The 57671-nt window shown below is 67.0% G+C and carries 34 protein-coding genes (1 of these 34 running past the window's edge); 4 read left to right on the top strand and 30 right to left on the bottom strand.

Annotated features, from left to right (window positions below; all coding sequences use genetic code 11):
* The 25 genes from rplP to ON062_RS01315 all read right to left on the bottom strand — a co-directional run.
* Positions 1 to 278, bottom strand: the 5' portion of a protein-coding gene (gene rplP, locus ON062_RS01435) for a 50S ribosomal protein L16 (RefSeq protein WP_274645345.1). Its footprint begins 142 nt before the window's first position; only the first 278 of its 420 coding nucleotides appear in the window; the start codon lies at positions 276 to 278; the stop codon falls past the left edge of the window.
* The gene (gene rpsC / locus ON062_RS01430; RefSeq protein ID WP_274645344.1) at positions 278 to 1027 is read right to left on the bottom strand and encodes a 30S ribosomal protein S3; all 750 of its coding nucleotides are present in this window, start codon (positions 1025 to 1027) and stop codon (positions 278 to 280) included. Before rpsC ends, rplP begins: the two co-directional genes overlap by 1 nt.
* Complete coding sequence (gene rplV, locus ON062_RS01425) at positions 1027 to 1422, bottom strand: 50S ribosomal protein L22 (protein ID WP_274645343.1); 396 nt, start codon at positions 1420 to 1422, stop codon at positions 1027 to 1029. Before rplV ends, rpsC begins: the two co-directional genes overlap by 1 nt.
* Positions 1422 to 1703 carry a 30S ribosomal protein S19 gene (gene rpsS, locus ON062_RS01420; RefSeq protein WP_274645342.1) on the bottom strand — a complete coding sequence of 94 codons (282 nt, stop codon included), beginning with the start codon at positions 1701 to 1703 and terminating at the stop codon, positions 1422 to 1424. Before rpsS ends, rplV begins: the two co-directional genes overlap by 1 nt.
* Before the next feature lie 12 nt (positions 1704 to 1715).
* On the bottom strand, positions 1716 to 2555 hold the full coding sequence (rplB, locus tag ON062_RS01415; protein WP_274645341.1) for a 50S ribosomal protein L2: 840 nt from the start codon (positions 2553 to 2555) through the stop codon (positions 1716 to 1718).
* 25 nt (positions 2556 to 2580) lie between these two features.
* On the bottom strand, positions 2581 to 2880 hold the full coding sequence (gene rplW, locus ON062_RS01410) for a 50S ribosomal protein L23 (RefSeq protein WP_192635689.1): 300 nt from the start codon (positions 2878 to 2880) through the stop codon (positions 2581 to 2583).
* The gene (gene rplD, locus ON062_RS01405) at positions 2877 to 3539 is read right to left on the bottom strand and encodes a 50S ribosomal protein L4 (protein WP_274645340.1); all 663 of its coding nucleotides are present in this window, start codon (positions 3537 to 3539) and stop codon (positions 2877 to 2879) included. Before rplD ends, rplW begins: the two co-directional genes overlap by 4 nt.
* Before the next feature lie 4 nt (positions 3540 to 3543).
* On the bottom strand, positions 3544 to 4203 hold the full coding sequence (gene rplC, locus ON062_RS01400) for a 50S ribosomal protein L3 (protein WP_274645339.1): 660 nt from the start codon (positions 4201 to 4203) through the stop codon (positions 3544 to 3546).
* Between the two features lie 8 nt (positions 4204 to 4211).
* Positions 4212 to 4520, bottom strand: a complete 309-nt coding sequence (rpsJ, locus tag ON062_RS01395; RefSeq protein ID WP_021755788.1) for a 30S ribosomal protein S10 — start codon at positions 4518 to 4520, stop codon at positions 4212 to 4214.
* 476 nt (positions 4521 to 4996) lie between these two features.
* Positions 4997 to 8503 (bottom strand): hypothetical protein, encoded by a 3507-nt coding sequence (locus tag ON062_RS01390; RefSeq protein ID WP_274645338.1) that lies wholly within the window; start codon positions 8501 to 8503, stop codon positions 4997 to 4999.
* A 315-nt stretch (positions 8504 to 8818) separates the two neighbouring features.
* Positions 8819 to 18976, bottom strand: coding sequence for a VWA domain-containing protein (locus ON062_RS01385; protein ID WP_274645337.1), 10158 nt, complete (start codon positions 18974 to 18976; stop codon positions 8819 to 8821).
* Between the two features lie 284 nt (positions 18977 to 19260).
* Positions 19261 to 20454: an elongation factor Tu gene (tuf, locus tag ON062_RS01380; protein WP_274645336.1), complete on the bottom strand. Its 1194-nt coding sequence runs from the start codon at positions 20452 to 20454 to the stop codon at positions 19261 to 19263.
* A 205-nt stretch (positions 20455 to 20659) separates the two neighbouring features.
* Positions 20660 to 22774, bottom strand: a complete 2115-nt coding sequence (fusA, locus tag ON062_RS01375) for an elongation factor G (protein ID WP_274645335.1) — start codon at positions 22772 to 22774, stop codon at positions 20660 to 20662.
* A gap of 101 nt (positions 22775 to 22875) precedes the next feature.
* Positions 22876 to 23346: a 30S ribosomal protein S7 gene (gene rpsG / locus ON062_RS01370; RefSeq protein WP_045275957.1), complete on the bottom strand. Its 471-nt coding sequence runs from the start codon at positions 23344 to 23346 to the stop codon at positions 22876 to 22878.
* A 5-nt stretch (positions 23347 to 23351) separates the two neighbouring features.
* Positions 23352 to 23720 (bottom strand): 30S ribosomal protein S12, encoded by a 369-nt coding sequence (gene rpsL / locus ON062_RS01365; protein WP_036318318.1) that lies wholly within the window; start codon positions 23718 to 23720, stop codon positions 23352 to 23354.
* A 272-nt stretch (positions 23721 to 23992) separates the two neighbouring features.
* Entirely contained in the window at positions 23993 to 24613 is a 621-nt protein-coding gene (locus ON062_RS01360) for a hypothetical protein (RefSeq protein WP_274645334.1), read from the bottom strand.
* Positions 24610 to 26058 (bottom strand): DUF5684 domain-containing protein, encoded by a 1449-nt coding sequence (locus ON062_RS01355; RefSeq protein WP_274645333.1) that lies wholly within the window; start codon positions 26056 to 26058, stop codon positions 24610 to 24612. Before ON062_RS01355 ends, ON062_RS01360 begins: the two co-directional genes overlap by 4 nt.
* Positions 26059 to 26063: 5 nt before the next feature.
* Positions 26064 to 28598 carry a transglutaminase-like domain-containing protein gene (locus tag ON062_RS01350; RefSeq protein WP_274645332.1) on the bottom strand — a complete coding sequence of 845 codons (2535 nt, stop codon included), beginning with the start codon at positions 28596 to 28598 and terminating at the stop codon, positions 26064 to 26066.
* Positions 28595 to 29968 (bottom strand): DUF58 domain-containing protein, encoded by a 1374-nt coding sequence (locus ON062_RS01345; RefSeq protein ID WP_274645331.1) that lies wholly within the window; start codon positions 29966 to 29968, stop codon positions 28595 to 28597. The genes ON062_RS01350 and ON062_RS01345 overlap by 4 nt, the downstream gene beginning before the upstream one ends.
* Entirely contained in the window at positions 29965 to 30930 is a 966-nt protein-coding gene (locus ON062_RS01340; protein WP_274645330.1) for a MoxR family ATPase, read from the bottom strand. Before ON062_RS01340 ends, ON062_RS01345 begins: the two co-directional genes overlap by 4 nt.
* A 46-nt stretch (positions 30931 to 30976) precedes the next feature.
* A complete protein-coding gene (locus tag ON062_RS01335) occupies positions 30977 to 36979 on the bottom strand; it encodes an Ig-like domain-containing protein (protein ID WP_274645329.1) in 6003 nt (2000 codons plus the stop codon).
* Positions 36976 to 38118 carry a serine/threonine-protein kinase gene (locus ON062_RS01330; RefSeq protein WP_274645328.1) on the bottom strand — a complete coding sequence of 381 codons (1143 nt, stop codon included), beginning with the start codon at positions 38116 to 38118 and terminating at the stop codon, positions 36976 to 36978. Before ON062_RS01330 ends, ON062_RS01335 begins: the two co-directional genes overlap by 4 nt.
* Positions 38119 to 38278: 160 nt before the next feature.
* Entirely contained in the window at positions 38279 to 38935 is a 657-nt protein-coding gene (locus ON062_RS01325; RefSeq protein WP_274645327.1) for a spermidine/putrescine ABC transporter substrate-binding protein, read from the bottom strand.
* A gap of 57 nt (positions 38936 to 38992) precedes the next feature.
* Positions 38993 to 39475, bottom strand: coding sequence for a hypothetical protein (locus ON062_RS01320; RefSeq protein WP_274645326.1), 483 nt, complete (start codon positions 39473 to 39475; stop codon positions 38993 to 38995).
* Positions 39475 to 40578, bottom strand: coding sequence for an ABC transporter (locus tag ON062_RS01315; RefSeq protein WP_274645325.1), 1104 nt, complete (start codon positions 40576 to 40578; stop codon positions 39475 to 39477). Before ON062_RS01315 ends, ON062_RS01320 begins: the two co-directional genes overlap by 1 nt.
* 168 nt (positions 40579 to 40746) lie before the next feature.
* Here ON062_RS01315 and ON062_RS01310 point away from each other — a divergent pair, with 168 nt between their 5' ends.
* Positions 40747 to 41355 (top strand): hypothetical protein, encoded by a 609-nt coding sequence (locus ON062_RS01310; protein WP_274645324.1) that lies wholly within the window; start codon positions 40747 to 40749, stop codon positions 41353 to 41355.
* Here ON062_RS01310 and ON062_RS01305 read toward each other — a convergent pair.
* From ON062_RS01305 to ON062_RS01295, 3 genes are all read right to left on the bottom strand, one after another.
* Positions 41346 to 41993, bottom strand: a complete 648-nt coding sequence (locus ON062_RS01305) for a hypothetical protein (protein ID WP_274645323.1) — start codon at positions 41991 to 41993, stop codon at positions 41346 to 41348. The two genes, ON062_RS01310 and ON062_RS01305, sit on opposite strands and share 10 nt — an antisense overlap.
* Positions 41994 to 42122: 129 nt before the next feature.
* A complete protein-coding gene (gene rpoC / locus ON062_RS01300) occupies positions 42123 to 45992 on the bottom strand; it encodes a DNA-directed RNA polymerase subunit beta' (protein WP_274645322.1) in 3870 nt (1289 codons plus the stop codon).
* A gap of 41 nt (positions 45993 to 46033) precedes the next feature.
* Positions 46034 to 49528: a DNA-directed RNA polymerase subunit beta gene (locus tag ON062_RS01295; RefSeq protein WP_274645321.1), complete on the bottom strand. Its 3495-nt coding sequence runs from the start codon at positions 49526 to 49528 to the stop codon at positions 46034 to 46036.
* Between the two features lie 340 nt (positions 49529 to 49868).
* Here ON062_RS01295 and ON062_RS01290 point away from each other — a divergent pair, with 340 nt between their 5' ends.
* Both ON062_RS01290 and ON062_RS01285 read left to right on the top strand, forming a co-directional pair.
* Positions 49869 to 52013, top strand: a complete 2145-nt coding sequence (locus ON062_RS01290; RefSeq protein ID WP_274645320.1) for a CHAT domain-containing protein — start codon at positions 49869 to 49871, stop codon at positions 52011 to 52013.
* A gap of 78 nt (positions 52014 to 52091) precedes the next feature.
* On the top strand, positions 52092 to 54254 hold the full coding sequence (locus tag ON062_RS01285; protein ID WP_274645319.1) for a caspase family protein: 2163 nt from the start codon (positions 52092 to 52094) through the stop codon (positions 54252 to 54254).
* Here the strand turns inward: ON062_RS01285 and ON062_RS01280 are convergent.
* Positions 54251 to 55939 (bottom strand): 5-oxoprolinase/urea amidolyase family protein, encoded by a 1689-nt coding sequence (locus ON062_RS01280; RefSeq protein WP_274645318.1) that lies wholly within the window; start codon positions 55937 to 55939, stop codon positions 54251 to 54253. The two genes, ON062_RS01285 and ON062_RS01280, sit on opposite strands and share 4 nt — an antisense overlap.
* A 7-nt stretch (positions 55940 to 55946) precedes the next feature.
* Positions 55947 to 56714 carry a 5-oxoprolinase subunit PxpA gene (gene pxpA, locus ON062_RS01275; protein WP_274645317.1) on the bottom strand — a complete coding sequence of 256 codons (768 nt, stop codon included), beginning with the start codon at positions 56712 to 56714 and terminating at the stop codon, positions 55947 to 55949.
* Between the two features lie 64 nt (positions 56715 to 56778).
* Between pxpA and ON062_RS01270 the strand changes: the two genes are divergently transcribed.
* The gene (locus ON062_RS01270) at positions 56779 to 57642 is read left to right on the top strand and encodes a spermidine synthase (protein WP_274645316.1); all 864 of its coding nucleotides are present in this window, start codon (positions 56779 to 56781) and stop codon (positions 57640 to 57642) included.
* Positions 57643 to 57671: the final 29 nt, after the last annotated feature.

Here is a 57671-nt window from a genome sequence, read left to right as displayed (position 1 = left end):
CACCACTCGGGCGAACCCTTACCGGAACCCATGCGGGTTTCGGCGGGCTTCTTCGTGAGCGGACGGTCGGGGTAGATGTTGATCCACACCTTTCCACCACGCTTGATGTGACGAGTCATGGCGATACGAGCGGACTCGATCTGACGGTTGGTCACGTAAGCGGGGGTGAGGGCCTGGATACCGAACTCACCGAAGCTGACCTGGGTGCCACCGGTCGCCTGACCGGACCGACCGGGGTGGTGCTGCTTGCGGTACTTCACCTTGCGGGGAATAAGCATTATGCCGATGCTCCTTCTGCGACGGGGGCCTCGTTGCGGGGGCCACGACGCGGACGGTCGTTGCGGTCACGCGAAGGCTTCTGGTTAGCCTGCTCGCGAGCCAGCTCCTTGTTGGTGAGGTCACCCTTGTAGATCCAGACCTTCACGCCGATGCGGCCGAAGGTGGTCTTCGCCTCGTAGAAGCCGTAGTCGATGTTCGCGCGGAGCGTGTGCAGCGGCACACGACCTTCGCGGTAGAACTCCGAGCGGCTCATCTCGGCGCCGCCGAGGCGGCCGGAGACCTGGATACGGATGCCCTTGGCGCCGGCGCGCTGAGCGCCCTGCAGACCCTTGCGCATCGCGCGACGGAACGCCACGCGAGCAGAAAGCTGCTCGGCGATGCCCTGAGCGACGAGCTGAGCGTCGGCCTCGGGGTTCTTCACCTCGAGGATGTTCAGCTGGATCTGCTTGCCGGTGAGCTTCTCGAGGTCAGCGCGGATGCGCTCTGCCTCGGCGCCGCGACGACCGATCACGATGCCCGGGCGGGCGGTGTGGATGTCGACGCGAACGCGGTCACGGGTGCGCTCGATCTCGATGTTGCTGACGCCGGCTCGGTCGAGCTGGGTCTGCAGCAGCTTGCGGATCTTGATGTCCTCGGCTACGTAGTCTGCGTAGCGCTGTCCCGGCTTCGTCGAGTCCGAGAACCACCGCGACACGTGGTCAGTGGTGATCCCGAGGCGGAAGCCGTACGGGTTGACTTTCTGGCCCATTACTTGCTCGCCTTCTTGGTCTTGACGGGGGCTGCCTCAGCAACCTCCGGGGTCGACAGCACGACCGTGATGTGGCTCGTGCGCTTCTTGATCTGGAAGGCGCGGCCCTGTGCGCGGGGCTGGAAACGCTTAAGCGTCGTGCCCTCGTCGACGTACGCGTTCTTCACGTACAGGTCGGACTCGTCCAGGTACTCGCCGTTCTTGTCAGCCGTCACGCGAGCGTTCGCGATGCCGGCGGCAACCAGCTTGTAGATCGGCTCGCTCGCACCCTGCGGCGCGAACTTGAGGATGGCCAGGGCCTCCTCAGCCTGCTTGCCCTTGATGAGCGCAACCACACGACGAGCCTTCTGAGGGGTGACGCGGATGTGCTTCACGCGTGCGATGGATTCGACCATTAGCGGCGCCGTCCCTTCTTGTCGTCCTTCACGTGGCCGCGGAAGGTGCGGGTGGGCGCGAATTCGCCCAGCTTGTGGCCAACCATGGTCTCGGACACGAACACGGGGATGTGCTTGCGTCCGTCGTGCACGGCGATCGTGTGACCCAGCATTGCGGGGACGATCATCGAGCGACGCGACCAGGTCTTGATGACGTTCTTGGTCCCGGCTTCGTTCTGCGAGGCAACCTTGCGAAGCAGGTGCTCGTCGACGAAGGGGCCCTTCTTAAGACTGCGTGGCATCTTCCTCTACTCCTACTTGCGCTTCTTGCCGGCGTTGCGACGGCGAACGATGTACTTGTCGCTTTCCTTGTTCGCGTGGCGGGTGCGGCCTTCGGCCTGGCCCCACGGCGAAACAGGGTGACGACCACCGGAGGTCTTACCCTCACCACCACCGTGCGGGTGGTCAACCGGGTTCATGGCAACACCGCGAACGGTCGGGCGGATGCCCTTCCAGCGGTTGCGGCCAGCCTTACCCCAGTTGATGTTCGACTGCTCGGCGTTGCCGACCTCGCCGATGGTCGCGCGGCAGCGCGCATCGACGTTGCGGATCTCGCCCGAGGGCAGACGCAGCTGAGCGTAGGGGCCGTCCTTCGCCACGAGGCGAACCGAGGCTCCGGCCGAACGCGCCAGCTTCGCGCCGCCGCCGGGGCGGAGCTCGATGGCGTGGATGACGGTACCGGTGGGGATGTTCTTCAGCGGCAGGTTGTTACCCGGCTTGATGTCAGCGCCAGCGCCCGACTCGACGATGTCACCCTGCTGGAGCTTGTTCGGGGCGATGATGTAACGCTTCTCGCCGTCGAAGTAGTGCAGCAGCGCGATACGCGCGGTGCGGTTGGGGTCGTACTCGATGTGAGCGACCTTGGCGTTGATTCCGTCCTTGTCGTTGCGACGGAAGTCGATCACGCGGTACTGGCGCTTGTGGCCACCACCGATGTGACGGGTCGTGATGCGACCCTGGTTGTTGCGACCACCGGTCTTGGACAGCGGGCGGAGGAGCGACTTCTCGGGCGTCGATCGGGTGATCTCGGCGAAGTCGGCCACCGACGAGCCGCGGCGACCCGGGGTCGTGGGCTTGTACTTGCGAATAGCCATGTTCTCTAGTCCTCTATCCCGACCGTCAGCCGACTGCCGTGAAGATGTCGATGGTGCCCGACTTGAGCGTCACGATGGCGCGCTTGGTGTCCTTGCGCTTTCCCGTGCCGAAGCGGGTGCGACGGGCCTTGCCCGCGCGGTTGAGCGTGTTGACCGCGGCAACCTTGACGCCGAAGATCTTCTCGATGGCGAGCTTGATCTCGGTCTTCGAAGCGCGCGGGTCCACGAGGAACGTGTACTTGCCTTCGTCGATGAGACCGTAGCTCTTCTCCGAGACGACCGGCTTCAGGATGATGTCGCGCGGGTCCTTGTTCACGGCGGTCATGCCGAGACCTCCTCGGTGGCGCCGGACTTCGAAGCGACGAACGCGTCGTAGGCGGCCTTGGTGAAGACGATGTCGTCGGAGACGAGCACGTCGTATGCGTTGAGCTGGTCAGACGAGAGCACGTGCACGTACGCGAGGTTGCGCACGCTCTTCACGGTCAGCTCGTCCGCGCGGTCGATGACCACGAGCACGTTCTTGACGGCGCCGAAGCCGGTCAGCACGGCCGCAGCGGCCTTGGTCGACGGAGCGCCGTCGATGCCGAACGAGTCGACGATGTGCAGACGACCACCACGAGCACGATCGCTGATAGCACCCAGGAGGGCAGCGGCGATCATCTTCTTGGGGGTGCGCTGCGCGTAGTTGCGCGGCTTCGGGCCGTGCACGATGCCACCACCGGTCATGTGCGGCGCGCGGATCGAGCCCTGACGGGCGTTACCGGTGCCCTTCTGCTTGAAGGGCTTGCGGCCGGCACCCGAGACCTCACCGCGACGCTTGGTCGAGTGAGTACCCTGGCGAGCCGCCGCGAGCTGCGCGACGACGACCTGGTGGATGAGCGGGATGTTCGTCTTGACGTCGAAGATCGCGGCGGGAAGCTCCACGGAGCCTGCCTTCTTGCCGTCGGCCTTCAGCACGTCGAGCGCGAGAGTCGAGTCAGCCATGTGCTCAGGCCCCCTTCACTGCGTTGCGGACGTAAACGGTACGGCCACGTGCACCGGGGACGGCGCCCTTGACGAGCAGCAGACCCTTCTCGGCGTCGATGGCGTGCACCTTGAGGTTGAGGACGGTCACGCGCTCGCCACCCATGCGGCCGGCCATGCGCATGCCCTTGAAGACGCGGCTCGGGGTCGACGATGCGCCGATCGAACCGGGCTTGCGGTGGTTGCGGTGTGCACCGTGCGAAGCCGAAACGCCCTTGAAGTTGTGGCGCTTCATGACACCCGCGGTGCCCTTACCCTTGCTGGTGCCGACGACGTCGACCAGCTGGCCGGCCTCGAACACACCGTCAACGGTGAGCTCCTGGCCGAGGGTGTAGTCACCGGCGTCCGCGGTGCGGATCTCGGTGACGTGACGGCGGGGGGTCACGCCCGCGGCCTCGAAGTGGGCCGTGAGGGGCTTGTTGACCTTGCGGGGGTCGATCTGGCCCGCAGCGATCTGAACGGCGTTGTAGCCGTCCTTCTCGGGGGTGCGGACCTGGGTGACCACGTTGGGGGCCACCTCGATGACGGTGACGGGGACGAGCTTGCCGTCCGCGTCCCAGACCTGGGTCATACCGAGCTTGGTGCCCAGCAGGCCCTTGGAAACCTTGGTGTTGATGTCAGTCATGTCGAACCTCAGAGCTTGATCTCGATGTTGACATCGGCCGGGAGGTCGAGACGCATCAGCGAGTCGACAGCCTTGGGCGTCGGGTCGATGATGTCGATGAGGCGCTTGTGGGTGCGCATCTCGAAGTGCTCGCGGCTGTCCTTGTACTTGTGGGGCGACCGGATGACGCACACGACGTTCTTCTCGGTCGGCAGGGGCACGGGGCCCACAACCGTTGCGCCCGCACGGGTCACGGTGTCGACGATCTTGCGCGCCGACGTGTCGAGACCGGCGTGGTCGTACGACTTCAGGCGAATGCGGATTTTCTGTCCCGCCATTGTCTGCTTCTCTCTCTTCAGCGTCTTACCTCCCGGACTCCCCGGGGGCATTGGACGCACGGTGACGCTTACGCGCCCTGGCACTTCCACCAGCTGGGCTGGTGCTGCGCACCACTGTTCTTCTGTCAATCCGCACGCTTTCACACGCGGCTCCGAATCCCGCTGCACGCACGCGCGCCACCCATCTCTGAGTGAGGTGTTCGGATTGAGTGTTCTGCCACCCGCGGCCTAGGTCTACACGCGTTCACGCGGCCTATGCACTGCCCTGGTGGTGATCCGGTCGCACGCACGAAGGCGCACCCGGAATGTGGAACCTCACTAGTCTACGTGCATCCCGGGCGTGTCGCAAACTCGGGCGGGTTTGTGTGCGCTATCCACACCCGGTTCCCAGGGGAGGATATCCGGATGCCGCGAAGGGCCGATCTCCGTGAGGAAACCGGCCCTTCGTCAGACGTGGTCGACACGCGCTCCGGCGATCAGCTGGCGGCACCTGCCTGACGGCGCGAGCGAGCGAAGAAGAACGCCGACGCACCCAGCAACATGACGATCGCGGCGCTCATACCCATCGCCAGCGGCGCCGTGCCGCCGGTCACGGCGAGGGGCTGAGTGATCGTGACACTCGCGGAGTCGTCGTTGCACGCGACGATCTCGCCACCGTCATCGGGACCGCCCCAGCAGACCTCCGCCGTGTTGCTGATCGTACCGACGGTGACATCGCTTGCGACCGTCACTTCGAGCGTGATGTCGGGGGCCGACGCACCGGTGGCGAGCGGACCGAAGAGGTGGCACTCCACCATTCCGCCGAAGCCATCGGCATCCGTCCCCGTCAGTTCACAGTCGTCCCAGCGCGGGAAAGCCGTGGCATCCGTCGTGATCTCGTCGACGCGGATGTCGGCGGGAATCATGTCGGTGATGACGACGGGGTCGGCGGCGGCATCCACACTCACGTTCTCGACGGCGAGCGTGTAGTCGAACGACTCACCCGGCGACACCGAAGACGCGCTGGCGGTCTTGGTGACCTGCATGTCAGCCGAACGAGGCACCGCGCAGTTCGCCGTGGCCGCCGGGTAGCTGGCTGCCAGGGTCAGCGTCGGGTTCACCGAGAGCGTCACGGTCGAACCCAGACGCCACGGGTACGTCTCGTAGTCGGTGTCGAGCACCAGTCCGTTGTAGACGAGCGCGGGGTCGACAGCCAACGTGCCGTCAGCGTTGTAGTCGCTCTCGACGAGCGCGCGATAGCCCGGCCACAGGATGCTCACGTCATTGGCTGCGAAGTCAGCACCCGGCCATACGATGCGACCCGAGTCACCCGATTCGAGCGTGAGCGTCACCTCCGACGGCACGGCGGGCTGCGTGTCGGGCGTCCAGGTCAGCGTGATCGGCTCACCCTGCAGGCTCGGCGACGTCTGCACCGAGTAGTAGAGGTATGGCGCGTCGTTGATGCACTGCATCCAGACGTTGGCCGCGATCTCGTCACGCTCGATCTCGACGGTCGAGCAGTCGTTGCTCGCATCGGCGTCACCGGTCACCGCGACGCACGCGGTGTTCTCGATGGGTCCGCTCAGCGAGACTGCGGCAGGCGCTTCCTCGGCTGCGTAGTTCGGCACCGCATCGACCGCATTCGGGATGACGCGCACACGAACCTCGATGATTACGGAAGCATCCACATCCAGCGCCACACCGGTGATCTCCACATCGTTGCCGCTGCCGACCGAAGTGCCGACCGGGGTGATGACCTCGAGGACCTCGAGGCTGCTCGGAACCTCGTCCGTGACGACGCCGTCGTCGACCGCGACGGTGCCGTTATTGGTCACCTCGAGGAAGTACGAGAACTCGTCACCGGGATCGACGGTGCCGGTGGGCAGGTCGGAGTGCGTCTTCTCGATGCCGAGGTCGATGACCGGGGTGGGCTCACGCGTCACGTCGGCGGTGTCGTCGTTGCACGCGATCAGTTCAGCGTCATCGGGGCCAGCCCAGCAGACCTCTGCGGTGTTGCTGATGCGGTCAGCACTGGTGTCGTCGGCGACCGTCACGCCCAGCGTGATCGTCGGCGCGGACTCCCCCATCATGAGGGGGCCGAACAGCGAACACGTCAGCACGCCGCCGAAGCCGTCGCTGTCAGCGTCTGCCACGTCGCACCCGGTCCAACGCGGGAACGCAGTGGTGTCGGTCGTGATCTCGTCGACGCGGATGTCGCTCGGGATGACGTCGGTGATGGTCACGGGGTCGGCGGCGCCGTCCACGCTCACGTTCGCCACGGCGAGGTTGTAGTCGAACGAGTCACCGGCCTGGACCGTCTCGACGCTCGCGGTCTTGGTGACCGTCATGTCGGCCGCGCGCGGGATAGAACAGTTCGGCGATGCCGACGGGTAGGACGTGCTTACGGTGAGGGTCGGGTTGACCGAGAACGTCACCGTCGATGCGCCACGCCACGGATACGTCTCGTGCGAGGTGTCGAGCACCAGACCGTTGTAGACAAGCGACGGGTCGATAGCGAGGGTACCGTCGGCGTTGTAGTCGGCCTCGACCAGCGGGCGGTAGCCCGGCCACAGGATGCTGTTGCCGTTCGAGGCGAACTCGGCACCGGGCCACACAATGCGACCCGAGTCGCCCGAGTCGAGCGTCAGCACCTGCGACGCGGGGACGGCCGGCTGGCTCACCGGTGCCCACGTGAGGGTGATCGGCTTACCCGCGAGTGAAGGGCTCGTCTCTACGGAGTAGTACAAGTAAGGCGCGTCGTTGATGCAGCGCACGAACACGTTCGCCACGAGCTCGTCGCGCTCGACCACGACCTCGCTGCAGTCGTTGTCGGGGTTCACATCGAACGGAGCGTCGACGCAGGCTTCGTTGGTGAACGCGCCTTCCAGCGACAACTGCGGCTGAGGATCGGATTCACCGACACTCACGTCGGGAGCGGTGTAGTCGTGTGCGTCTTCGACGACGACCTTCACCTCAATGATTCCGGATGCTTCGGGGGCAAGAACCACGTTCGAGACCTTCACGGTGTTGTCGACGGTCTCGTCGGTCCAGCCGCCCGGCACGATCACCGAGGTCACGGTAAGTCCCGTGGGGACCTCGTCGGTCACAACGCCTGCCGTCACCGTGGCCGTGCCGTGGTTGGTCACCTCGAGGAAGTAGCTGAACTCGGTGCTGTAGTCGACCGTGTTCTCCTCGCCGAGGTCGGAGTGAGTCTTGACGATGCCGAGGTCGACGTACGTCTCTGCGGTCGGCGGCTCCTCACACGAGCCGTCCTCCTGCTCGACGGTGCCCTCGGGACACTCGGGCTCTTCTTCGGTCGTGCAGTCCAGCTTCGGCCACGTGTCTGTCTCGTTCGTCTGAACGAACGCCACCGTGTAGCCGCCCACGCTGGAGATGAACTCCGAGTAGGTCCACGTGATCACTCCGGAGCGCACCTCTGCTTCGGTGAGCGGCTGCGTCTGGCCTCCCGGCATCCGAAGACCGAGCGTGTCGTATCCGCCCGCAATGTTGCGGTCGACGTAAAGGTTGACCTGCTTGTTGCCGCCACCTTCTGCCGGGGTGAACTCGAGGTTGATGTGGTCACCGTTGACGAGCGGACGCCGGTAGTCGACCGTGATCGTGTCGCACGCCAGCGTCTGGATCGGCTTGTCGGCGGTGGGGGTTCCCTCGGTGGTGTACACCAGCGCGTAGTGCGAGATGTCCTTGCCCGACGGGTGGCTGATCGTGACGCTCTTCTGAGCGGGATCCACCGTCACGAACACCGGGCCGTTACCCTGCTGCGTCGAGCCGGCCTTGACGCAGTAGCCCGAGATCAGCTTGCCGTCGGGCGCGCTGAGCGTGAGGGTCTTGTGGCTTCCGCTGACGTTGACCTTGCCGGAATCGTACGGCGCGCACACCTGCGTCCCCGTCGGTTCGGCGAGCGTCGCGGCTGCCGGCGCGGCGAATCCGATGCTTGCGCCGACGGCCAATGTGAGGGATACGGCGGCGGCAATGACAGTGCGCAATGATCGCACGGTGTTCCTCCCCAGGAAAGCGCGTCTGCGCGTTAAGTGCTGACGGCACGCCCCCAGGCGTGTTCTCCGACAGTGATAGCTCGCCGCGGGTGTTCGGGTCCCACGGCGTGATGAAGCGTCTGTAGTGAACATTAGCGAGACTGCAGCGCGGGAGAGAAATCGACGTGCCGGGCCTGAGCAAGAACTGAGGCTTCGCGCGCGAGCGCCGTTCACCCCCCGCAGGTGCTGTCCTGCGAGGGGTGAACGGCGCGCGCGGGTCGCGCGGAGCGTGTGGTGCCGGTCTTGGGGTCCCGGCGCCGCACGCAGCTACACGATCAGCTTCGACTCCCGACGCCGACGGATCGTCAGGAGGACGACGCCACCACCGAGCAGAGCCAGAACGCCGAGCACCGCGTAGATCGTCATCGCCGAGCCACCGGTCACCGGCAGTGCCGACAGCAGCACAACCGCATCGTCGGTGTCGCGACCGGTGTCCTCCGGGTCATCGAACGTGTGGTAATCCACCACCGCGACGTTCGTGATGACGCTCGCTGTCGACGAAGGATCGACCATCGCCGTCAACGTGATCGTCGGCGCCGCCGTCGCTCCGCCGTTGTTCGATCCAGCCGGCTGCAGCGGGCCAGTCAGCACACACTCGAGCGTGCCGCCGTAACCCTGCGCATCCTGACCGCTGACTGCACACGTCTGCCAGTTCGGGAACGCCAAGTCGTCGTTGAGACCAGGCCACGTGACGTTGGTGATCTTGACATCGGCGGGGATGGCATCCGTCACCACAACACCGTCGGCTGCGGAGTCGTCGCTGACGTTCTCCACCGCGATGTCGTACGTGAAGGACTCACCCGGTTCGGTCTTCTCGACGCTCGCCGTCTTCTCGATCTCCAGCTCGGTGTGCCGTGCCACGTAGCAGTCGGGCGTCGCTGCCGGGTATCCCGTGGTGAAGCTGATCTCGGGGTTCACCGAGAACGTCACCGTGGTGAGACCGCGCCATGCGAAGTCGAGCTCGCTCGGGTCGAGGATCAACCCGTTGAACACGAACTGCGCACGCTGCTCCGGAGTCATGATCGTGTCGGTCCCCGGCAGGTAGTACTGCCCGTCGGGAGCGAGGTCCTGACCCTCGATCGGCCGCCAACCCGGGTAGTCGATCGAGATACCAGACGGGGTGAATACCGACCCCGGCCACGCGATCTCGTTCGTCCAAGTGCTCGTCCCGCCCGGCTCGGTCAGTGCGACCTGTGCCGGCGACGTCTCGGGCGTCACATCCGAGTTCGTCGGAATCCAGGTGAACTCGATCGGCTCGCTCGTGAGCAGACCCGACTTCGCGACGGTCCAGCCCAACAGCGGAGCATCGTTCACACAGCGTGTGTAGACGGATGCCACGATGTCGCGCGTCGGAACGTTCTCGTCGTCGCAGTTGTTGGCCTCGTTCGTGTCCGGACCATTCAGGAGTCCTTCGAACTCCGCGACGCGACCCGTCTGGCCGTTGTACTGGCCGGTCAGTTCGACACACGCGATGTTGTCGAGCGACTCGATCGGAGCAGGTGCCAGCGGTGCCGGCTCCCCGCCGACCACGGCCGGAAGGTCGGACCCGTCGATCTCGAAGGGCAGGAACTCCACCGTGATGGTGATCGTCGCCGTTCCGTCGATCGGCAGGTAGTCCAGCGTCAGGTCAACGACGTTGCCGACGTAGCCCGGCGCCTCAGCCCAACTCGATCCATCCACGACCAGGCCCGTGATCTCGAGCCGCTCGTTGATGTCGTCGTCCGTCACGCGAACGCCGTAGGCGGGGCGCGTGCCGTAGTTGGTGACTGTCAGCACGTAGTCGAACGTGTCACCCGGCTCGACCGAGGTCTCACCCTCCGGCAGCACTGACGTCTTCTCGATACCCACGTCGTCCAGGTGGACGATCTGGCAGGCCTCGGAGTCGTCGGTGTAGCCACCTGAGGTGAGGGTGACCGTGTTCCAGACCGAGATGCCTTCAGCCTCTTCGTAGCACGGCTCCTGCTCTGCCGGAACGCTGGCGACCTGGACGGTCGCCGTCACGACGTAGGTGTGGATTCCCTCTTCGACGGTGATTTCGGCACCCTCGATGATCGTCCACTCACCCTCGCCATTCCACGTCGCCGCGTCTGGAGTGGGTGTTGAGCCGCCGACTGCTTCTGCGGTCCACTCACCGACCAGGGTCGTTCCCTCGGGGAGCTCGGGCGCGTCGACCAGGTCGTACACAGCCGACTCTGCGGCGTACGGCGACTCGGTCGGCGGCACCGTCACGTCGATGTAGTAGCTGATCGTCTGCGTGCCGTCCTCGTTCTGCGTGTACGAGTCCGCTCCCTTGTAGACCTCGGGAACGATCGGCTCGGAACATGCATCCGCGGGGAACTCCTGGTCGCCCACCGTCAGCAGCGCCGTGTTGAGGAAGCCGCCTGCCGGGTCTTCGCTGTTCGGGTAGCACGTGATGGTGCCGCCCTCGACAGCCTCGGTCGGCACGCTCGCGACCACAGAAACCGTGTACGTGTGGGTTTCGCCCGCGTCGATGCGCTTCTCGGTGGCGATCTGAGCAGAGCCGGCGTCGAAGTCACCCGACTCGCCGTCGCCCGACCACGTCGGGGTGCCGACGATCTCGATGTCACCACCGAAGTCGAGCGTGTCAGACAGGTCGTACTCGGTCGACAGATCCTTCGGGTTCGCGACCGGGTCCTCTTCGCTCGAAGGCAGGTACACCTCGAGCTCGTACTCGATCATCCACTCACCCGACGTCGGATCCTGCTGCGTCGAGGTCACCGTCTTGGAGAAGGTCGGGTAGACCACTTCCTCCGGCGGCTGGCACGCGTCGTCATCCTGCGGGATGTTGCCGACGGTCAGCGTCGCCGTGTTGAAGAAGCCGGTACCAGCACCGTTGCACTCCGCGTCGTTGACGTCGAACTCGCCGGTGAAGTCGGCAATCCATGCCACCTCATACACGTGTGCGTCGTCACCGATGTCACCAGCAGCCAGCGGCTCGTCGATCACGAAGTCCACACCGGAGGTGATGTCGACCCATTCGCCAGCTGGCTCAGTGTCAACCCGGCGCGCCTTGCCCGGGCCGAGGTCGATGCCCGGCGCGAACTCCGGGGTGTCGGAGAGCGAGTAGAACGTGTCGAAGCCTCCCGACGTCACCGTCAAGCGGTAGCTGACGAGCCACTTCGTGGCATCCACCGGGTCCTGGACAACCGACATCGGGTCCTTGGCGATCGTCGGCAGCGCGGGCTCGGAGCACGCATCCGCCGTCTTCTCTTCACCACCCGAGGTCACGGTAACCAGGTTGAGGAAGCCGCCCTCTTCGAGGGAAAGCTCCTTCTGGCACGTGAGTGCATCCTCGTCGGACCACCCGTCTTCGGTGACCTCGACGGTGACCTCGACCACGTAGTAGTCCGTGCCGCCGGCGGCGAGCGCCTTGCCGGTGACCAGGTCGTCTCCTGTTGCCGGGTCGAACGCGCTCCACGCGCCCGCGGGGACACCCGCGCTGTCGCTGGTGGCCCAGCGCGCCGTGTCAGGCACGATGGTCACACCGTCAAGCAACGGAGTGTCGTTGAGGTCGTAGATCGCCACCAGTTCGCTGGAGTCGTTCGTGACGGTCACGAGGTACGTGATCTGCCACGAGCCATCGACCAGCTGCGAGGTGGTGAGCACCGCCTTCTCGGGCGTCGCCGTCGCCACGTCGGTGTCGACGCAACCGTCGTCGCCAACGCTGGCCTCGCCCGAGCTCACGGTGGCCGAGTTGACCAGTCCACCCGTCTCGGTCTGCGGGTCGCAGGCACCGATCGCCGGTGCCTCCGCGGACGCTCGGAGCGTTCCCGTCACCGTGAAGGTGTAGGTCGTGTCCGCCGGCAGGCGCGATGCATCGTCCGTCGTCTGCCAGATCGTCTGCGGGCTGGGGCTCGGCGCGAGCGACAGGTCCACCGTCGGCGTTCCGGCGCCATTGGCGATGGCCCACTCTCCACCCACGAGTGTCCAGTCTGCCGGAGCCTCGGGGAGGACATCCTCGACGACCGCGGCCACCGGCTGGTCACCGGGGTTCGTCACCGTGATGACCCATCCCACTGTCCAGTCGCCGGTCGTGGCATCCTGCGTCGAAACCTGACCGGTCTTGCTGATCGTCGGGAACGACGGCTCGTCACACGCGTACGCGTACGTTTCCTCTTCGCCGATCGTCAGCATCGATTCGTTCAGGAATCCGCCGTCAGCTTCGCCGAGCGGGTCGACACAGTCTTGCCAGGTGTCTTCCGCAGCCGGGAACTCCGGGATCGTGGCTGTCGCCGTCACGGTGTAGACCGCGGTGGCGTCGGACGTGTCGTTCTGCGGGAGCGTTGCACCCGAGGCGAGAACGGTCGACCACTCGGTGTCGAAGTCGGCGGGAGTGCCTCCTGCCGGCCCGACCCAGGTTGCCGACTGCACGTCGATGCCCGATCCGAACCGGAGCGTGTCATCGAGGTCGTACGTCAGCGTGGATGCTTCGGACGTGTTGTAGACGGTGACGTCGTAGACAATCGTCCACGTGCCGTCCGCACCCTGCGAAAGGCTGGTCACGCTCTTGTCGTGACGACCCGAGGCGTCCTTCGCCGTGTTCGTGATCGTGCAGGTCGCGTCCTCATCCAGCGCGAGCGTCACCGCGCCGTTCTCGAACACGCCCACGTCACACGACCAGGTGCTCGCCGTGTACCCGGCGGGGCCATCTTCGGACAGGACGTACGCGGTACCCGCCTCGACCTCGACGGTCTGGGTGACCGCCGTCACCCCGTCGTCTGACGACGTACCCTGCTCGTCGATCACGGCGTCTGCCCCGTCGGCGGCGGTCAGGGTCCACGCTTCTGCGGACTGCGTGCCGAGGCCGTCGCGGTTGTCGACGATCTTCTTCAGCGTCAGCGTCGGAGCGATGTCGTCGTTGGTGAAGGTACACACCACCGACGCTCCGCCCTCGACCATGACCGTCTGGCCGTCGAGCTCGAGCTCTTCGTCACCGTCGACACAGATGAGGTCGGTCTGCTCGTACCCTGCGGGGCCGTCCGACTCCGAAAGATCGTAGGATCCCGCGGGAACCGCAGCGCCGGTGATCTCGGGGTCACCCTCGGCACCGGAGATGTCGACGATTCCGTCCGCCGAGAGCGTCCAGTCGGTGTCTTCTGCCTCGCCGCCGTTGTCGTTGACCACGACCTTCTCGAGCGTGAGGTCGCCCAGGATGGCTTCGTTGCGGAAGGTACAGGTGACGATATCGCCGGGCATGCTGTCGATGGTGAACGACGTGCCCTCGCCTGCCTGCACGGCTTCACCGGTGCAGGAGTACGTCGAGTCGTACTCGGCAAGGTTGAATTCGCCGAGGAACTCCTCGAACTCAACGGTGTCGCCGATGCGGACGGACTCCGTCACAGTGTTGACCGTGTCGAGCCACGAGCCGCTCTGACCGTTCGCCGTGCTGGTGACACGGGTACCACCGTTGATGCTCAGTTCGGCGGTGTCACCCTGGATGGCGTTCACCCACTGCTTGTTCAGCGTGACGTCCTGTTCGCGCGCGGTGTTGGTGAACACACACGTCGTGTCTTCGTCAGGAACGGTGATGTCGACGGTCGTGCCCGCGCCCTGCAGGCCGGCGCACACGTAGGTCGCATCGTAGACACCGGTGTTGTCGCCGAAGGCTTCCGCCACCGTGATGGTGTCACCGACCCGAACCGTGGCGCTGGCCACGCTCTCGTCGGTCTCGTTCTCAGCATCGGCGACGGATTCGCCCGACTGGTCGGAGACCGACAGGTCGGCGCTGTCACCCACAAAGGCGTTGACCCACGTCTTGTCGACGTCGATGGTGACGACGTCCGGCGTGTTCGTGAACGTGCAGGTAAGTGCGACCGACACCGTGGTCATCGGGATCGAGGTACCCGAGCCGGATGTGCCGTTGTCACAAACCCACGTGGTGGAGTAGCTGCCGGTATTGCCTGCGTCCAGCGTCTCGCTGAACCACACGCTCGTGCCGACACGTACCGACGCGTTGATCGTCGCCGCGGGCCCCACGACCGACGTTCCCGATGCGAGCGTTTCGCCCACCGTCGAGATCACCAGATCCGCCTCGTCGCCGGGGAAACTGCCGTCGGCCCACTGCTTGATCAGCGTCACGGCAACTTCGTTGGCCGTGTTCGTGAACGTACACGTGACATCCGAGGCGGGGACGGTCAGCTCGAAGTCGAGTCCGGATCCGCTCACAACGCCGTCGGTGCAGCCGAAGGTTGTCGAGTAGACGCCCTGGTTGCCAGCACCCAAGACCTCGGAGAGCGAGATACTCTCGCCTTCCGCGACCTCGACGGTGATCTGCGTCGCGGTGTCGATGAACTCGGCATCGCCGTTCGCCACCGAGTCCGACGTCTCATCGCCGAGCGTGAGCTCGGTCTCGTCGCCCTGGTAGGCGTTGACCCACTTCTTCACCAGGGTCACATCGTGCGTGATCACCGTGTTGGTGATCTGACACGTGACCTCCTGGCCCACGGCAAGAATCACGTCGCCGTCCGCGGAGGGAATGCCCCCACACGACCACACGCCGGCCGTGTAGCCCGACGGGCCGTCCTCCGACAGCACGTAGAGCACGTTGGCCTCGACCTCGACCTGCTGAGTCTGTGCCGAGGACGCGTTGATCGCGGTCCCCATCTCGTCGATGACCGGCGCCTCGCCGGCCTCTTGCGCCGTCAGCGTCCATTCGGTTGCGGCGTGCGTCCCGAGGCCGTTCTTGTTGTCGACGATCTTCACCAGCGTGAGCTTCGGAGCGATGTCGATGTTGTAGAACGTGCAGGTGACATCGCCGCCGACCGGAACCGCGACGTTCTCATCCGTCAGGGTGCCGCCGGTGCACGACAGGTCATCGAGTTCATAGCCATCCGGGCCATCCGATTCGCTCAACGCATAGCTTCCGGCATCCACCGTCTGGTTCGTCACGGCAGCAGAGTTGCCGGCCCCCGTCACGGTGTCAGGTCCGTCGGCGGTCAGCGTCCAGTCGCTCGGCACTGCGGTACCACCGTGCGCGTTCGTCACGTCCTTGATCAGCGTGAGCTTTCCGGGCTGGTCGTCGTTGGTGAGAGTACAGGTGACGTCCTCACCGGGAAGCAACGTGATCTGCGCGTTCTGCGGTGACAAGTCCTGTCGACCCGTGCAGACGAGGGTGGTCCACTCGTACCCGCTCGGTCCACCGTTCTCGCCGATCGTGTAGACCGTGCCAGCCTCGACCTCTTGGTCCGTGACCGCCGGGGTCGCGGTTGCGCCCGAGAGGACCACACCGTTGGTGTCGGATGCCGTGAGCGTCCACTCGGATGCTTCGGCCTCGCCCCCGTTGTCGTTGGTGACGTTCTTCACCAGCGTGAGAGTGGGCGCGATGTCATCGTTGACGAAACGGTAGGCGGCTTCTTCGAGCGCCTCGACGGTGATCTGCCACGCGCCCTGCGCGTTCTGCTGCGGGTATCCCAACGGGTCGGGGTTCGCGACAACATCAACCCAGGCGCCGTCGACCCACTGCTGCAGCTTGACGAATTCGTAACCGGGTTCGGTCGACTCCGTCAGCGTGTAGACGTGGTCGGGGCGCACCTGGAACAGGGTCGCCGAAGCGAGGTCTTCGACGCCGACAACCGTGGTCGGCGTGAGGCCTGCGAGAGTCGCGGGCGTCGCCGTCAGGTCGAAGTCCCCGGCTGCGCCGCTCCCACCGTTGTCATTGATGACGTGCTTGAGCAGGGCGAGCTCTGCGGTCTCGTTGACGAGCGTGCACATGACGCGGTAGCCGAGAGGGACATCGACACCACCATTGATGCCGTCGCTGAATCCGCTGAGGACTCCCCCATTGGCGTTGATACGCACACAGGTCGCCGAACCTGTAGAGAGCGGGTTGGACTGAAGCGAGGTTCGGTTGTCGGTCTGCACGTACCGCGGGTCGCCCGCAGATTCGAACAGTTGGTAGCGCGTGTTCGGCGTCACTTCGATGTCCTCGACGGACGCGGAACCTGCCGCGCCCGAGAAGCCGGGCAATCCGCTGCCAGTGGTATTCGTCGCGTGCAGGGTCCACAACGAGGCATCTGCGTCACCGCCGTCGACGTCCTTCACGAGTGTCAGCCGGCTCTCACACTCAACAGTGTTGGTGATCACTGCGGTGTTGTGTTCCTGCGTCAACGACATGGCGTAGCCCGAGCCGAGTGCGATATCGACGGTAGATCCGTTGATCGACGTGATGCGTGCCGAGTTGGTGCAGAGCTCAGAATCGATCAGGTCGACGGTCTCGCTGATCGTGCTGGTGTCGCCCTGCTCGTAACCGGTGCGCGTTACACCCCAGCCCTGCACGGATGCGCCAGCGCCATCCGGGCCGGTCAGGCTGAGCTGCGCGCTCAGGCCATTCGGCTGCGCACCATTCGTGAACGGAACACCGTTGACGACCCAGTTCTTGCTGACCGTCAGGTCTGCTTCGGGGCTTGGGGCACGGTTGTAGACGACACAGTTCACGGCCGCATTGCTGGGCACGTTCACCGTGAAGCCGTTGGTCGGGTTCCCACTGAGGGCGATCGCCGCACCGGTGTTGAGGTTCGTACACACCGCGTTCTGGCCACCCACCGTGTGCAGTGTGTAGCCGGGCTGCTGGTCTTCGACGATCGTGACTGCGGCAGAGTTGGTGCCGCCAGCGTAGCTCAGCGGGAAGGAGACCGTACCCGTACCGTCAGCAATCGTGGTGCGCGAGGCATTCGGGGTGGTGACGGTGCCCGGGTTGATCGAGCTGTTGAACGTCCATCCCGCGCCCGCCGGAACTGCGCCAGTGATGTCGCCCGGAGCGTTGGTCGACGGGACGATCTGCTTGGTCACCGACAGCGATCCCTGACAGTTACCCAGGGCAAGGTTGCGCAGCGCCGTGCCAACCGCCTCATAGTTCGTCGTCTGGTAGAAGTCAGCGACGGCGCTATTCGACCCGTTGTAGACGGTCGTGCCCGAGACCGCTCGCAGGTTCAGTGCATTGGTCGCACCGGTTGCTCCCGCGCCCACACCGAAGGCGATCACGCGCGTCCCCGCCGCTTTGAGCGCGTTCGCCGAGAAGATGCCATTCTCGGTTTCGCGGAAGCGGTTGTCACTGCCCGAGCCCTCACGTGGATCGTTGTAGGTCGTCGGGTTTCCGTCGGTGATGATGACCGCGACATCGACGGCGTTGGCGCCAGTGTTCGCTGCTGCGGCCGCACCGAGACCGCGGTCCCAGTTGGTGCCGCCACTCGAAGTCCAGCTGGCGTAGCGGTTCTTGAAGCTGGTCCCTTGTGCCGTCGTGGTCACTGGGACGAGGTCAGGATAGTTCTGGGAAGCGCCCTGGCCGGGGCTCACCCACGAGAACGAGAACAGCGACATGCGCGACTGGGTACCAGCGAGTGAATCGACGAATGTATTCGCCGCGGTCTTCAGGCTGGGGAGCGCGTTGCCGACGGACCCGGAGATGTCGAGGATCAGCGCGACGTCCAGTCCACACGAGGGCGCGAGCGAAGGGTTAGTGCGCGACTGCTGCCAGATGCCCCCCGAGGCGTTATAGGTGAAACCAGAACTGAGCATGATGTCGTTCGCGTCCTGCGAGCTGTACACGTTGCCCGCCTGCAGGCCGGTCTTCATGCGGAACTGGTACGCGAGCGACGAACCCGAGCCGGAGGCGCCACCCACGCGCAGCGTGGGGTTCATGTAGTGCGTGCCGGGGACGGAGTACTGCACAACCCAGGGTCGGTCGCCACGATTGTCGCCTCCGGGCTGTGTGTCCGGCACCTCGAACGAGCAGTCGCCGTCGGCGTCAGATTCGCATCGCGCCCATCCGTCACCGTCGCCGGCGACGCCGTCCCAGCGCGCACTGTCCGGGCCGCTGGAGTCGCCGTTCTTCAGGTGGAGGACGACACCTTCGAGGTTCGTCACGCCCTCGGTGCCGGTGCGGTCTGATCCGACCTTGATCGTGATCACCGCGGTACCGGCTGTGGGGCTCGGCACCGACATCGGCGTGATGAGCTGCTGCTCATCCTGCTCGGTCTGCTTGGCCTCGAGTGTGGGCGTCGGCGAGGAAGTGGCCTCCTCGGTGGACTTCGCCTCTTCAGTCGGTTTGGCCTCTTCGGTGGGCTTGGCCTCTTCGGTGGGCTTGGCCTCTTCGGTGGGCTTGGCCTCTTCCGTGGGCTTGGCCTCTTCCGTGGGCTTCGCCTCTTCGGTCGGCTCAGCCTCGTCGGCCGACTGCTCGCTCGACTCCTCCGTCTGCGACGTCTCGTCGGCCGAAGGGGTCGGGGTCGGCTCTTCGGCGACGGCCGGGCTCATCCCCGTGAACACGAGGGCCGCCGACAGCACGGTGGCCACACCTCCCGCCCACCAGCGGTGCCGGATCGTCAGCGCGCGTTCACGCTGCCGCTCGGCCCGCAGGCGTCGCCGAATACCCCGGCTGTTCGATTCCCCAAAATCATGCATGCCACTCATTGCTTCACCTTGTCGCAATCGACGTGAGTGCCCCAGTGTGGAGCTCCCCAAGCGGTGTCACCGCGCGCGTTCAAAAGTTCCCCAAGCGAACGCGCAGACACAGCTCCACCTGCGAAGCTATCGGGCACCACTCACCGGGTCAAGAGCAAACACACAATTGATACTCAGGATTATCCGAAGGTGCATTCGCGCGCATCGATACCCACTCGTTGAGTGATTCGCAGGCATGCGAAAGGCCCCCGGAACGAATCCCGGGGGCCTTTCGTAAATCAGATCAGCTCAGATTACTTGAGGATCTTGGTGACGGTACCGGCACCAACGGTGCGGCCACCCTCACGGATAGCGAAGCCGAGGCCCTCTTCCATAGCGATCGGCTGGATGAGCTCGACCGACATGTCGGTGGTGTCGCCAGGCATGACCATCTCGGTGCCCTCAGGCAGCGTGATGACGCCGGTGACGTCCGTGGTACGGAAGTAGAACTGCGGACGGTAGTTCGTGAAGAACGGGTTGTGACGGCCACCCTCGTCCTTGGACAGGATGTACGCCGTGCCCTCGAAGTCGGTGTGCGGGGTCACCGAGCCGGGCTTGACGACAACCTGGCCACGCTCGACGTCGTCACGCTTGGTGCCGCGCAGGAGCAGACCACAGTTCTCGCCGGCCCATGCCTCGTCGAGCTGCTTGTGGAACATCTCGATACCGGTGACGATCGTCTTCTGCGTCGGGCGGATGCCGACGATCTCGACCTCGGAGTTGATCGCGAGGGTACCGCGCTCGGCGCGACCCGTCACAACCGTGCCACGGCCGGTGATGGTGAAGACGTCCTCGACGGGCATGAGGAACGGCTTGTCCTTGTCACGCACCGGGTCCGGGATCGACTCGTCGACAGCTTCCATGAGCGCGAGGACCTGGTTGACCCACTTCTCGTCACCCTCAAGAGCCTTGAGGCCCGAGACCTGAATGACGGGAGCGTTGTCACCGTCGAAGTCCTGCGACGACAGAAGCTCGCGAACCTCGAGCTCGACGAGCTCCAGGATCTCCTCGTCGTCGACCATGTCGGACTTGTTCAGCGCGACGAGCAGGTAGGGAACGCCGACCTGCTTGGCGAGCAGAACGTGCTCGCGGGTCTGTGCCATCGGGCCGTCGGTGGCGGCGACCACGAGGATCGCGCCGTCCATCTGGGCAGCACCGGTGATCATGTTCTTGATGTAGTCGGCGTGACCCGGGGCGTCAACGTGTGCGTAGTGACGCTTGGGGGTCTCGTACTCGACGTGCGAGATGTTGATCGTGATACCGCGCTGACGCTCTTCCGGAGCCGAGTCGATCGACGCGAAGTCACGCTGCACGTTAGTGGCCGACGGGTACTTGTCGGCGAGCACCTTCGAGATGGCAGCGGTGAGCGTGGTCTTGCCGTGGTCGACGTGACCGATCGTTCCGATGTTTACGTGCGGCTTGGTCCGCTCGAACTTGGCCTTAGCCACTGGGTCCTCCTCAGGACGTCGTGTAGAGGCGCCGGGCGCTGGTTTGCGACCGGTTCTCTACGAGGGATGCCTCCACCCTAGTGGAGACAGGTTGATGAAAACTGTGCATCTGATCCGCCGTCATCGACAGACCATCCACACACACTATGCAATTGTGACCGGATGCCACACCCCGGGCAAAGCGCGAGGCGTGGCATCCGAAGTATTACTCGCCCTTGTTCTTCTGGACGATCTCGTCGGCCACGGCGCGAGGAACCTCGCTGTAGCTGTCGAACTCCATCGAGTAGACCGCGCGACCCGAAGTCTTCGAGCGGAGGTCACCGATGTAGCCGAACATCTCGGAGAGCGGGACGAGTGCGCGCACGACCTTGACGCCAGCGGCGTCCTCCATCGACTGGATCTGGCCGCGACGCGAGTTCAGGTCGCCGATGACGTCGCCCATGTACTCCTCGGGAGTACGCACCTCGACCGCCATGAGCGGCTCGAGGATGACGGGGTTCGCCTTGCGGACGGCCTCCTTGAAGCCCATCGAACCGGCGATCTTGAACGCCATTTCCGACGAGTCGACATCGTGCGATGCACCATCGATGAGGATGGCCTTCACGCCCACCATGGGGTAGCCGGCGAGCACGCCGACGTTCATGGCTTCCTGGAAGCCCTGGTTGGTGGGCTCGATGTACTCGCGCGGGATACGGCCACCGGTGACCTTGTTCTCGAACTCGTACGTCTTCTCAGCCGTCACCTCGAGGGGCTCGATCGCGAACTGGATCTTCGCGAACTGACCCGAACCACCGGTCTGCTTCTTGTGGGTGTAGTCGTGACGCTCGACGGTCTTGCGGATCGTCTCGCGGTACGCCACCTGCGGCTTTCCGACGTTGGCCTCAACGCGGAACTCGCGCTTCATGCGGTCAACGAGGATGTCGAGGTGCAGCTCACCCATACCCTTGATGACGGTCTGACCCGTCTCGGGGTTGAGCTCGGTGCGGAAGGTCGGGTCCTCTTCAGCGAGCTTCTGGATCGCCAGACCCAGCTTCTCCTGGTCGGCCTTGGTCTTCGGCTCGATCGCGACCTCGATGACGGGTTCGGGGAACGTCATCGACTCGAGGACGACGGGCTCTGCCGGGTCAGCCAGGGTGTCACCGGTGGTGGTGTCCTTGAGGCCGATGACGGCGTAGATGTTGCCCGCGGTGACCGAGTCGACCGGGTTCTCCTTGTTGGCGTGCATCTGGAAGATCTTTCCGATGCGCTCCTTCTTGCCCTTGGTCGAGTTGATGACCTGGGCGCCCGACTCGAGCTTGCCCGAGTAGACGCGGACGTAGGTCAGGCGACCGAAGAACGGGTGCACGGCGACCTTGAACGCGAGTGCTGCGAACGGGTCGTTGGCGTCGGGGTGACGCTCGATGATGCGCTCTTCGTCCTTCGGGTCGTGCGCCTCGATGGCGGGCACGTCGAGGGGCGACGGGAGGAAGTCCACGACGGCGTCGAGCATGGGCTGCACACCGCGGTTCTTGAAGGCCGAGCCACACAGAACCGGGTAGAGCTCACCGGCGACGGTCATCTTGCGGATGGCGGTCTTGATCTCTTCAACGGTCAGCTCTTCGCCACCGAAGTACTTCTCCAGGAGTGCCTCGTCGGACTCGGCAACCGTTTCGAGCAGCTTCTCGCGGTACTCGGCGGCGCGGTCGGCGAGGTCAGCGGGGATCTCCTGCACCTCGTACTTGGCGCCCATGGTCACGTCACCCTTGGCATCGCCGGGCCACACCAGTGCGCGCATCTCGACGAGGTCGATGACACCCACGAAGTCGTTCTCGGCACCGATCGGCAGCTGCAGCACGAGCGGCTTTGCGCCCAGGCGGCTGACGATGGTGTCGACAGTGAAGTAGAAGTCAGCGCCCAGCTTGTCCATCTTGTTGACGAAGCAGATGCGGGGCACGTCGTACTTGTCAGCCTGACGCCACACGGTCTCGGACTGGGGCTCGACGCCCTCCTTGCCGTCGAAGACGGCAACGGCACCGTCGAGCACGCGCAGCGAGCGCTCGACCTCGACCGTGAAGTCCACGTGGCCGGGGGTGTCGATGATGTTGATCTGGTTCTTGTTCCAGAAGCAGGTCACGGCGGCAGACGTGATCGTGATGCCGCGCTCCTTCTCCTGCTCCATCCAGTCGGTGGTCGACGCACCGTCGTGGGTTTCACCCAGCTTGTGGTTGACGCCCGTGTAGAACAGGATGCGCTCGGTCGTCGTCGTCTTGCCGGCATCGATGTGCGCCATGATGCCGATGTTGCGGACCTTGTTGAGGTCGGTGAGCACTTCTTGTGCCACGGGGTGTTCCTTACTTTTGGAATCCAGAGTGATCGTGTGTGCCGATCAGGCGGTGGGGGTGGCCGGGTGCAGCGGATGCCACAACCCGGCCACCGTCGCTGTTACCAGCGGTAGTGCGCGAAGGCGCGGTTCGACTCAGCCATCTTGTGGGTGTCTTCGCGGCGCTTCACCGCGGCACCCAGGCCGTTCGAGGCATCCAGGATTTCGTTCTGGAGGCGCTCGGTCATGGTCTTCTCACGACGGCCTTTGGCGTAGCTGACGAGCCAGCGCAGTGCGAGCGTGTTGGCGCGGTGAGGCTTGACCTCGACCGGCACCTGGTAAGTCGAACCACCGACGCGGCGGCTCTTGACCTCGAGAGTCGGGCGCACGTTGTCGAGCGCCTTCTTCAGGGTGGCGACAGCGTCCTGACCGTTCTTCGCCTCAACGCCACGGAGGGCGGTGTAGACGATCGACTCGGCGATGGACTTCTTGCCGTCGACGAGGATCTTGTTCACGAGCTGCGTGACGATGGGTGCGCCGTATACCGGGTCGTTGACGACGGGGCGCTTGGGTGCGGGGCCCTTACGAGGCATCTAACTCAACCCTTCTTTGCGCCGTAGCGGCTGCGAGCCTGCTTACGGTTCTTGACGGCCTGGGTGTCGAGTGCACCGCGGACGATCTTGTAACGAACACCGGGCAGGTCCTTGACACGACCACCACGGACGAGCACCAGCGAGTGCTCCTGAAGGTTGTGACCTTCGCCGGGGATGTACGCGGTGACCTCGGTGCCGTTGCGGAGCTTCACACGAGCGACCTTGCGCATCGCCGAGTTCGGCTTCTTCGGGGTGGTGGTGTACACGCGGGTGCAGACACCCGCCTGCTGCGGGTTCGACTTGAGCGCGGGAGCCTTGGTCTTGGTGACCTTCGGCGTGCGGCCCTTGCGAACCAACTGCTGAATGGTTGGCACGTTCTCTCCTTGTTGTTCTGCGCGATTCTTTTGGTTTCGCACAGGTGCTGCACGGTGACAGCGATGGTGGTTTCACCACAGATCCGCCGCACGACGCGAAACGCGTGTGTTGTTGGTGGATATGCCGTGGGGGTGACCTGTTCGCAGGTCGGTCCCGTTGTGTGTTGTTCTCCCCCGCCGGTCGCCCCGATGACACTCGGGCACGGCTGACGGCGTGCGTGAACACACACCCGCTCAATGATACGCGTGATCGGGGGGTGGGGCAAACGCGGTTAGGCGCCGCTTCCGATGACCGCGATCAGTGCCACGGTGGCGCCAATGAGGACGATGGATGCCACCACGAGCGCCACGACAGCACGGGTACGTGTCCGCCGCCGGGCCGCCGACTGGCGCGCCGCATGGTCGACGTGCTCGCCGGGTGCGCGAGGGACGGGCTCGCTGCGCGGGACCCGCACAGGTTCGTCGGCGCGGGCGCGATAGATCTGCCCTTCGGTCTGCGGAGCCGACGCCCGGCGCGGCGTGGTTTCGGGCGCGGCCGGGCTGACGTCGGAGGCGGGATTGGGGACAGTCCGCGGGGAGAGCACCGTGTCATCGCGGTCGGTCAGCTCATCGCGGTCGATCGTGTCATCGACGTCCACGGCTTCGGCCCGCGCAGAACGCGACGAGAGGACGGTTGCGTCCTCCGTTTCGTTGCCCCTCGCAGCGCGCGACGACAAGACCGTTGCGTCATCGGGTTCGACTCCGCGGCGCGCGGAACGCGACGACAGCACCGTCTCATCATCGGGCTCGACTCCGCGGCCCGCCGAACGCGACGACAGCACCGTCGCATCATCGACGTCGCCCTGTCGCCGGCGTCGAGAAAGTCTGGTGTCGTCGTCGGGGAGGTCGCTCACCCGTCGCTCCGTACGAGACGCACCTCGGCGTCACCGAGGAGGAACCGGTCCCCCGCTTCGGTCTCGACGCCCGGCGTCGCCTCGACCTCGGTGCCCACGAGCGTGGCGAAGATCACGCCGTTCGTGGAGTCGAGGTCGGTGATGTACCACCGGTCGTCGCGCAGTTGCAGGAGGGCATGCGTCTTCGACACCGTCCCGTCGTCGACCGCCACCAGTTGTGCACCAGGGTGGTCGGCACGCGGCGAGGGACGTCGGCCAACGAGGACGACGTCAGCGATGAGCGCCACCGGATCACCCGAGGGGAGCACGAGCGCCCAGTTCGTCCGGCGCCGCCGTGCGATCACCGTCTCGTCGAGGCTGTCATCCTCGTCGGGAATTTCAGGCCGCGTGTGGTGCGCCGATACCGACGTGCGCGCCGATCGTGGCATGCCAGCCTCGGGCGCCCCGACGACGGCCGAAACCGGTCCCGACGTCTCGGGGAACGGCTCGGACTCGTTCGGCGCCCAGGGATCACGATCGGGTGCCGACGGGGGGTCTGCGGGAACGCGCGTCACCGGAGGCAGGGTCACCTCGTCGGCCATCGAGTCGAACGCCGACCGGCGCAGCACACCGGGTGGCGGTGCGTCGGGGTCGTCCTCCCCGCCCCGCACTGCGGAGACCGGGGTGTGCGACGATGCGGGGGCGCTGGTGTCCTCCCAATCATCATCCGTATCGAGCGTCATCGGGGGAAAGACCGCCGGACGCTCGGGAACTTCGGGAGCTTCAGGCGCACCGGGGCGCGAATACGGCACCGAGGAGATCAGTCCTTCCGACTGATCCACCGGGGTGTCGTCGGCGCTCCCGCGGCGGGGCCCGGCAGCCGCAGCAGCAGCAGCCGACATCGTGGGCGGCGGCGGGAGGGGCGGCGCAGCCGGGGGTGCAGGGGGAGTGGATGCAGCCGGCGGCGGTGTCGGTGCCCACGCCGTCGGGGCGGGGATGTCGGATGACGGGTGGTACGCCTCGGGGGCAGCCGTGGAGAGGGACGTCGGCAGCGGGTCGGGCGCGGCATCCGATTCCTTCTGCGGCCATGCACCCGGCGGGGTGTCACCGACCCAGCGGGCGCTACCGAAACCGAGCACCGTGGCCCACACCGGGAAGAGCAGGGCGGCGAGGACCGTCATGCCGCCGCCCAGCCCGAAGGCCCGGTTGATCGTGTGACACGAGACGATCTGCAGAATCCACACCGCCGTGGCACCGAAGAAAGGCACCAGGTACAGCAGGAGGAGCAACGGCGAGAAGCCACCCAGGCGCAACAGGATCACCTGGTTGTAGATCGGGACCCACGCCTTCCAGGCCTCGTCGCCGGACTTGCGGAACACCGCCCCGAGGGCGAGTGAGGTCCAGACGTAGACGCCGACGATCAGCAGGAACGTGACCAGCCCCAAAACGGCTGAAGAGTCTTGCATCGTGTTCATAGCGTGGAGCGCGCCACCTGGCCGCGCCTTCCCTTCTCAACGAGTCGTGAGCGTGGCGCCCGTGCGGGCGAGAGCTGACGAACGAATGATCTCAACGATACGGTCGCGACGAACCGCTTCCCCACTCCGAGTCCGTCCCGCAGAGCGCGACGTTCGACAGCAAGGATGTCCCAGGCCTCGGACGCTTCCGCATCGGTCGCCGATGCCCCCGAGAACACCGCACGATCGGCGGCGATCGCGAGCGACTCCCCCTGAGGGGTGTCGAACGCCGCTGCGAGCTCGCGCCGCGTCAAGACGCCTGGCGCGCCGCGGCCCGCGTCCACCGCCACGTCGACGTACTCGTCCCACGCCCCCGCGATGCGCTCCGCGGGGCTCGGTGCGCGGCGCCGTGATCGACGACGTGCGGCCTTGGCCGCGATCACCACCAAGAACGGCCCGAAGGCGAGGAGCAACAGCAACAGCACGATCAACGCGATCCGGATCACCGGCCACAGCCATGCGAGGTCAACCCCGTCATCGCCGGCATCGGCGTCATCGACCGCGGTGTCCTGTTGCAACGGGTCGGGCGGGAGCACCTTCTCCGCGGTGTCGGGGCGCACCTCGGTGACGTTCTTCGGGTCGCGCAGTTCGGTGATATCCAAACTGGGCGAGTTCTCGTACTGCGGTGTCACGTCGATGGGCACCCACATGCCCGAATCGGATGCCACTTCGGTCCACACCACGAGGTCCTGCGCCTCGCAGACCCCGGCCTCGCAGACGGCAACGCCGGGCTCGGCATCCATCCGCGCTCCCCACACCACCCGCGACGGAAAGCCGAGTTCGCGCGCGATGAGCGCGGTCGCGACGGCGAACTGCTCATCGTCGCCGATCGCCGCGACATAGTTGTCGGACTCTTCCGCGCGCGGGTCGTTCTCGCGCTCGAGCAGACGTTGGAACAGGGCGTCGATGCGCGCCAGCGAGTGACCCGAGGCGCTCGGCTGCACGGTGTAGTCACCGAGCGTCTGCGCCCACGTCGGCTGTTCGTCACCGCTCGCGTTCAGGCCGTGGCTCAGGTATCCACGCTCGCGCAGGAGAGCGACAAGGCCCTCGAGCGCTTCACCGCCACTGCCCTGCGCATGTTCTTCCACCCATTCGCTGACGCTGTCAGGGATCGCCACGTCACCGACTGCGCCGCCCGGCGCCGAGATCTCGGCCAGTTCCGGAACCTGCGGCTGGACGGCCGACACGGTGTACGTGTCGCCTTCGGCGAAGCCGCCGGGCACCGTCTGCACACCCGCCGACGCGGTCTGGCTGTAGTAGAAGTGGTCGGCCAGCGTCGCGGCGCGAGCCCCCGCGAAGTCGACCCGCTCGAGGCCGTCAACCGTCGGCATCCAGATATCCGGGAGCTGCCCGATCGTGATCTCGGCCTGGACCGGCTCGCCCTCGCCGACGTCGAGAGTCGACGGCACGCGCAAGAAGCGCCCGGACTCCTCTGACCCGTCGCCGCCACTGCGGAACACCTCGCCGTCGTATGCGTCGAGCGTGGCGATGCGTATCCGTGACGGCGCGGTGCCGCTCGTGGCGACGGTGAACATCACCTGCTCGGCACGCTGATCGTCGAACAACGCGCGATACTGCGACAGCGGGCTCTCGGCCGCCGACAGATCGATGTCGGGTCCCACCGCCGAGCGCAGCACGTCGCGATCAGCGCCCCGTGCGGCGAACGGCACCACGGCCACGGCGATCGCCACCGCCGCGGCAACCATGCCCGCCCCCAGGGCGACGCGCCGCTGGTCGCTACGCGACGGACGCCGCGAGACGCGCACGCCGCTCGTCACTGCGGCGCGCTGTAGCGCGCGCACCCGCTCGTCGTGGGTGCGCCACGCCAGCCACGCCAGCGACGACACGAGTGCCCCCGCTCCCAGAGCCGTCTCGAGCGGCGCATATAGCGTCACCGGGCCGATCGACAGCGGAGCGCTCACGCTGGTTCGCCCGAAGAACAGACCGAACGCGCACATCGCAATGCCCACGACCACGGCGACATAGGCCACGCGCGAACGCCGCCACGCGAGCAGGAGCAATCCGCACGTGCCGACGAGGAAGACGACCAGCGCGGGCACCAGCAGGTTGCGGTACGAGCCCACGGGCAGCTCGACCGTGACGAGGTCCTTCCACGCGAAGAACACTCCGGCGGCGAGCTCACCCATCCCGCGAAACACATCGGCGACACCACCCAGACGCGAGGGCACCGCCAGCGGCACGCCCACAACGAAGAACGTCGCCACCAGCACCGCCGAGGTGATCCAGCCGCTCCAACGCAGCCGCCGCGACACCCCGGCGATGGCCGCCGCGAGGAGCACCGCCACCGCGACCAGAACGAGGTAGTTCACCGACACGTAGATCGGCCAGGCGGCCACCGCCGCGATCGCGACCATGCTCGCCGCGTACAGCGAGCCGGCGATCACGCGCGGGTTCACCCACGGTCTGTTCTCACGACCGCGCGGCGAGACCGCGGCATCCGGCCCGAACACATCCGCCCGCCGATCGCTCATGACGTCGCTCCTCGAAGCAGCAGACCCGACAGGTCTTCGAGGGTGCCGACCGTAAGCACCGTGAGGGGCGGCAGAGACTGGATGCGAGGGTGTGCACGCTCGTCACACCGCACCGCCACAACAGCCGTGTCGGCCGGGAACGCCAGCGCCGCCTGCTGAAGCGTCGCGAGCGGCATCGTCGAGCCCACCACGAGGAAGGCGATCGACAGCTGGTCGCCCGATTCGGCTGTGAGCCGGCACGTGTCGCCGACCGGCATCGTGAACTCACGACGCTGCACGGCGCAGAACCCATCGAGCAGAACGCGAGGCGACGCCGCCGGGATCCGCTGGATGGCGCGCAGGCGCCCGCGCACGGCGCGCGGGATCTCAGAACCGGTGGCGATCACCACATCGCGGGCGTCGCGAACCGCGCGCAACCCCAGCGAGGCGGCACAACCGACGGCGAGTTCGAACTCATCGGCATCGAAGAACTCGGCTTCGGAGGACGCCAGCACGATCGCCATGCGCGAGCGGCGGGACTCCTCGTACTGCCGCACCATCAGACGCCCGGTCTTCGCCGTCGAGCGCCAGTGGATCTGCCGGCGCGAGTCGCCCGGCACGTACTCGCGAATCGCGTGGAAGTTGATATCGGCATCGACGATGCGCTTGGTGGGGTTGCCCTCGAGGTCGCGGATGAGGCCGGCGCTCGTCGACGGCAACGCGACGGTGCGCGGGTGCACGTAGACCTCGTGCACGTCTTCGAACGGATGCTCGCGTCGTAGCATTCCGACCGGATCACTGCGCACGGTCGTGGCAGGCCCCACCGAGACGATGCCGCGGCGCAGATCGGGGATGTCGAGGGGCTGGGCAAGCGAATGCCCAGGGCGCAGCAAGGGAACGCCGAACTCGACGAGCCCGGCGCCGACCGGGATGTCGAGCCGCCCCGGCAGTGCCGTACGGCGACCTTCGTTGCGCACCACGATCTGGCCGAGGATCCCCTCCCCGGCCACGATCCGCTCGTGCTCGAGCACGAGGTCGACCTCGTATGCGCGGCCGCCGAACAGGAACGGCACGCTGGCGACGAGAAGCAGCACCGCGATCGCACCGGCGACCATCCACTCGACCCAGCCGAACACGACACCGAGAACGAGGCCGATGGACGCCGCGGCGACCATCAGCGTGCCGGCGGGTCGCACGGTGCGCGACGCCCAGGTCGCGGCGCGGGCGATCGCCGCTCCGGTGGCGCGAGCGAACCGAGTCCACCACACCACCGCGTGCACGACAACGCGCCCCCGACCGGTCGTGGTGACCGACGTGGATGTGCGCTGCGTGGCTCCCCCCGTGCCGGTAGCAAGGGAGGTGCGGGTGAGACGGGACTCGGTGGGGCTCATGCCGATTCGCGCTTACTGGGCGGCACCACGTCGAGCAGCACCTGACCGACGACGGCCTCTTGCGTCACGCCGTCGAACTCGGCTTCGGGGTGCAGGATCAGTCGGTGCGAGAGCATCGGGACGGCGAGCGCCTTGACGTCGTCGGGCGTGACGTACGTGCGCCCCTGCGACGCCGCGCGAGCGCGGGAGGCCCGCGTCAGCGCGAGGGCACCGCGGATGCTGACGCCCAGACGCACCTCATCGGCTGCGCGGGTCGCATCGACGAGCCTCGCGATGTAGTCGAGCACGAGGGCGTCGACGTATGCGCGCGCGGCGAGGTCGGCCATCCCCACGAGCGCCTGGGGGGTGATGATCGCCGTGAGCTCCGCGGTCGCGATTGCAGCACCGTCGAGGATGCGCACCGTCGCGGCGTGGTCGGGGTAACCGAGCGACGTACGCATCATGAAGCGGTCCAGCTGTGCTTCGGGCAGTCGGTAGGTGCCCGCCTGCTCGACGGGGTTCTGGGTCGCCAGCACGAGGAACGGCACGCCCACCTGTCGCGAGACGCCGTCGATCGTGACCGAGCCCTCTTCCATCACTTCGAGCAGGGCGGCCTGCGTCTTCGGGCTGGCCCGGTTGATCTCGTCGGCGAGCACGATGTTGGCGAAGATGGGCCCCGAGTGGAACTCGAACACGCCCTCCTTCTGGTCGTAGACGCTGACACCCGTGATGTCACTCGGGAGCAGATCGGGGGTGAACTGGATGCGAGTGTTGGTGCCCTGCACCGACTGGGCGATGGCTCGCGCGAGCGAAGTCTTTCCCGTACCCGGGACGTCTTCGAGCAGCACGTGGCCGTCGCTGAGCATCGCGGTGAGCACCAGCTCGACGACGTGACGCTTTCCCAGCACGGCGCGCTCGACGTTGTCGGCGATCTGATCGAACGTCTGGGCGAACCACGTCGCCTGCTCCTGCGTGAGGGTCATCGTGTGTCTTTCGTCGTGTGAGTGTCGATGGCGGTGTCGCCGATGGTCACGGTTCCGGATCCGGGTCGGGGTCGGGCTCGGGTTCTGGTTCTGGTTCCGGTTCTGGTTCCGGGGGCAGGTTCGGATCGCACGTGGCAGAGAGGGTCGTGGATGCCGGGGAGAGCCCCCAGCCTCGCGCACTCCAGTCCGCCGAAACGGTGACGCCTTCTACGCGCACGGCGCCGACGGGGACGGCCCAGGTATCCGCGGTGTGTGCGAGGACCGCGCCGGTGTCGTCGTAGTACCGCAGCCCGCCGTTGCCGAACACCACGTTCGCCTGGCCGCCGCCCGGGGCGCTGGAGGAATCCCACCACCGCGTAAGGTCGCTGCCGCCGACACACGAGGTAATGCTCCACGACACCTGCACCTGGTACGGCGCACTCCCTGATGCGGGGGTCACCTGCGACCACGGTGTCTTCCAGTCGGTCCAGTCATCGCGCACGTAGCGCACGAGGATTCCGGGATCCTGACCGAACACACCGGTCGGCGGGCCGCCGCTGAACTCGGCGCGCGCACGGCGCGGGATGCGTTCGGACGAGCTCGGGGTGTCGCGGATGACCCACTCGGCGCGAGAGGTCGACACGTTCGGGGTTCCCGAAACCACGAACGTCCAGCCCTGGGGTGCGTCACGATCCTGGTAGGCGCGAATCGACTCGGTGGCCTCGCCGCGGCCATACGATGCCTCACCCCAATACGACTCGACGCACGCGGTGAAGGTGTAGCTGTCGCCGGTCTGCAGACGCGGGAAGGTCACGGTGGGCCCATCGGTTGAGACCGTGCACCGACCCTGCATGACGACGCCGTACCGGAGGGTCGAGCCATCGCCGTTGGCCGTCGCCGTCACGCGCGCCGTGATATCGGCGGTGCCGTCTCCGTTCGAGGTGGCCGCGAGGGAGAGCCGTACGTCGCGTGGGGCGCCCACACCGTTCGCCGACACGGTGGTCGCGACTCCCGAGGCGTTCCCCGGCAGTCCGTTCGGAATGTCGAACCGCGAGTACGGGGTCACGGTCACCGGCGACGCCGAGTTTGTCCCCACACGGTAGGTGCGCACCTCGAGCGTCTGCTGGTTGCGCCCCACGGGCACACGCACCTTCTCCCCCGAGGGGCTCGAAATTTCGAGCGTGCCGGTTTGGGCGGCGTCGATGCCGCTGATCGTGAGGGCCACGACGTTGCCGCTGCCGTCAGAGGTCACCACGGGGCGCGACTCGACCTTCGACGGAGCGGCGGGCGCATCGTACGCCCACGCGACCGTGCGCACGCTCTGCCGCGATTCTCCGACGTCGCTGATCGCCGTCACCTCGTACGTGCGCTGTTCACCGTTCGGCGCTTCGATCGCCGGGCACGTGCCGTCAGCGCCGCAGCGCGCCACGACCTCGTCACCCTGACGAACGACGAATCCCGTGAGTGCCGGGTAAGCCAATCGTGCTTCACCCGGGTCGACGCGAAGCGTGAGCGACCCGTCGGCGTACGCGCTCTGCGTCACGCTCGACGGACCCTTGGGGTACCCGAGCAGGTCGAGCAGCACACGGCCGTCCCGCTGCGCGGTCGTGACGCGTCCCTGTGCGTCGCGCACCGAGAAGGTGGCGGTGCAGGTCGCGCCCGGCGCATCGTTCGTCCATGAGGCCGTGACCTGTGATGACCCGGCGACGGCGAAGCTCACACCGATGCAGGCGCCCGTTCCGCGCACCGCGACGACCTCGAGCGGAGTACCCGGGAGGGGATTGACCTCCCCCGAAGCACCGATCACTGAGAACGTGCACGACGATCCACTCGCCTGTGAGCACTGCTGTGTTACTGAGCCCCCCTGCGGCAGGGTCGACGGTGCCGCGCCCACCCGCAGGATCAGCCGGACCGGCACCACGTCGGGATGACTGGTCACGGCAACGAGCGCCGCCTCTTCGGTTCCGGGCAGCGACGCGTCTTTGCCCGTCACGGTGACCTGCGACCCGCTCTGCGACACGGTGAAGGCGCCGCCGGTGTACTCGACCGAGTAGCGGATGCCGCCCCAGTCCTCTCGCAGCTGCCACGTCGTGAGGTCGCGCAGGTCGAATGTCGCTGTCTCCCCCGGTCCGACGGTCATGGATCCGGCCTTCAACTCGGGCTGCGGATCCAGCGCTTGCACGGTGATGGGAACCGACAGGTACGTCCACTCCTCCTGCCCCTGCAGGCGCACGGGCACAAGGCACGCGTCCGTCCACGGTGAACTCGCACCGGCGTCGTACCGCACCGTCGTACCCGATTCGAGGGTGCAGGATGCCTCGGCCCGCGCCCCGGATGTCGCAACGCTCGACCCCACGTCCAGCACGGTGCCGCGAGGCAGCGCGACGAGGTCGGCCATATCGAACGTGGTGGACGCCAATTCATCGACCTCGACCGGCGGGGCTCCGGCGCGCAGTGCCAGTGCGAGGTCCTCTTCACCGGGCACGCGCAGGAACGCATAGGTGGTCACCTCGGCACCTGAGCTCGCGGCGCCGGTGACAGCGAACGGGATCAGGCGCGTGGTTGCCGGGAGCTCGCCGCTGATCCGATTGCCCGTAACGGTGACGCCGTCGGGGGTCTTCCACAGCGACACGTCGAGGCTGCCGATATCGCCGCCCGACCACGCGACCTTTCCGTCCAGGACATCGACGCCGGTAGTGAACTCGTCGCGCGTCTCAACCGTGAGCACAGTGTCGGCCACCACGGGGTAGTCGGGCACGCTCTCGCGCACGACGCGCACCACGATGAGGCCGCGCGCGGTGTTGCCCGAGTCGGACTCGAGATCGTAGAGGAACGACATGGTGCCGAGCTCCGCGCCCGCGCCGATCACGACCGTCGAGTCGTCTTGCTCTTCGATGAGGTCGTTCAACCGGGTGTATTCGGGGTTTTCGGATCCGTCGGCGAACGTCGCCGCGAGGTCGGGGCGCACACCCGTGAGGGTGAGGGTGCCCGTCGTGGGGTCGATGTCGTTTGCGAGGGGACTGACACGCACGGTGTTGCCGCCGCCAGCCTGCACTTGCACATAGTCGGTGAATGTCACGGGACTCGGGTTCGATTCCGCATCACGCACACCGACCCGCGCGACGCCTTCTCCCGTCTCGCCGAACTCGTCGACGACCTGGTAGCGGAACGACACCTGCCCGCTGTCGCCGGGCACGCTGCTGTAGACGATCGACCGCCCGTCCGCCGAGATCTGCGCCGCACCTCGATCGGGCTGCGTCACGATGCGATCCAGCGTCACTGTGTCGCCATCGGGGTCGACACCGTAGCCGTCGAACTCCATCGTGACCGACTGTCCGCTCAGGACGCGCCCCTCGACGCGCTCGGGCGCCGGAGCACGGTTGGCATCGGCGGCGAGCACGCGCACGCGCACGGTCGCGCCGTCGGCGAGCGCGGGGGCACCCGTGGTGAACACCTCGTACTCGATCGTGTAGTCGCCGGGTGTGACAGGCGCCAGGTAACGCAGTCGATCGCCCGAGGCGAAGGCGAGCGCGTCATCGCTCGAGGAGTGCACCGAGGCCGGATTGAGGGTCGGGATGCCACCCGAGGGCGCGATGTCGTTCTCCAGCACCGGGATGTCGATCTGCGCGCCCGCGCGGACGACGATCGAATCGTCCACGGCGATCGGGGCGAGCTCGGGCGCCGGCGGCAACAGGTACACCGTCGCCTGCCCCTGAATGCGCGCACCTTGGTCCTCGGTTCCATCACTGACGGTGTAGGCGACAGTGCCCAGGCGACCGGGCGCGCCCGTCGCTGTCGTTCCTGAGACCCGCAGGTTGTTCTGGCCGACAGCGTCGACCGCCAGCTGTGCGCCGGGCTCAGCCCGCGCGACCGGATCGCTCAGCAGCAGGACACGCCGTGTCGGGTTCGACACGGCCGAGAAGACGTCGAGCGTGGCATCTTCCTGCGGATAGACGAAGGCGACGACGGGCGATGTCGCCAGCTGCGCCTGCGAATCGTCCGGGATCAGCGTGATGAGCGCGGTGCCCGTCTCGTCGCTGATGCCGTCGGTAACCGTGAAGTCCACACGGTACGTCCCCGGTTCGGCCGCGGTGAAGTCGAACTGCGTCGAGCCGCCCACGACCGTCGCTGTGGCAGCCGCATCGTCGAGCACGCGCACCGATTCGAGCGCGAGCGCGCCCGTCGTCCCCGTGACGTGCGAGGCGACATCGATGGTGGTGCGTCCTCCCGCCAGATCGATGGTGGAGAACGACTGCACGTGCAGTGCCGGCTGTGCCGACACGCGCACCAGGAGAGTGCGCTGCGTCTCGGCACCGGCGGTATCGGCGACCGTGACCGTCAGTTCGACCAGCTCATCACCCCCGGCGCCGGTGTCGCTGTGCTGGTACACCACCTCGCCGGCGGGGGTCGCGGCGACGCTCCCGACGCGGGAGGGGTTCTCCACGGCGAGGAGCAGGAGCGGGTCGCCGTCGGGATCGACCCAGCCGGGCAGCACGGGCACAGCCACCGTGCCGCCGCGGGCCACCTCGGGCTGCGGCCATGAGAGCAGGCACTGCTCCACACCACACCATTCGGGCGCGGAGTTGCTCGCCTCCGGCGACACCGAAAGCGTCACGCGCGTCGGCTCGGAGCGCAGCCCGTCGGCGGTTGTGCCGTCTTGCACGGCATACGAGAACTCGGCGGTGCCCTCCGCCCCCGGCTCAGTCTGCACCGCCAGTCGCTGGCCGTCGTCGGTGATGCGCACGACGCCGAATTCGGGATCCAGGCCGCTGACGGAGTCGGGAACGATGGTGAGCACGTCCTCGTTAGGGTCGTGGTCGTTCATCAGCACCGGCAGTGTGGCCAGGGCGCCCGCGCGCACACCGAAGGCGTCGGGCTCAGCAACGGGGGGTTTCGGGTCGAGCACCACCTGGCGCTCTTCGTCACTCGGCACCGCTTCGGGGTCGGTCCGGTCGTCGAGAGACCAGTCCTGGCTCGAGGGCAGAAGGGCGCCGCTGGGAACGCTCCACGCCCATCCCGAGCGCGTGTCATTGAGAATCGTGGTGGCCCCGCCTGTCACGAACACCGGGCGGCGCTGGTCACCGAGCGACTCGCCACCGTATTCGAGGATCACGTCCCCCGTGGCATCCGTCCACAACAGCCCTCCGCTGTCGCCCTGCCCGAGCCACGCGGCCATGACGTCGCCATCCGTACTGACCGGAGGCGCGGGGGTCCCCCGCACCGTGGTGCCGTTGCCAGCCAACGTCGTCATCGAACCGCTCTCGACGTCGATGGCCACGAGCCCCGTCTCGTCGGCGAGATACACCGACGTCGCATCCGGGTCAGGCGAGCCCACGACCACAGCTCCGGTCGTGGGTGCGGTGGTCTTGTCGGCGCCGTTGCGCCACACATCGCCGTCTTCGGTGTCGATGAGCACCCAGTCCCCACTCGCCGCCGAAATCGCCGGACTGGCGAGGTCTTCGGCCTCGAGTGGATCGCGCGAGCGCACCGCATCGGCCGTGATGTCGTACGTCAGGACCGCCGCGTCAGCGCGCGAGTAGGCGTACAGGAGTCCATCGTCATCGACCGCGATCGCATCCGCGGCGTACTGCGGAGCATCCTCATCCTCCGACGGAAACGGATCGATCTGCCCGGCTGCCCCCGCCGACAGGCTGCCCACGAACACGGCGCCGGCGTCCGTCCGGTATGCCACGTGATCGCCAGCCGTTGCGACGGCGACGGTTCCCGCGGGGGTCGTCACCGAGTCTTCAAGCGCCTGCTCGTCGAGGTCGAGCGGCAACGCCTCGTCGATGCGCGTCACCTTGCTCAGGCTGTCACTGAACAGATAGACCGCGTCAGCGGTCTGCACCACGCGGTCAGGATTGGTCACGTTGCGCACCGTGTCGAGTTCGCCGACCGCGGTATTCACACGCGCGTAGCGGCGCCCATCGCCGGTCTGCAGCGCCCACACGGCCGCGTCGACCTCGGGCGTCTCTTGGGCATCGAGCCCCGGCCAGACGACACTGGCGCCAATCACGACAGCGGTGACGACGGATGCCGCCACCAAGCCGATCGTGGTGCTCCGCCTCATCGCAGCGCACCCGTCGCCACGAGGGTCGCCACGACGCCGACAGCCACGGCGACGAGACCGCCGGTGACGGCCCCCAGCACCCACAACCAGCGCGACCCGCGCACGGGAGTGGGCGCCGAGAACTCCGTGTCCTCATCGCGGGCGAACGACGTCATCCCCGCGTCCGCGGCGCGCTTACGCGCTCGCGTGTGCTCGACGCTCGAACGAGCGGGCCCGCGCAGCGCGCTGTCACCGAAGTCGACCGGCGCCGACGACGGCATCCACTCTTCATCGGGGATCTCCAGCGGCGTGACCGCTCCCCCGAGTTCACCCTGCACGGCCCGCAGCGCGTCACCGAACTCGCGCGCCGATGCGTACCGTCGTGAGGGCTCGCGCGCCATCGCCTTCGCGAGCACAGCCTGCAGCGACGACGGAACATCCGCACGCGTGATGTCGGTGTAGGTCGCGCGAGCGATGCGACGGCGCAGCAGGTCCTTCGTGTTCTGACCGCGCTCACGGCGCTCGAAGGGACTGTGGCCTGCCAGCAGCGAGTAGACCGTCGCGCCGAGACTCCAGACCTCGCTCGCGATCGTGCCGGCGGTCTGCTCTGAAACCACCTCGGGAGCCGACCACGGAATCGACATCGCAAGTACCTCGTCCGCACCGCGGTTGAGCAGTGACGACGAAATGCCGAAGTCGGCGAGAACCGGGGTCCCGAACGTGGTGATCAGGATGTTGCTCGGCTTCACATCGCGGTGCACGAGGCCCGCTCGGTGAGCCGACTCGAGCGCGCTCGCCATGCGCACACCCGTGATGAGCACCTCATCCACGGGCAGGCGCTCCAGGCGATACCGCTGCGAGAGCGAGCCTGGGCAGTACTCCATGACGATGTACGGGCGCCCGTCGGCCGAAATGCTCGCCTGATACACCGTCACGATCGACGGGTGCGCCGACAAGTGCGCGAGCACGTCGGCCTCGGCGTTGAACATGCGCCGCAGTTCGGGATCGCGCACGTCGCTCGGCATCACCTTCACCGCGACGTTGCGACGAGGCATGTCTTGTTCGTACAGGAACACGTCCGCGAAGCCGCCCGAACCGAGCGGGCGGATGTAGGTGAGCCCCGGCACGATCGGCGGCGCGGAAGGAAGTCTGCTGGCCACGTGCACACCCCCGATTAACCTGTCGATCGCCGGCGCGCGTCGCACGGACCTCGTCGCGCAGACATGCGCAAACTCGGTCATGCTAACAAACGCGTGGCCTCCGCGAGAAACCCTGCACGACCGGGTGTGGAATGGTACGCGGGGCCACCGCGGGCTCGCGTCACTCCGACGGCGGGTCGTAGGGGTCGAACGGCGCATCGAGTGAGCGCGTCAACTCTTCGAGCATCGCCTCGATCTGAGGCTCGACGTACTCGTGCACGGCGTTCTGGATGCGCAGCCGGTGGTGTAGCAAGATCGTGCAGATCTCGCGGCCCACCATGTTCGCGTAGTCATCGGCGAGCCCCACCTCTTGTCGCAGCGCCGCTTTCGCCTCGTCGCTGAGCGGAGGCAAATCGGGCACGCTGGCCGCTGCCTCTTCGGCCATGCCCGAGATCGTGAAGAGGAACGGCGCGCCCGGGACCGGATCGGGGTCCAGCGGCAACCCCTCGAACTCGGGGTCGAGCCCCTCCGTCGGCCGGTAGGTGCGCGCACGGTTGCGCGCAGACTGCTGGTCGAGTTCGGCCTGCAACATGGGCAAGTTCAGCGACGTGTACTCCGCCACCGCGCGGTCGACGATCGTCTTCACTCGCGTTGAGAGTCCGTGCTGCACGCCGTGCGGCACGTCGGCGCCGAGCCCCGCGGCAGAGAGCACCGGGGATCCGAAGCACCGCCGGCAGGGCGCGACGCGACCGCGGTGTGTGGCCGGCTGCCATCGCGGCAGCCACAGCAGCCAGGCGTCTACCGCCTGGCTGACCTGGGTCTCGATCGACCGCTCCACACGTCCACGGTAGTACCGCGGGGCCGATTTCTCAGGTGCATGCCGCCGCGGCATCCACTATTCGTCTTCGTCTTCCCACGGCCACCGCGGTCGCGAAGAGCGTGTGCGCACCAGCGCGATCCCGCCCCACGCTGCGATAGCCGCTGCCAACACCAAGACGAGAAAGAACCAGGACGTGACGAATGACCCGGTCGCCGCCGTCGCGATGGCGAGCGGGGAACCGGTGATGAGGGCCGTCAGCCATAACCCGACGACGTATGCCAGCGCCGAGGCGAGCGCCACGATCACCGTCGACGCGTACGACGGCTGCCCGCGACGGATCGTGCCCCACAGCGACACCGCGAATGCGGCAAGCGAGGACAGCACCGCAACGACACCGGGTGCGTAACCGAGCCCCGGGACGGAGAGCACGTCCTGATCGAGAGCGAGACTGGTCATCCCGAACGCGAAGATGACGAGCGTGCCGAAGCCGATCACCGCAAACGACAACGCGACGGCGGGGCGGAGTCCACCGCCATCGCCGTCGCGTTGATCGGACATTACTGCTGGACGAGCTGCGGGCCCGCCTCGAGGGTGCGCTCATACTCGCGCTGCGCCTCGGTGTTCAGCTCGGTGACACGCTTGCCGCGTGCCGAGACCCACGTGCCGAACCAGATCGTCAGTTCGCGCGCGATCACGAATGACGCGATCGCGAGGGGCGCGAGTAGCTCACCCTCGACGAGTTCTGCGCCCTGGCTCGCGGTGAGCGTCCAGAACGGAGCCTGGAAGAGCGCCCCGAGGATGTGGCCGCCGTACGCGGCGATGCCCACGAACAAGCCGAAGATGACCCACGCACCCCAGCGCCCGCGGTTGATGATTGCACCGAGCAGCCAGAACGCGATGTAGAACACCACCACCGGAACCCACAGCGACCAGGTGCCGAGCGCATCGAGGGCGCTCGTGCCGACGTTGTCGGTCGTGACGTCGCCGGTCAGCGCGCCGAAGCCCAGCCACGCGGTGAGGTAGAGAATGCCGAACGATAGTGCAGCCAGCAGGCCGATGGCGCCAGCGGCTGCGCGGTTACCGCGCGGGCGCGGTGCCTCGGGCGCCTGGACGAAGATCGGCTGCGGCGCGTACGCGGTCGTTGCGGCGGCGCCCGCGGCACCTGCCGCGGCGTAGCCGTCTTGCGAGACCGGCTCGCTCGGCGCCACGGTGGCGGGCGCGGCGTCGTACGCCACGGTGGCGGGCTCGTCGGCCGTCGTTGCGGCGGCCGGTGCGGCCGCAGCGGGGGCGACCGGCTCGCCGCCGAGGGATGCGTACTCGTCGGCCCATGCCTTGTCTGCTTCAGCGCGCGCGTCTGCCGCCGAAGTGTCGGCTGCGGGGGCGTCTGCCGCGGACGCTACTGCGTCGGGGGCTTCGGCCTCTGCGGGGGTCTCCACGTCCGCCGTCGCCGACTCGGCAGCTGGTGCGTCGACGGGATCGCTCGTCGCCTCGGGCGCTGGGGCATCCGCAGTGCTTTCGGTCGCGGCATCCGAAGTTTCCTCGGAGGGGTCGCGGCGCGCAGCCTCGGCGTCAGCAAGGCCCTCGTTGGCACGCCCGACGACGTCGTCCACGTCGTTCGGCTCTTCGACGGGCTCGCCGTAGGAAGACTTGGGGTCACTCATCGCAGGCACTCCTCACGCAGGGCTCATCCCCACCACAGCGAGAGTAACGCCCGATCGCCCGCGATCCCCGTAGCCATGCCGTGGTCACGCCAGGCGCGTCGCGCACCTTTCTGCCCAGGCGGGTCCCGCACCTTTCAGCGCAGCCCCACCGCGACGTAGGGTGGCGTCATGAGGGTTCACATTTCGGCACTGGCCACTGCCGCGGCATCCGTCGCACTCATCGCGACCCTCAGCGCGTGTGCGCCCGAGAACGGCACATCCCCCGATGCGACGCCATCGGCCACCGCATCGCTCGTACCGAGCCCCACGCCCATTGCGACGATCACGCCCGACGCAGAGCCGAGCGCGACGGCCGAGGCAGCCACCGAGATCCCCGAGGACTGCCAGAGTCTGCTGAACGCGTCCGTGCTGGCCGAGCTTGAAGGGGTTCCCCTCAACGACCCGGCCTTCGGCGCATCCGGATCACAGCCCGACGGGAGCCTCATCTGCATCTGGGGCGACCCGGCCGCCGACACTACTGGCCTCACCACCACGATCAGCTACATGTCGCGCGGGCCCGCGCTGGACATGCTGAACGAACTCGCCGATGAGCAGGACTTCACCTGCTATACGCCCGACGAGGGCACGCGCTGCGAAAAGACGTGGGAGAACGCGACCTACCCCGTCATCGACGGGCGGACGCTCTACTGGCGCAACGGCGTGATGATCGATACGCGATACTCGAACCTGGCCCCCAGCGGCTACACGGACGCGATCGTCGCGAGCCTTTACGGCTGAGGAATCGGCTCGTTCCACACGAATGCCTCGAGCTGCTCGGCGTACAGCTCGGGATGCCAGTTGTCTTCGACGCTCGACAGCCACAGGCCACCACGGACCGCGTGGGTCTCGATGACATCACCTTGAGTGCGCGTGCAGACCACAGCATCCGCGGTCGCCCCCGCAGGGGTCGTGCACGTGAAGCCTTCGCCCCGAAGCGCCGCATCCGCGATCAGTGCCGCATCGTCGGGCACGAGTGCGAGCGTGCTTGAGATGCGCTGATCGCTCTCGAGGCGCCACGCGCACGTGACGCGTACCTCGGGTTGCAGCGCGTCGACGAGTGCCTCAACATCCGTTGCCGGCGTCGCGGTCGACTGCGCGAGGAGTCCCTGCCCGTAGAACGTGAGCTGACTCCACAGCACATCGGGGTATAGCTCGCGGCAGTCGAAGTCGCCTTCCTGTACAGCCCGCTCGCTGGGTGCGATCCCGGGCTCTTGCACCTCGGCCGGGGCCGTGGCCGCCCGTAGCGTGTCGCCCGCCCACGCCACGAGAATGGGGCCCATCGGGATGGCCAGCCACACGAGGGCGGCGACGATAGCGGCGCAGATCAGACCGATGGGCACAGCGATCCACGCGTTACGCCCGCCGACTCGTGCCATGTTCGCCCTCCCTCCCCCACGGTACGTCGCCATTGGGTGCCGCCCGGTTCGGCGCGCGCGGAACGGCGCGGCCGGAAACGGCGAAGTGCCCCGGGCGAAACCCGGGGCACTTCGTTCAGACGCTCAGTCTCAGTTGTATGAGGTGAAGTCGTCGGTGGTGAAGCTGTCGAAGTCGACGTAGCTCAGGTCGGCGTCGTTGATCGCGCCGTCCGACGCGAAGATGCGGTGCGGGTAACGCTCGCTCTTCGCCTCTTCCGTCGCCTCGACCGAGACGTTGCGGTACTTCGCAAGTCCGGTTCCGGCCGGGATGAGCTTACCGATGATGACGTTCTCCTTGAGGCCGACCAGCGGGTCGCTCTTGCCGTCCATCGCCGCCTGGGTAAGCACGCGGGTCGTCTCCTGGAACGAGGCGGCCGACAGCCACGACTCGGTTGCCAGCGACGCCTTGGTGATACCCATGAGCTCGGGACGACCCGACGCCGGACGCTTGCCCGACGTGACAGCCTCACGGTTGATCATCTGGTAGCGCTTGAAGTCGACCATTTCACCGGGAAGCAGGTCGGTCTCACCGTGGTCGACCACGGTGACCTTACGCAGCATCTGGCGAACGATGACCTCGATGTGCTTGTCGTGGATCGGCACACCCTGCGAGCGGTAGACGCCCTGCACGCCGTTGACGAGGTACTGCTGCACCTCGCGGGCGCCCATGACACGCATGACCTCCTTGGGGTCGAGCGTGCCGACCTGGAGCGCCTGTCCGACCTCGACGTGGTCGCCGTCCTCAACGAGGAGGGTCGCACGCTTGAGCACGGGGTAGACGTGCGGCTCGTCGCCGTTATCGGGCGTGAGGATGACCTTCTTGGCCTTCTCGGTTTCGTCGATCGTGATGCGACCAGCGGCCTCTGCGATGGGCGACGCACCCTTGGGGGTGCGAGCCTCGAAGAGCTCTTGCACACGGGGAAGACCCTGCGTGATGTCGTCAGCCGAGGCCGAACCACCGGTGTGGAAGGTACGCATCGTCAGCTGGGTACCGGGCTCACCGATCGACTGGGCCGCGATGATACCGACGGCCTCGCCGATGTCGACGATCTTGCCGGTGGCCAGCGAACGGCCGTAGCACTTCGCACACACGCCGACGGCCGAGTCACAGGTCAGCACCGAGCGAACCTTGATGACCTCGATGCCACCCTCGACGAGCTTGTCGATGAGGACGTCGCCCACATCGTCACCGGCCGCGGCGAGAACCTCGCCCTTGGCGTCGACGACGTCGGCTGCGAGAGTACGTGCGAACACCGAGTTCTCAACGTTCGCGTCCTTGACCAGCGTGCCGTCGGCACCCTGTGCCGCGATGACGAAGTCGAGACCCTTCGAAGTCGCGCAGTCCTCTTCGCGGATGATGACGTCCTGCGACACATCCACGAGACGACGCGTGAGGTAGCCCGAGTCGGCGGTACGGAGAGCCGTGTCGGCCAGACCCTTACGGGCACCGTGCGTCGCGATGAAGTACTCCGCCACCGACAGACCCTCGCGGTACGAGGAAATGATCGGACGGGGGATGATCTCACCCTTCGGGTTGTTCACCAGGCCTCGCATACCCGCGATGTTGCGGATCTGCAGCCAGTTACCACGAGCACCCGACGACACCATGCGGTTGATGGTGTTGTCTGCCGGGAAGTTGTCGCGCATCGCCTTCTGGACGTCGTCGGTCGCCTCGGTCCAGATCTTGATGAGCTCCTGGCGACGCTCGGCGTCGGTGGTGAGACCCTTCTCGAACTGACCCTGAACCTTCGCGGCCTGCTTCTCGTAGTCCGCGACGATCTCGGCCTTGTTCGGCGGCGTGAGGATGTCGCTCAGAGCAACGGTCACACCCGAGCGCGTGGCCCAGTGGAAGCCGGCGTCCTTGATGCGGTCCAGCGATGCCGCAACCTCGACCTTGGGGTATTCCTCGGCGAGCTTGTTGACGATCTGCGACAGCTTGCCCTTGTCAGCCTGCTCGCGAACGAAGGGGTAACCCTTGGGGAGCGTGTCGTTGAAGATCGCCTGACCCAGCGACGCGTCGAGAAGGCCGTGACGCTCGTAGCCCTCGGGCGCTTCGCCCTCGAGGAACGTGAGACCGGGGACGCGAATGCGGACCTTCGCCTGCAGGTCGAGGGTTCCCTCGTCCTTGGCGAGGATCGCCTCCGACACCGAGCCGAACACGCGACCCTCGCCGATCGCACCTTCCTTGACCGTGGTCAGGTGGTGCAGACCGATGATCATGTCCTGCGAGGGCAGGGTGACCGGACGGCCGTCCGACGGCTTCAGGATGTTGTTCGACGCGAGCATGAGGATGCGGGCCTCGGCCTGCGCCTCCACCGACAGCGGCAGGTGAACAGCCATCTGGTCACCGTCGAAGTCGGCGTTGAACGCGGCACACACCAGCGGGTGAAGCTGGATGGCCTTGCCCTCAACGAGCTGCGGCTCGAAGGCCTGGATACCCAGGCGGTGCAGCGTAGGTGCACGGTTGAGCAGCACGGGGCGCTCGCGGATGATCTCCTCGAGCACGTCCCAGACCTCGGGGCGCGTGCGTTCGACGGCGCGCTTGGCGGCCTTGATGTTCTGCGAGTGACCGAGGTCGATCAGGCGCTTGATCACGAACGGCTTGAACAGCTCCAGAGCCATCTGCTTGGGCAGACCACACTGGTGGAGCTGCAGCTGGGGTCCGACGATGATGACCGAACGACCCGAGTAGTCGACACGCTTTCCGAGCAGGTTCTGACGGAAGCGACCCTGCTTACCCTTCAGCATGTCGCTGAGGGACTTGAGGGCACGGTTTCCGGTACCGGTGACGGGGCGACCACGGCGGCCGTTGTCGAACAGTGCGTCGACGGCCTCCTGCAGCATCCGCTTCTCGTTGTTCACGATGATCTCGGGGGCACCGAGGTCGATGAGGCGACGAAGACGGTTGTTGCGGTTGATCACGCGACGGTACAGGTCGTTCAGGTCACTGGTGGCGAAGCGGCCACCGTCGAGCTGAACCATCGGACGAAGCTCCGGCGGGATCACCGGAACGACGTCGAGCACCATCGAGGCCGGCGTCATGCCGGTCTGCAGGAACGAGTTGACGACCTTCAGGCGCTTGATCGCGCGGATCTTGCGCTGGCCCTTGCCCTCGGCGATCTGCAGGTGCAGGCTCTCGGCCTCGGCCGCCAGGTCGAACGCCGCGAGGCGACGCTTGATCGACTCGGCGCCCATGTAGGCCTCGAAGTACTGACCGAAGCGGTCCTGCAGCTCGTGGAAGATCTCGTCTTCGCCCTTGAGCTGGCCGACCTCGAGCGTGCGGAAGTCTTCCCACACCTTCTCGAGGCGGATGATCTGCTCGTCGAAGTTCTTGCGGGTCGCCGACATCTCCTTCTCGGCGGCGTCCTTGAGCTTCTTCTTCTGATCGGCCTTGGCACCCTCGGCCTCGAGAGCCGCAAGCTCTTCTTCCAGCTTCTGCAAGCGCGTGGCAACGCGAGCGTCGCGACGGTCGGCGAGCGTCTTCAGCTCGAGGCGGATGTTGTTCTCCTGCGTCGCGAGGTCACGGTGACGAGCATCCTCGTCGACCGAGATCACCATGTACGCGGCGAAGTAGATGACCTTCTCGAGGTCCTTCGGCGCCATGTCGAGCAGGTAGCCCAGTCGCGAGGGCACACCCTTGAAGTACCAGATGTGCGTGACGGGTGCGGCGAGCTCGATGTGACCCATGCGCTCACGGCGCACCGACGACTTCGTGACCTCGACGCCACACCGCTCGCAGACGATTCCCTTGAAGCGCACGCGCTTGTACTTACCGCACGCGCACTCCCAGTCACGCGACGGTCCGAAGATCTGCTCTCCGAAGAGGCCATCCTTCTCGGGCTTCAGCGTGCGGTAGTTGATGGTTTCGGGCTTCTTGACCTCACCGTACGACCAACGACGGATGTCGTCGGCGGTGGCCAGGCCGATGCGAAGCTGATCGAAAGTAGTTGATTCGAGCACTAGTTCTCCTGTGTCGGAATTTCGTTCGTTGCCTGGCCGGATCAGATCTCGTCGATCGACGAGGACTCGAAGCGGCTGGAGATGTTGATTCCGAGCTCTTCCGCAGCGCGGAAGGCGTCGTCGTCGGTGTCACGGAGGTTGACCGCCGTGCCGTCCGCCGAGAGAACCTCGACGTTCAGGCAGAGCGACTGCATTTCCTTCATGAGCACCTTGAAGGACTCGGGGATGCCGGGCTCTTGGATGTTCTCGCCCTTGACGATCGCCTCATACACCTTGACGCGGCCGAGGATGTCGTCGGACTTGATCGTGAGGAGCTCCTGCAGCGCGTACGCGGCACCGTAGGCCTCGAGGGCCCACACTTCCATCTCACCGAATCGCTGACCACCGAACTGCGCCTTACCACCGAGCGGCTGCTGGGTGATCATCGAGTACGGACCGGTCGAACGCGCGTGGATCTTGTCGTCGACGAGGTGGTGGAGCTTCAGGATGTACATGTAGCCCACCGAGATCGGCGCCGGGAACGGCTCGCCGGAGCGACCGTCGAACAGCAGCGTCTTTCCGCTGGAGTCGATCAGGCGGTCACCGTCACGCGTCGGCGTGGTCGAATCGAGCAGACCCGCGATTTCGGTCTCGGCCGCGCCGTCGAACACCGGGGTGGCGACCTTGGTGCCGGGCGCTGCCTCGCGCGCGTTCTCGGGGAGACGGCTCGCCCACTCGGGCGTGCCCTCGACCTTCCATCCCTGCTGAGCGATCCAGCCGAGGTGAAGTTCGAGCACCTGGCCGAAGTTCATTCGACCGGGGATACCGAGCGGGTTGAGGATCACGTCGACGGGCGTACCGTCGGCGAGGAAGGGCATGTCCTCGATCGGCAGGATCTTGGCGATGACACCCTTGTTTCCGTGGCGGCCGGCGAGCTTGTCGCCCTCGGTGATCTTGCGCTTCTGAGCGATGTAGACCACGACGCGACGGTTGACGCCCGAGCCCAGCTCGTCGTCGCCGTCCTCGGCGTTGAACTCCTTGACGGCGATGATCGTGCCCTGCTCACCGTGGGGAACCTTCAGCGACGTGTCGCGCACCTCGCGGCTCTTCTCGTTGAAGATCGCGCGGAGCAGGCGCTCCTCGGCCGACAGCTCGGTCTCACCCTTCGGCGTGACCTTGCCGACGAGGATGTCGCCGGGACGAACCTCGGCACCGATGCGGATGATGCCGCGCTCGTCGAGGTCCTTCAGCAGGTCGGGGCTGACGTTGGGGAGGTCACGGGTGATCTCCTCCTTACCCAGCTTGGTGTCGCGGGCGTCGACTTCGTACTCCTCGATGTGGATCGAGGAGAGCGTGTCGTCCTTCACCAGGTTCTGGCTGAGGATGATCGCGTCTTCGAAGTTGTGGCCTTCCCACGTCATGAACGCGACGAGGAGGTTCTTTCCGAGCGCGAGCTCGCCGTTCTCGGTCGCGGGACCGTCGGCGATGACCTCACCGGCTTCGATGCGCTCGCCCGCCGAGACGATGACGCGCTGGTTGTACGACGTGCCCTGGTTCGAGCGGTCGAACTTGCGCAGGTAGTACTCCTGTGTGCCGCCCTCGTCGAGCTGGATGGTGACGACGTCAGCCGACACCTCGAGAACGACACCGGCCTTCTCAGCGGTGACCACGTCACCGGCGTCGATGGCGGCGTAGCCCTCCATACCGGTTCCGACCACGGGCGACTCGCTGCGCAGCAGCGGCACAGCCTGACGCTGCATGTTCGCACCCATGAGGGCGCGGTTCGCGTCGTCGTGCTCGAGGAAGGGGATGAGCGAGGTCGCGACCGAAACCATCTGGCGCGGCGAGACGTCCATGTAGCCGATCTCGTCAGCGTGGAACAGGTCGACCTCGCCACCCTGGCCGCGACGGGCCAGAACGCGCTCGTTGGCGAACTTGTTCGCAGCGGTCAGCTCGACACCGGCCTGGGCGACGATGAAGTCGCTCTCTTCGGATGCCGTGAGGTAGTCGATCTGCTCGGTGACCGTTCCGTCGACGACGCGGCGGTACGGGGTCTCGATGAAACCGAACGAGTTGATGCGCGCGAAGGATGCGAGCGAGCCGATCAGACCGATGTTGGGGCCTTCAGGCGTCTCGATCGGGCACATGCGGCCGTAGTGCGAGGGGTGGACGTCACGAACCTCGACGCCGGCGCGCTCACGCGACAGACCACCGGGACCGAGCGCCGACAGGCGGCGCTTGTGGGTCAGACCCGCGAGCGGGTTGTTCTGGTCCATGAACTGCGACAGCTGGCTCGTTCCGAAGAACTCCTTGATCGCCGCGACGACGGGGCGCACGTTGATCAGGGTCTGCGGCGTGATGGCCTCGATGTCCTGCGTGGTCATGCGTTCGCGGACGACGCGCTCCATGCGGGAAAGACCCGTGCGGACCTGGTTCTGGATGAGCTCACCGACGGCGCGGATGCGACGGTTGCCGAAGTTGTCGATGTCGTCGACGTCAAGGCGGATCTCGGCGGGCTTGCCGCTGCGCACGCCCTCGTACGAGGTGTCGCCGCGGTGCAGACGCACCAAGTACTTGATCGTCGCGACGATGTCTTCGACAGTGAGCACCGAGTCGGTCAGGGGGTTGGCCAGACCGAGCTTCTGGTTGATCTTGTAGCGACCCACCTTGGCGAGGTCGTAGCGCTTCGGGTTGAAGTAGAAGTTGTCCAGCAGCGCGCGGGCAGCCTCTGCGGCGACCTGCTCGCCCGGACGGAGCTTGCGGTAGATGTCGCGAAGGGCGTCTTCCTTGGTGAGGATCGTGTCCTTCGACAGCGTCTCTTCGATCGAGTCGAAGCCGGCGAACTCGTTGAGGATGTCTTCGCTGGACAGACCGAGGGCCTTGAGGAAGACGGTGACCGACTGCTTGCGCTTGCGGTCGATGCGCACGCCGACCTGGTCGCGCTTGTCGATCTCGAACTCGAGCCATGCGCCACGGCTGGGGATGACGCGTGCCGAGACGATGTCCTTGTCCGACGTCTTGTCGGGCGTCTTGTCGAAGTAGACACCGGGCGAACGGACGAGCTGCGACACCACGACACGCTCGGTGCCGTTGATGATGAACGTGCCCTTCGCGGTCTGCAGCGGGAAGTCTCCCATGAAGACCGTCTGCGTCTTGATCTCACCGGTCTGGTGGTTCATGAACTCGGCCTCGACGTAGAGCGGGGCGGCGTAGGTCTTGCCGCGCTCCTTGCACTCTTCGATCGAGTACTTCTCGGGCTCGAGGTAGGGGTTGGTGAACGAGAGCTGCATCGTCTCGCTCAGGTCCTCGATGGGCGAGATCTCTTCGAAGATCTCCTCGAGACCGCTGATCTCGGGCACGTCGGTGCGACCGGCTTCGAGGGCTTCCTCGACGCGGGCCTGCCATGTCTCGTTGCCGACCAGCCAATCGAAGGACTCGGTCTGCAACGCCAGCAGGTCAGGGACCGTCAGCGTGTCGGAAATCTTGGCGAACGAGAGGCGGGATGCTCCGCGGCCGTTCTTGGGGGTGGTGGTGGATGCGTTGCGCGCAGCAGCCAAGGGGATTACCTCCGTGGGCCCGGGCGAGGGGCTCGTTTCCTTGTCGTCAGGTGAAGTGCTCCGGTCCCCGAAACCTGCGGGCCCCACGCCGCGATGACCCGAAGATCATGCGGGGGACGCGCAGACACAGCCGACCACCATATGAGGGCAGGGGGAATCCAAGAGCGCAACTACCTACTATAGGCGCCTCGACGCGCCATGTCCAGCCGAATTGTTGACGAGTTTCTTTCGCTGCGGTATAACGGCGCCCAGACGCACTGTCGCGCCCGTGTATCAGTCGGCGGTGCGCCGCCCTCACGTAGTTCGAACCGCGCACATCGCGCCGATCGAAGGGGTCGGGATGCTGGGGAACGACGACACACGCCGTGGGAGCGGTCTGCGCGTCACCGGTGCGCACATCGTCGGCCGCGCGCGCGTGTCTCGCGCGTCGACGGGCACCGAAGTGCGCGTCATCGATGCCGTCCGCGTGCGCGTGGACGGCGATGAGAGCGTCGGGCGCATCGAGATCACCGTGCCCCACCTCGTCGGAGAGGTGCAGGCGGTGCTCGTGATCGCGGACGGCGAGGTCAGGGTCGTCTCGTTGCGACGCGCGGGCGCCGTATGCCGAGCGCGCATTCGCGGCGTCGACGACCGCGCGGTCTTCATTGTGGTCGCGGCGCCGACTCGTGTGGTGCTCGAGCGCCTGCGGCGCCGCCACCGCCCACCCGGCTCGCGCGAACGCATCGAACCGCGCTCGCGCCGGCGGCCCATCCCTCGCGGTCTCGAGGCTGCTCCCCCACCGCCTCCACCCGCACCGGCCCCACGACGGGCGCCCACCCCCGCGCCGAATGTGGGCGATGCGCCGCCCGATGAGGTTCCGCTCGAGATGGCCGACATGGCCGAGATGGCCGAGCCAGCCCCCGAGCCAGCCCCCGAAATGTCTCCCCGACATGCTCCCGTGCGGGCGCACGTGGGCGCCGAGATGCCGGCGACGCTCGTCCAGCACCGCGAGTTCGAGGTGCGCGTGCGCCTGTCACGCCGCGCGCTCACACCCACGAGGGGCACCGCGCACGCGGAGGATGTCATCGACCTGGATCCGAGCCTGCCCGTGCAGATCAGTGTGTCGGGGCGCGGCATCCAGCACCCCGATGACGCACCCGCGGTGCAGGAGCTGACCCTTCCCGAGGAGGACGACGACGAGGCTGTCGCGGTCTTCCGGCTGATCGCCACCGATCTCCCCCGGGCCGTCGTGTCGATTGCGGTGCGACAGGGCGACATCGATCTGCCGCTGACGACGTTCCGACTGAGCGCCACCGTCGTGGCCGAGGGCACCGAACCCGACGATGAATTGGTGGTGCATGAAGGGACGGCCACGGGGCGGCCGACCGAGATCGTCGAGCTGCCGAGCATCCGCATCGACGAAACGCTGACCGAGGGGCGGTCGACCCTCACGATTTCGGTCTCGGCCGGCGGCGAGCGCGCCGAGTGCACGACGCCGCTCGACGATAAGGCCGCGTTCGTGGCCGACGTCTACGCGCGCTTGGTCTCGGTGCGCGACGCGGCGTCGAAGATCACCGATGCGGACGAGCGCCGCGAGCGGGCGACCGAGTTGTTGCAAAGGGTCGGCGAGCGCATCGCGCGCACGCTGTTCGACGAGCGCGTGGCTGACCTGTTGTGGCGGCATCGCGACGACCTGGACGGCCTTATCGTGCAGACGGCCGACGAACTCGATGTGCCGTGGGAAGTCGTGCACTTGGCCCCGCCGCCGGGCACCCCCTCCGACGGCGGGGTGTGGTTTCTTGCCGACACCGGGCTGACGCGGTGGGTCTACGACGCGCCGCGCCCGCGCGAGGTGCGCGTGGCGCCGGCCCGCGTGCGCACGCTCGCTCCCGAGTACGTGTCGCCTTCGCTCCGACTGCAACGCACCGACGACGAGGTGGCCGCGCTGCGGGCGCATCTGCCCGGGGCGCCTGAGGGGTCGAGGGATGCCACGGCCGCCGAGCTGCGCGACGTGATCACCGCGGGGTTCGACCTGCTGCACTTCGCCGGCCACGGTCGTTGGCACGACCTCGACCCGCGCGGGCAGCAACTGATTCTCGCCGCGCACGATCCTGCCGACGCCGCGCGAGCCTCTACCTACAACGAGTCCGACGCCCGGGACGACCTCCCCGAACTCGGCGGCGGCGACACCGCGCCACCAGCGTCGATGGTGTTCCTGAGCGCCTGCCATGTTGGGCGACTGCAGTCGGGCGAACCGGGATCCGGCGGGTTCGCCGAAGCGTTCCTGCGCGGCGGGGCGGGCGTGTTCGTCGGCTGCAATTGGGCCGTCGCCGACGATGTCGCGTCGCAGTTCGTCGACGTGTTCTACCGCGGGTTGCTCATCGACGGCCTTCCCGTCGGCGAGTCCGCGAAGCAGGCACGCGCGGACGCGCGGCGCGGCGGCGATCTCAGCGCGCTGGCGTTCACGGTGTTCGCCGACCCCCGCACCGTGGTGAGCGTCACGTAGCGCTTGCCGCGGCATCCGATCCATCCATCCGCATCACCCGACCGCACCATCACCCGCATCACCCGAAAGGACGACCTCATGGCCACCTCGATCCGCTCCCTCTCGTACTCGGCAGTGCGCCCGCACGTGGTCGTCACCGAAGATGGGCGCCTCGCCGAGAAGTCGGTGAAGAACCCGAAGACGCTCGACGAGCTGCTGACGACCTCCGACGACATCGACGAGATCTTCCACACGCACCTGCCGGCGTTCATCGACGCGCATCCGGGCGGCCCGGTGCCGCTGGTGATCTGGGCGCACGGCGGCCTGGTGAACAAGGAGGCGGGTGTGGGCTACGCGCAGTCGACGGCCGACTGGTGGCGACGCAACGGCGCCTACCCGGTGTTTATGGTGTGGCAATCGGGGGGCATGTCGGCGATCGCGGATGCCGTCACCGGGCGCCGTCCGGTCGGCGCGCGCGGCATCACCGACGTCACCGACCGTGTGATCGAGGCTGCCGTCCGTGGCATCGGCGGCGTCGGCGTGTGGGACGACATGAAGCTCGACGCGGCGGCCTGCTCGACACCCGAGAGTCGCACCGCAGGCAAGTCGTACGACGGTGGCGGCGCGTGGCAGTTCGCGCGCGCCCTCGCGGCGTTCATGAAGGCGAACCCCGGCGCGATCACGGTGCACGCCGTCGGGCACAGCGCGGGGTCGATCTTCCACTCGCACTTCGTGCCCGCAGCGATCGAGCTCGGCGTGCCCGAGTTCGAGAGCGTGTCGTTCCTCGCCCCCGCGGTGCGCATCGACACCTTCGCGTCGCAGTTGCTTCCCCTCGCGGATGCTCAGGGCGCTGCCCGCAAGGTGAAAGAGCTGAGCATCTTCACGATGACCGACGAGTTCGAGCGGAAGGACAACGTGAAGTGGGCGTACCGCAAGTCGCTGCTGTACCTCGTCTCGAATGCCTTCGAACCCGAGCGCGAGGCGCGCATCCTGGGCATGGAGACCTACCTCCGGCGCCACGATCGCCTGGCCGCCTATCTGCGCGGCAACGCCGAGCGACTCGTACTCAGCAAGACCGAGCGCGACCCCCGGTCGAGCAGCCTGTCGACCACGCACGGTGGCTTCGACAACGACCCCGAGACGATGGACAGCGTCGCGCGCCGGATCACCGGCACCAACGCGATCATCGAGTTCGAAACAGTCGGTGCGAGTCGCACCATCGAACCCGCTCCCGAGCCGCTGCCCGAACCGCTGCCTCTGCCGGTTCCGGTCGTCCCGCGCAAGCGCGGCCTGTGCATCGGCGTGGACGCGTACCCGGGTGGCGACGCCCTGCGCGGGGCCGTCGCCGATGCGCGCGCATGGGCCGATGTGCTCACCTCTCGCGACTTCGAGGTGACGCTGCTGCTGGACGCCGATGCCACGCGCGACAACATCGTGCAGTCGATGGTGTCGCTGGTCGGCAGTGCCACCCCCGGCGACGTCATCGCGATTCAGTTCTCGGGGCACGGGACGTTCGTCGATGACTTGGACGGGGACGAGCAAGACGAACACGGGCCGTACGACGAAGCGTGGTGCCCGGTCGACTTCCGCCAGGGCCGCCTGCTCGTCGACGACGATCTGGCCCCGATCTGGGACCTCATTCCCGACGGGGTGTCGGTGACGCTGTTCCTGGACTGCTGCCACTCGGGCTCGGCCAGTCGCGCGGTCACGACGCCGCCGACGACCGACAGTCTCGCGCGCTGGGTCGATATGCCGGCAGAGGCTATGGAACGCTACCGCGAACTGCGCGGGGCACCGGTCGCCGAACCGTGGCAGACGGCTGCGCGCGAGCGCGTGGTGGCCGTCGAACCCGGTCGCGCACGCAACACGACGAAGGCCCGACCGGCGATCATCCGTCGCGAGGTGACGATCTCGGCGTGCATGCCGGAAGAGGTCGCGTGGGAGAACAACGGGCACGGCGTCTTCACGCGCACTGCGCTCGAGGTGCTCTCCGGCGGCACGTCGTATACGAACCGCTCGTTCGTCGATGCGGTGGTCGCCGCGCTCGGCGATCAGCGCCAGCAGACGCCCATGCTGACGGCGGATGAACCACTCGCCGACACGACACTGCTCACGGTCGGCGTCCCCGATCGGACCATCTCGGCGCTTGTTGGCGGGATGCCCGGGGGCACGTCACAAACAGGGAAGGATGCCGCACCCAGCCGCAACGCGGCGATGGCGGCGTTCCTTCGCGCGACCGCCGACCTCCTCGAGGCCGACTAGTCGCGGGCCTCTGCCGGGCGCGCGTGCCGGAAGCGGATGCGCGTGCCCGGCCTCGCCTGGGCGATGAGATCGAGGGATGCTGCGGCCGCCACCGCGATGACGGGGTAGCCCCCGGTCACCGGACCGTCGGCGAGGAGGATCACGGGTCGCCCGTCCGGCGGCACCTGAATTGCCCCGGGAACCATCCCTTCGCTCGGAAGCTCGCCCGTGCGCTCGCGCTCGAGCACCGCGCCATCCAGCCGCACGCCGACACGGTCGGCCTGGTTCGAGACCGTCCAGACGGTGTCGTATAGGGCGCTCCGCGCCGCGGATGTGAACCAGTCCACCCTCGGGCCGGGCGCGAGGTCGACCGTGATCTCGTCATCGTGCGGTGCACCCCACGCCGGCGGCGGCGCGACGGGCACCTCGCCCATCGTCTCGTTCGCAAGCGCCAGTTCGACCCCTGCCGCAAGGGGCTGAGGCCCGAGGCCCGACAACACGTCGGTCGCGCGCGAGCGCAACACCCGCGGCGCGTCGATGCCACCGCGGATGGCGAGGTAGGCGCGCACGCCATGGTCGAACCAGTCGATGTGCACTTCGCTCCCCGCCGGCCACGCGTGCGCGGTGTACGGGTCGACCTCCGCGCCGTCCAGGCGCACCGTGCCCCACGCTCCCGTCACGGCGAACCACGTGTCGGTCAGGGCCCGGGCGCGCAGCCCACCCATCGTGATTTCGACGCCCGCGGCCGCCTCGGCGTTGCCGACCAGTCGATTGGCGGTGCGCAGCGCGCCGCGATCGAGCGCGCCCGACTGCGACACACCGAGCGCGGCTGCCCCCGGCCGCCCGAGGTCCTGCACGGTTGAGAGAAGCCCAGGTTCGATGATTCGGATGCCGGTGGCCGGCGCCCGGGGGGCCGTGGCATCCGGTCTCCCCACGGACTCGGCGTTCATTCCCGGGGATGCAGCGTTCAGGGGCGGCGCAGCGTTCAGTGGGGGCGCGTCGTTCAGAGGGGGCGCGGCAACCCGGTCATGGCACGGTTGGTACCGCACGGTGTCGCCGGGAACGAGGAGCGCCGGGGATGCGGCATCCGGATCGAACATCACCGCATCGGTGCGGCCGATCAGCTGCCACCCGCCCGGCGATTCACGCGGATACACCCCCGAAAACTCCCCCGCGAGACCCAGCGACCCGGCGGGGACACGCGTGCGCGGGTTCGCCAAGCGCGGCACGGCGAACGGCCACTCGGCGCTTGCGACGTAGGCGAACCCGGGCGCGAAGCCGGTGAACGCAACGCGCCACGTGGCGCTCGCGTGCGCGCGCACCAGCGCCTCGGCGCTCACGCCGAGCACCTCGGCGACACTGGCGAGGTCGGGGCCGTCGTAGACCACGTCGAGCACCGCGGGATCTGCCGTTGCCGGGGTGGGGGGAGAAGCATCCGCTCGCTCACTCACTTTGGCGATCCATGCCCGCGCGACAGGCAACGGCAGGCGCGCGATGTCGCACCGCACGAGCACCGTGCGGGCCGCGGGCACGATCTCGACGACGCCTTCGGGAGGGTTCTCGCGCAGTGCCTCAGCGAGCGCCATCACCTCGGCGAGAGTCAACCGCTCGACGAGGAGGGCTCTCTCACCCATGGGGCGGACGGCCAGCGCCTGCGGGGGCGCGCTGCCTTGCGGGGTCCCCGCGTCCTGCGACGACGTCGTCATGTCGCCCTCATGTCACGTCTGACCAAGGAGCGCGCACCGCGATGCCGGCGTCGACGAGCGCGGCACGCACCGCGCGCGCCATCTCGACCGCCTCGGGGGTATCGCCGTGAAGGCACAGCGAGGCGGCATCCACCCCGACCACGCCACCGGTGACCGTCTCGACCACGCCCTCGCGAACCAGGCGCACCGCGCGCACCGCGACCTCGTCCGCATCGTGCAACAGCGCGCCCGGTTGCGTGCGCGGGACGAGCATCCCGTCGCCCTGGTACCCGCGATCGAGAAACGCCTCGAGTACGAACGGCGATCCCGCGTCCGCTGCGGCTCGAGCGATGTGCCCCGGCATACCCAAAACGGGCAGCGGTCGACCAATCCGATCCGAGGCATCGGCGACGGCCGCGGCGAGCGCACGAGCGTGCTCGGCGTCACCGATCACCGCGTGATACAGCGCACCGTGGGGTTTGACGTACTGCAGATCTGCCCCGGCCTCGAGGAGCGCCGCGAGCTGTTGCGCGACACTCGCGCGCAGGTCTGGCGCGTCCATCACGACTGCGGCGCGCCCGAAGTTCGGCCGGTCGGGGTACGAGGGGTGCGCGCCCATCGCGACACCACACTCGCGCGCGCGTGCCACCGACTCGCGCATCGACACCGCATCCCCGGCGTGCCCACCGCACGCGATGCTCGCGCTGGAGATCACGGCGAACATGGCGTCATCATCCGCCGTCGGCACGCCGTCGACGCTCTCACCCAGGTCGGCGTTCAGGTCGATCGCACCCATGGCACAACGGTAGCGGGGAACCCGCGCGCGGCGGCTGTCGTGGCATCCGACTACCGTGATCGTCATGGCGCGCGCGAAGAACGACACTCCCGCCCCGCAGGCACGCTTGCTGGACGGCACGCTCGCACGGATCGTGCCCGCACAGTTCGGCTCAGGGTGGGAAGTCGACGTCGACGGCACGCCGCAATCGCACGTCGACCTTGACGATCCGACCCACTTGAGCTTCGAATACGTCGCCCGCATGGGCGCGGTGATCGACCAACTGCGACTCCCTCGCCAGCCGCTCACCGCCATCCATCTGGGTGCTGGTGGGCTCACTCTCCCCCGGTACATCGAGGCCACGCGCCCGGGATCACGGCAACAGGTCGTCGAACTCGAGCCGGCACTGTGGGACCTGGTGCGCGAGAACCTGCCGCTCCCGCGCGGAGCGCAGATCCGCGTGCGCATCGGCGACGCCCGGGCGGGCCTGGGCCGACTACCCGCTGCCCTCGTCGGTGCTGCCGACCTCGTCGTGTCAGACGTGTACTCCGGCGCGCAGACCCCCGCCCACCTCACCACCGTCGAGTTCTACACCGAAGCCGCGCGCTACCTCGCCCCCGAAGGGGTGCTGCTCGTCAACGTCGCGGACGGCGCAGGCCTCGCGTTCGCCCGCCGCCAAGTGGCGACGATTTCGCGCGTGCTCGAACACGTGATCATCCTCGCCGAGGTGCAAACGCTGAAGGGCCGACGCTTCGGAAACCTGGTGGTCGCGGCATCCGCTCACCCCCTCCCCACTGCGTGGCTCCCGCGCCTCATGGCCGCAGGACCCCACCCCGCGAAAGTGGCCGAAGGCCGCGAAGTCGACGAGTTCGCGCGGGGAGCGCGCGTGGCCGTCGACGGCGACGCGACCGACTCGCCGAAACCTGCCTCGACGCTCTTCGAGAGGTGAATCGGATGCCGCAGCCCGGCGTGCCGAGA

Source organism: Microbacterium sp. C7(2022) (assembly GCF_028823665.1).
Classification (GTDB): domain Bacteria; phylum Actinomycetota; class Actinomycetes; order Actinomycetales; family Microbacteriaceae; genus Microbacterium.
The sequence above is the reverse complement of the archived record's forward strand: the minus strand, read 5'-3'. Positions and strand labels throughout refer to the sequence as shown.

Excerpts from the sequence above, each read along its gene's own strand:
- rplV (WP_274645343.1), bottom strand. The coding sequence starts at position 1,422 with ATGGTCGAATCCATCGCACGCGTGAAGCACATCCGCGTCACCCCTCAG.
- ON062_RS01355 (WP_274645333.1), bottom strand. The coding sequence starts at position 26,058 with ATGCAAGACTCTTCAGCCGTTTTGGGGCTGGTCACGTTCCTGCTGATC.
- ON062_RS01290 (WP_274645320.1), top strand. The coding sequence starts at position 49,869 with ATGCTGGGGAACGACGACACACGCCGTGGGAGCGGTCTGCGCGTCACC.
- rplB (WP_274645341.1), bottom strand. The coding sequence starts at position 2,555 with ATGGCTATTCGCAAGTACAAGCCCACGACCCCGGGTCGCCGCGGCTCG.
- ON062_RS01350 (WP_274645332.1), bottom strand. The coding sequence starts at position 28,598 with ATGAGCGATCGGCGGGCGGATGTGTTCGGGCCGGATGCCGCGGTCTCG.
- rpsG (WP_045275957.1), bottom strand. The coding sequence starts at position 23,346 with ATGCCTCGTAAGGGCCCCGCACCCAAGCGCCCCGTCGTCAACGACCCG.
- pxpA (WP_274645317.1), bottom strand. The coding sequence starts at position 56,714 with ATGGGTGCGATCGACCTGAACGCCGACCTGGGTGAGAGCGTCGACGGC.
- rpsC (WP_274645344.1), bottom strand. The coding sequence starts at position 1,027 with ATGGGCCAGAAAGTCAACCCGTACGGCTTCCGCCTCGGGATCACCACT.
- rpsS (WP_274645342.1), bottom strand. The coding sequence starts at position 1,703 with ATGCCACGCAGTCTTAAGAAGGGCCCCTTCGTCGACGAGCACCTGCTT.
- ON062_RS01315 (WP_274645325.1), bottom strand. The coding sequence starts at position 40,578 with ATGAGTGACCCCAAGTCTTCCTACGGCGAGCCCGTCGAAGAGCCGAAC.
- ON062_RS01320 (WP_274645326.1), bottom strand. The coding sequence starts at position 39,475 with ATGTCCGATCAACGCGACGGCGATGGCGGTGGACTCCGCCCCGCCGTC.
- rplW (WP_192635689.1), bottom strand. The coding sequence starts at position 2,880 with ATGACCGCCGTGAACAAGGACCCGCGCGACATCATCCTGAAGCCGGTC.
- ON062_RS01335 (WP_274645329.1), bottom strand. The coding sequence starts at position 36,979 with ATGAGGCGGAGCACCACGATCGGCTTGGTGGCGGCATCCGTCGTCACC.
- ON062_RS01285 (WP_274645319.1), top strand. The coding sequence starts at position 52,092 with ATGGCCACCTCGATCCGCTCCCTCTCGTACTCGGCAGTGCGCCCGCAC.
- rplC (WP_274645339.1), bottom strand. The coding sequence starts at position 4,203 with ATGACTGACATCAACACCAAGGTTTCCAAGGGCCTGCTGGGCACCAAG.
- rplD (WP_274645340.1), bottom strand. The coding sequence starts at position 3,539 with ATGGCTGACTCGACTCTCGCGCTCGACGTGCTGAAGGCCGACGGCAAG.
- ON062_RS01305 (WP_274645323.1), bottom strand. The coding sequence starts at position 41,993 with ATGGCACGAGTCGGCGGGCGTAACGCGTGGATCGCTGTGCCCATCGGT.
- rpsJ (WP_021755788.1), bottom strand. The coding sequence starts at position 4,520 with ATGGCGGGACAGAAAATCCGCATTCGCCTGAAGTCGTACGACCACGCC.
- ON062_RS01385 (WP_274645337.1), bottom strand. The coding sequence starts at position 18,976 with ATGAGTGGCATGCATGATTTTGGGGAATCGAACAGCCGGGGTATTCGG.
- ON062_RS01280 (WP_274645318.1), bottom strand. The coding sequence starts at position 55,939 with ATGACGACGTCGTCGCAGGACGCGGGGACCCCGCAAGGCAGCGCGCCC.
- ON062_RS01270 (WP_274645316.1), top strand. The coding sequence starts at position 56,779 with ATGGCGCGCGCGAAGAACGACACTCCCGCCCCGCAGGCACGCTTGCTG.
- ON062_RS01310 (WP_274645324.1), top strand. The coding sequence starts at position 40,747 with ATGAGGGTTCACATTTCGGCACTGGCCACTGCCGCGGCATCCGTCGCA.
- ON062_RS01345 (WP_274645331.1), bottom strand. The coding sequence starts at position 29,968 with ATGAGCCCCACCGAGTCCCGTCTCACCCGCACCTCCCTTGCTACCGGC.
- ON062_RS01340 (WP_274645330.1), bottom strand. The coding sequence starts at position 30,930 with ATGACCCTCACGCAGGAGCAGGCGACGTGGTTCGCCCAGACGTTCGAT.